The organism is Kitasatospora sp. NPDC051984 (genome assembly GCF_044593455.1).
Classification (GTDB): Bacteria; Actinomycetota; Actinomycetes; order Streptomycetales; family Streptomycetaceae; genus Kitasatospora.
Window position 1 is genome coordinate 169677 of sequence record NZ_JBIUCB010000005.1, and the last position, 53540, is coordinate 223216.

Genomic DNA, 53540 nt, shown 5'->3' on the forward strand with positions numbered 1-53540 from the left:
CTCGCGGCCCGCCTGGCGGACAACGCGGAGATCGACGCACACCTGGCTTCCATCGAAGCGGGCGAACTCGACCTGACGTTGGCGCCGTTGATCTCGGCCTGGGGGCGCCGTCCGGTCGAGGGCTGAGGACTCTGCGTCGGCCGGGAAGGCCAGTCAGGTCGGTTAGGTCGGCCAGGTCGGCGGGGGGAGGGGCACTTCCCGCAGGCCCGCCAGGACCCAGTGCACCATGCGGCCATGCTGGTGGGGCCCCGTCGCGCGTCATGAGTACGGCTACTTGCCGCGGATTCGATCCGGGCCGGGCGCGAACACGCGCCCGGCCGACGGGAGTTGTCAGTGCGGTGCGCGGATGGCGTCGATGATGCGGGTCCAGTTGTCGCTGCCGTGGCCGTTGTCGATCGCGTGCCGGTAGTGGGCCTGGACGGCCAGCGGGAGGGCGAGGTCGAGACCGAGGGAGGTGCTGGTCTCGACGATGTGGTCGGCGGTGGCGCCCATCATGGTGACGGTGCTGAGGTGGCCGGGGTGTTCGCCCGCGTCGAGGGCCGTGCCGGGGGTCGCTTCGACGGCCCGCAGGATGGCGCCGGTCTGGTCGGCGGAGGCGAGCAGTTCGGGCAGCGCCTCGGCGGCCTTCATGCCGGCCGTGCCGAGCATCGCGGTGGCGTGCATCAGAGCGGACAAGGTGCCGAGGAACACGGCGAGTTGGGCCTGGTACATCATCTGGGCGAGGCCCGGGTCGGTGCCGAGGTACCTGGGTGTTCCGAGCAGTTCCAGCACGGCCGTGTGGCGTTCCATGAGCTGCGGGTCGCCGCTGTAGTAGACGTGGGCCGCCGGTGTGCCGACCATCGGCGCCGGGACCATGACGCCGCCGGTGAGGAAGTTCGCGCCGTGCTCGGCCGCCCAGGTGGCCGCCTCGCGGGAGCGGTCGGGGGTGTCGGAGCTGAGGTTGACCAGGGTGCGGCCGGCGAGCGCGGGGGTGGCGTCGTCGAGGATGTCGTGCATCGCCCGGTAATCGGTGAGGCTGAGGACGGTGAGGCCGCTCGCCTGCACCGCTTCGGCGGGCGTCGCGGCGAGAGTGGCCCCGGCGGCGATCAGGTCGGCGGCGCGGGCGGGGGTGCGGTTCCAGACCGTGACGGGGTGGCCGGCGGCGAGGAGGGTGCGGGTCATGGCCTGGCCCATCGGGCCGAGTCCGATCACGGTGACTGCGCTGAGCTTCTGGTGTTCGTTCACCCCTCCATGCTCGGAGAGCGCCGCTACTCTCGGAAGTACCCACTATTTTCTGCGGTACTTACCTTTTAGTAAGGGGAGTTGGCGATGGCCAAGGCGCCACGACGGGGCCCGTACATCTGTGGCATCGACGCCGCGCTCGACGTGGTGAGCGGCAAGTGGAAGGGCCTCATCCTCTGGGAGCTGGACACCCACGGAGTGCGCCGCTTCGCCGAACTCCGGCGCGCGCTACCGGGGGTGAGCGAGAAGATGCTGACGCAGCACCTGCGCGAACTGGAGGAGGACGGGCTGGTCCATCGCGAGGTGTACGCCCAGGTGCCGCCCCGGGTGGAGTACTCGCTGACCGAGGACGGACGCACCCTCAACCGCGCGCTCGGGCCGCTCGGCGCGTGGGGGACGGAGCGGGTGCGCCGTGAAGGCCTCGGGACGGTCGAGGTTCCGGCGCCCGGTCAGCAGTGAGGCCCGCGGCCGGTCAGCGTTCGTCCGGGGGGAGGAGGAGGACGGCGAGGGCCCGGGCGCAGGTGTGGGCCTGGGCGAGGGTGTGGGGGAGGGTATCGAGGGTGAGGTGGGCGGGGGTGGAGCGGAGGGCGAGGGCGAAGCGGGCTGTGGCGGTGGCGTCGAGGACGGGGACGGCGAGGGTGCGGATGCCGGGGGCGGATTCGCCGTCGTTGAGGGCGTAGCCGCGTTCGCGGGTGAGGGCGAGTTCGGCGTCGAGGGCGGCGGGGTCGGTGAGGGTGCGGTCGGTGTAGGCGGGGAGCGGTCCTGGCAGCGGGCTCTCGGTGGGGGAGGGCCAGGCGAGCAGCACCTTGCCGAGGGCGGTGGAGTGCAGCGGGCGGCGCAGGCCGAGGCCGGTGGAGGGCAGGACGGAGCCGCCGACCAGGATGACGGCGTGCAGGCCGGAGCGGATGGCGAGGTCGGCGGTGGTGCCGGTGCGGCGGGCGAGCTGGTCGAGTTCGGGGCCGGCCAGGTGCAAGCCGCGCTGGTGGAAGGTGAGTTGGCCGAGTTCGGCGACGGCCGGGCCGAGCCGGTAGCGGGCGGTGCGCTCGTCCTGGTCGAGGAAGCCGGTGACGACCAGGGTGCGGGCCAGGCGGTGCGCGGTGGAGACGGACAGGCCCATCCGGCGGGCGAGTTCGGAGGCGCTGAGGTCGGGGCCGTTGTCGTGGAAGCAGTGCAGCAGCCCGAGTGCTCGGTGCACTGCCTGGGCGCCGGCCGGTGGTGACTGGAGGGTTCCGGGGCTGGCGGGCATCGCGCACCTCTTCGGGAGTGGCTCATATGGGGTCAACTGCGGTGGGATTTCCAGGATATGGGTGTGATCGCGAACAGAGCATGTCGGCGGTGTTGCGGCAGCGCACCCTCGCGTGAACGGATGATCCCATCATTTGGCAAGGCTTGATCCGGGACCTGACCCCGTGGAACGCTCGACGCATCGGTGAACATCGGTAGCCACCGGCCCGGTGGGCCGGTCCGACAGGAAGGAGCGCACCGTGGGTACAGACCGGCTGCGCTCCCGCTGTTGTCGCTGAGCGTCCTCCTCAACTCCCTTTTCCCGTCGTGCTGTTCCCACTGTGTGGGATGCCTGTGCGTTCTCTTAGATTTCCGGAGCCCCGCCATGAGCCCCGTACCCGCCGTTTCCGGCACGCCCCCGTACCCAGACACCCTGTGGTTCACCCGCTGCCCGGTGCCCACCGCCACCGGCATCGCCGCCGACCGCGGCTGGCTGGCCGAGGAGTTCGCGGCCGACGGCATCGAGGTGCGTTCCCTGCAGGACGCGCCGCCCGAGGTCGCCGCCGACCACCACTACACGCACGCGCTGACCGCGCTGTTCCGCGAGGGTGGCAACGTGCCTGCGCTGTGGGCCCGTTCGCGTGGTGAGCGGACCCGGCTGATCGGCCTCACCTGGATCGAGGAGCGTCAGGCGATCCTGGTTCGGGAGAGCGGTGGGATTCGCTCGGCCGAGCAGCTGCGGGGCGCCCGGCTCGCGGTGCCCCGGCACTCGATCGGCATCGACTTCTGGCGGGCGATGGCCCTGGCCGGCCACCACGGCGCCCTGACGTCGGCGCAACTCGGCTGGGAAGACGTCGAGTTGACGGAGGTGGCGGCGGAGCCCGGCGGTGAGCAGTGGGCGGCCGAGCTGGCGGCGCTGCGGGACGGCCGGGTGGACGCGGTGTACGTGAAGGGCGCGCTCGCCGTGGAAGCCGCCCGCCGGTACGGCGCGGTGCCCGCCGTGGAGCTGGACGCCTTCGCCGACCGCCGCAACCGGGTCAACAACGGCACCCCGCGGCCGATCACCGTGCACCAGCAACTCCTGGACGAGCACCCCGAGTTGGTGGCCCGGTTCGTCGCCGTCCTGCTGCGCGCCGCCGACTGGGCGGCCGGGCAGCCGGACGAGGTGGCGCGCATCCTCGGGGCGGAGACCGGCGCGGGCCCGGAGGGCGTCGCCGGGGCTTACGCCGGGGGCGGACACCGCACGCTGCACCTGGACCTGTCCGCCGAGCGCCTCGACCTGCTCGCCCAGCAGGAGCGGTTCCTGCACGCCCACGGCTTCCTCGCCGACCGGGTGGACGTCCACGCCTGGGCCGACCCCGCCCCGCTGGCCGCCGCCCGCGCCCTGCTCGCCACAGACGCCCGCTCCTGAAGCCCGAAGCCCGAAGCCCGTTCCTGAAGCCCTCGTTCGCCGAAGTCCGACCTTCCCCGACTCACCTGTGATCCAAGAGGAGAGACCCATGCGCAGCACCATTTCGCGCACCCCCGTCGCCGTCGCCGTCACCGCAGCTGCCGCCCTCGCCCTGACCGCCTGCGGCTCGTCCGGGTCGGAGGCGGGCAGGAGCGCCGGCGGCAAGGGCGGCGAGGTGGTGCTCCGGGTGCCCGACCCCGGGAACTCCGGGTTCCTGGCGAAGGGGAAGAAGGACGGGTCGCTGGACCGGGCGCTGGAGGCCGTGCACGCCAGGGTGGTGTGGACGGGCAGTGCCGGGCCGTTCGCGCCGGCCGCGCAGGCGCTGAACGCGGACCAACTGGACGTCGCCCAGGGCTCGATCACCTCCGCGATCACGGCGCTCGCCCAGAAGCCCGGCTTCAAGCTGTTCGCGCAGCTCGAGCCCGACCAGGCCGGCGAAGGCATCCTGGTGAAGAACGGCTCGCCGATCAAGGAGGTCAAGGACCTGATCGGCAAGAAGGTCGCGGTCTCCCAGGGCGGCACCTCCGAGTACCTGCTGCTGAAGGCGTTGGAGAAGAACAACATCCCGGCCGACCAGGTGCAGCGGGTCTACCTGCGCGCCGACCAGACCTCCGGCGTCTTCAACTCCGGCCAGGTGGACGCCTGGGCGACCTGGGGGACGTTCTCCATCCCGGCGATCGCCAACACGGGTGCGCACTTCCTGGTGGACGGCAAGGCCGTCGGCAGTGACAACTATGCGGTGTGGGCGGCCCGTTCGGGCTTCGCCGAGCAGCACCCCGAGGTGCTGAAGGCGTTCTACGGCTACCTGCACGAGAACGGCGCGAAGGAGAAGGCCGACCCCGCCGCCTACCTGAACGTGTTCACCGACGCGGGCCCGACCGCCGTCAGCCCGGCCGAGCAGCAGGTCGCCGTCGAGTTCGGCAAGCAGCGCGCCGTGGACTCGCCGATCACCGAGGCGGACATCGCCCGGTTCGGTGTGGTCGCCGCGTTCTACGCCGACCAGGGCGTCACCAAGTCGAAGGTGGACGTCAAGCCCTACCTGATCGACATCAACTCCCTTGGCGGAGCGGCTTCCGGCGCGGCTTCCGGCGTGGCTTCCGGAGAAGCTTCCGGAGCGGCGAAGTGACCGCCGCCGCCGTCACCGCCGAGCAGGCGCGGGCCGCCGGGCTGGAAGCCCCGCGCGCCCGGACCACCGCCGACCGCCCGCGCGGCGTCTCGCTCGCCCTGCGCACCCTCGGCCCGCTCGCGTTGCTGGGCGCCTGGCAGGTCTCCTCCGCGACCGGCGTGCTCACCCCTGACGTGCTCGCCTCGCCCGGTCAAGTCGTCCAGGCGGTGGGCGAGTTGTGGGGCAACGGGCAGCTGACCGCCGCGCTGTCCACCTCGCTGACCAGGGCCGCGCTCGGCCTGCTGTTCGGGGCGGGCACCGGGCTGGTGCTCGGCGTGGTCACCGGATTCTTCCGGCTCGGCGAGGAGTTGCTCGACTCCGCCGTCCAAGTGCTGCGCACCGTCCCGTTCCTGGCGCTGGTGCCCCTGTTCATGGTGTGGTTCGGCATCACCGAGACCGCGAAGGTCGCGCTGATCGGCGTCGCCACCTCCTTCCCGATGTACGTCTCCACCTCCGGCGGCGTGCGCAACACCGACCGCAAACTCGTCGAGGCGATGCGCAGCTTCGGACTGTCGCGCTGGGCGATTGTCCGCGAGGTCGTTCTGCCCGGTGCGCTGCCCGCGCTGCTGTCCGGACTGCGGCTGTCGATGACGCTCAGCGTGATCGCGCTGATCGCCGCCGAGGAGATCAACTCCACTGAGGGAATAGGCTACTTGATGGCGCAGGCGCAGAACTTCTCGCGCACCGACGTGCTCGCCGTGTGCATCCTGATCTACGGCCTGCTGGGCCTGGCCGCCGACGGCGCCGTGCGCGTCCTCGAGCGGGTGCTGATGCCGTGGCGTCCGGTCAACGGGCGGGCGGGTGCCGGGCGATGACCACTCCGGCTGTTCATGTCCGGGGCCTGCGACGGGTGTTCGGCACCCGGGCCGTCCTGGACGGCATCGACCTGGACATCGCCCGCGGCGAATTCCTCGCCCTGCTCGGCGCGTCCGGCACCGGAAAGACCACGCTGCTGCGGATCCTCGGCGCACTCGACCGGGCCGACGAGGGCACCGTCCTGGTGCCGCCCGCGCGGACGGTGGTCTTCCAGGAACCGCGGCTGATTCCTTCCAAGCGCGTCCTCGGCAACGTCACCATCGGCCTGCCGCGCGGCACCGACACCCGGGAGACCGGGCAGCGGGCACTCGCCGAAGTCGGCCTCACCGGCCACGCCGACGCCTGGCCCAGCACCCTGTCCGGCGGCGAGGCGCAGCGCGCCGCGCTCGCCCGGGCCCTCGTGCGCGAACCCCAACTGCTGCTGCTGGACGAGCCGTTCGCCGCCCTGGACGCACTCACCCGGCTGCGCATGCAGGACCTGGTCGGCGACCTGTGCCGCCGACACCGCCCCGCCGTGCTGCTGGTCACCCACGACGTGGACGAGGCGATCCGCCTCGCCGACCGGGTGGCCGTGCTGCGCGACGGCGCACTCGTGCGGGACGAGACGGTCGCCGTCGAACGCCCCCGCGACCCCGCCGACCCCGCCTTCGCGACGCTGCGCCGCGACCTGCTCGCCGACCTCGGCGTGCACCAGGAAGCCAAGGCAGAAGCCCACAAGTCCGACTGACGTCTCGTCAGCCACAGAGAAAGAGCTCTCATCCATGACCGTCACCGTCGGTGTGCACCGCTCCAACCCGTCCCTCTACCACCTGGCCCGACTCGACTACCTCCAGCAGGAGTTGGCACCGCTCGGTGAGACCGCCGAGTTCCACCACTACGCCGACGGCACGAAGACCGGCGGCTACCTGGCGGACGGCACCATCGACTTCGGCGGGACGGGATCCACCCCGCCGATCACCGCGCAGGCCGCCGGGCACGACATCGTGTACACGGCGGTGTCCGCGCCCCGGCCCGACCACGGGGCGCTGCTGGTCGCCGCCGACGGCCCGATCGCCTCGGTCGCCGACCTGAAGGGCACCACCGTGGTGCTCGCCGTCGGCTCCTGGCAGACCCACCTGCTCGCCAAGGCCCTGCACCAGCACGGGCTTTCGTACCGCGACGACCTCACCGCCGAACGCCCGGCGGGTGACGAGGCCGAGCGGCTGCGCAGCGGCGCCATCGCCGGCTGGATCGCGCAGGGCGCGGAACTCGCCGCCGCCCGCCGCACCGGCGGGTTCCGCGAACTGATCCGCACCACGGACGTGATCACCGACCGCTCGGTGTTCTTCGCCCGCCGTGAACTCGCCGTCCAGCGGCCCGAAGTGGTCGCCGCGATCGTCACCGCCCTTCAGCGCGCCGACCACTGGGCCGCCGCCCACCCCGAGGAGGCGGCCGCGATCGCCGCCGCCGACCAGGGCGGTGAGACCGCCGACTGGCACACCGCGCTGAGCGCGCTGCCCTGGCAACTGGAGCCCGCCACCGCCGAGTTCGTCGCCGAGCAGCAGGAAGCCGCCGACATCTTCCACCGGGTCGGCTTCATCGACCGGCCCGTCACCGTCGCCGACATCCACCTGCCCGCCCTGGAGCAGCCGGTCGCCGACGCCATCGCCCGCGCCGCGAACTCCCGCGCCGCGAACTCCCGCGCCACGAACTCCGGCGCCACGAAGGGGAACTGACCGCCATGGCCACCGAAGTCCTGTGGTACCTGATCCCCCGCGAGGGCCACTACCCGTGGGAGCCCGAGGGCCGCCGGCCGGTCGACCTCGGCTACCTCCAGCACCTCGCCGCCACCGTCGAACGACTCGGCTACACCGGCGCGTTGCTCGCCACCGACCAGTACGACGTGTGGGCGCTCGGCTCCGCGCTCGCCGCCGCCACCGGCCCCGGCTTCCAGCCCCTACTTGCTGTTCACCCCGGGCTGATCTCGCCCACCCTGCTCGCCAAGATGGCGCTGTCCTTCGAGCACCTGCACGGCGCCGGCCGGCTGCGCTTCAACGTGGTCAACGGCTCCACCAACCAGCTGCGCGAGTACGGGCTGCACGTCGAGCACGACGACCGCTACCGGCTGTCCGCCGAGTACTGGAGCCTGGTCAAGCGCCTCACCAGCGGCGAAGTTTTCGACCACGAAGGCGAGTTCTACCAGCTGAAGAACGCCGGTGCCTCGCTGCGCGACCTGCCGCCGCTGCGCGAGGGCCACATACCGCTCTGGTTCGGCGGATCCTCCCCGGCCGGCATCGAGGTCGCCGCCGAACACGTCGACGTGTACCTCACCTGGGGCGAACCGCCGCACGTGCTCAGGGAGAAGCTCGACCTGGTCCGCGAACGCGCCGCGGCGCACGGCCGCACCCTGCGGCTCGGCCTGCGGCTGCACCTGATCGTCCGCGACACCGAGGAACAGGCCTGGGCCGCCGCCGACCGCCTGCTCGACGTCACCAGCCAGGCCACCTACGCCCGCCAACTCGGCGGCACGCAGGGCGAGGACGGCGTCGGCTGGCAGCGGCAGTTCCGCCAGCACGGCGGCCGGGTGCCCGCCCGCGCCCGCGAGCTGGAGGCCCATCCCAACCTGTGGCCCGGGATGAGCCTGTTCCGGCCGGGGCCCGGCACCGCCGTGGTCGGCTCCACCGAGCAGGTCGTTGAACGGCTCCGGGAATACCAGGAGTTGGGCGTCGACACGTTCATCCTGTCCGGCAACCCGCTGCTGGAGGAGGCCTACCGGGTCGCCGAGACCGTGCTGCCGCAGCTGCACTGACACTGCACGGGTGGGCGGCCGACTCTCCCCGGCCGCCCACCGTCAGGCCTCAGCCGATCAGCCGGTCGATCTCCGCCAGCTCCGTGGCGGTCAGCGGGCCGGCCGCCAGCGCGTCCAGGTTCTGGTCCAGCTGCCGCACGCTCGACGCGCCGACGATCACCGACACCACCCGCTCGTCCCGCAGCACCCAGGACAGCGCCAGCTGCGCCAGGCTCTGACCGCGGCCCTCCGCGACCTTCGCCAGCGCCCGCAGCTGCGCCAACTTCCCCTCCGTCAGCGCCTCGTGCTTCAGGAAGTGCCCCACCGACATCCGCGAACCCGCCGGCACCTCGCCGCTCAGGTAGCGGTCGGTCAGCAGACCCTGCGCCAGCGGCGAGTACGCGATCAGCGCCGTCTGCGTCTCGCCGACCGCGTCCAGCAGCCCCTGCTCCGGCTCGCGGTTCAGCATCGAGTAGCTGGCCTGGTTCAGCAGGCACGGCGTACCCAGCTCGCGCAGGATCGCCACCGCCTCGCGGTGCTGCTCCGCCGGGTAGTTGGAGATCGCCGCGTACAGCGCCCGGCCCGAGCGGACCGCCGTGTCCAGCGCCCCCATCGTCTCCTCCAGCGGAGTCGTCGGGTCCCAGCGGTGCGAGTAGAAGACGTCGACGTAGTCCAGGCCCATCCGCTCCAGCGACTGGTCCAGGCTCGCCAGCAGGTACTTGCGCGAGCCGCCGTCGCCGTACGGGCCCGGCCACATGTCCCAGCCCGCCTTCGACGCGATGAACATCTCGTCCCGGTACGGGCGGAAGTCCTGCGCGAACAGGTAACCGAAATTGCGCTCCGCACTGCCGTACGGCGGGCCGTAGTTGTTCGCCAGGTCGAAGTGCGTCACGCCCCGGTCGAACGCCCGGCGCAGCACCGCACGCTGCACCTCCAGGGGCTGGGAGTCACCGAAGTTGTGCCACAGACCGAGCGAGACGGCGGGCAGCTGCACGCCGCTGCGCCCGGCGCGGCGGAAAGTCATCGAGGCGTAGCGGTCGTCCGCGGCGAGATAGGTCATACCGGCATCCTGCCAGGTGAGCGCGGTGATGGGGACCAACGGCCCTCGCGTCGGGACCGGCCCCGACGTACCCTGAGCGGGCCTGACCAGCATCAGGAGGGACGCGACCAGCATGAGGAGGAAGCCGTGACGCTGCCGGACATCGCCACCCGGGCCGACCTGGAGTCCGCCCTGCGCCGCTTCTACGGTGCCGCGTTCGCCGACCCGCTGCTCGGCCCGATATTCACCGAGATCGCCCGCCTGGACCTCGAAACGCATTTGCCGCGGATCACCGATTTCTGGGAGAGCGCACTGCTGCGCACCGCCTCCTACCGGGGCAATGCGCTCGCGCCGCATGCCGCGCTGCACGCGACAAGTCCGCTCGATGCCGAACATTTCGGCCGATGGGTCCAGCTCTGGCGCGCCACCCTGGACGGCCGCCACGCCGGCCCCGTCACGGAACGCGCCAAGGCCCAGGCCCAGCGGATCGCCGTCGCGATGATGCGCCGCCTCGGCGAGGGCGACACCGGAGGCGGCAGCGGCGGCTTCGTTCCGCTGTCCGCCGTCCGCCTCGCCTCCGGGGTGTGAGCGACTTTCGGGGTGTGGGCGACCGGCTGCCGGGGAGGTGTGGTGTGCCTCCGGTGAGCAGGTCGCCGCTGGTCGATGAGCTCCGACCGGGTTACTGCTGACGGGATTACTTCTGGCCCCAGGTCACGTCCCAGTCCGGGCCGCCGTGGTTCTCGTTCGGCGTGGAGACCGAGGCGCCGGTGGCGAGGGTGGCCGGGGCGGCGTGCGAGGACGGCGCGGAAGAGATTCCGATCAGCACGGCGATACCGGCGGAAAGCAGGCCGACGAAAGCGGTACGAGCGACACGGGTGGCGTTCACGGAAATCTCTTCTCTGTGCGAAGTGCAGTGTGTGGTGAGTGAATTCCCCGGTGAATTGTGCGGGGAATTCGCTGTGTCGGATCCGGGTTTGGTCTTTCCTGCTCCCCTGCCGACGAGCACTACTTTGGCCCCCCGCCGGGGACGCAGGGAAGGGCTTGAGGGTGGACGGATCATGCAGTGGCACAAGTCGTCCACACCTCCCCCCTCCCCGCGGCACAGCCCGGCCGCTGACGGCAGGGGTAAATCCGCTGGTGGGATGGGGTGTTGCGGGCGCCGCCGGGGCTTGGAGCCGACTTGGAGACCGCGGGCGGCCGCGCTTGGAGCGCAGGTGGTGGACGGTTCCGGACAGCCATCGCATAGGCTCGGCGCACGATGGTGCGGATCACTGTGCTCGGGGCACTCACGGCGCAAGTGGCGGGGGACGCAATCCGGTTGGGCGGCCCGCGCCAGCGCGCCGTGCTCGCCCGCCTGCTGGCCGCCCGCGGCGCGCCCGTCTCCGCCGACCGGCTGATCGACGACCTGTGGGACGGTGCCCCGCCCGCCAAGGCCGCCGTCTCGCTCCAGACGTACGTCTCCAACCTGCGCCGCCTGCTGGAACCCGCGCGCGGCCCCCGGCAGGAGCCGCGACTGCTGGTCAGTGCGGAACGCGGCTACGCGGTGCGCGAAGTGCACACCGACGCCGCCGAGTTCGAGACGCTGGTGGCGGCCGGAGAGCCGCGGCGGGCACTGGAACTGTGGCAGGGCACCGCGTACGGGGAGTTCGCGGACCGGCCGTGGGCCGCCACCGAGACCGCCCGGCTGGAAGAACTCCGCACCGGCGCCCGGGAGTCCGCGACCGCACGGGCACTGGGCGAGGGCCGCCTCGCGCTGGCCGTGCAGGACGCCACCGCACTGGTCGAGGAGCACCCGCTGCGCGAGGAGGGCTGGCGCCTGCTCGCCCTCGCCCTCTGGCACGCCGGCCGCCAGGCCGAGGCCCTCACCGCCGTCCGCCGCGCCCGCACCCACCTCGCCACCGAACTCGGACTCGACCCCGGCCCGGCCCTCACCGAGCTCGAAACCGCCATCCTGCGCCAGCAGTTGGACCACCTCGCGCTGCCCGCCGGACCGGCCGAGATCGCGCTGCCCGCCGCTCCGGAGCGCACTGCACCGGAGCGCACTGCCGCGAGTCGCCCCGGCGGGGTGTTCGTCGGACGCCTGGAGGAGCTGGCCGCGCTCCGGCGGGCCGCCGAGGCCGCGCGCGGCGGGGCCGGCTTCGCGCTGGTCAGCGGCGAGGCCGGAGCCGGAAAGTCCACCCTGCTGGGCCGGCTGACGGAGGAACTCACCGGACACGGCTGGCGGGTGGTCACCGGCCGCTGCCCGGAGAGCGCCGGCGCCCCGGCCGCCTGGGCCTGGACCGAAGTACTGCGCGAACTCACCGCACAGGAACCGGACCCAGCCGCCGACCCCGAACTCGCCCCGCTGCTCGCCGATCCGGAACCCACCGCCCGTCAGGACGCGCTGTCCGGCCGGTTCCGCCTGCACCGCGCCGTCGTCGCCCGCCTGCACGCCGCCGCCCGCCGCGCCCCGCTCGCCGTCCTGCTCGACGACCTGCACGCCGCCGACCCCGAAACCCGCGAACTGCTCGGCGAACTCGCCGCTCACCACGCCCCCGGCGCCCCCGACGGCGGCCTGCTGGTGGTCGCCGCGCTGCGCCCCGGCGAGGGCGAACTCGCCGACGTACTCGCCCGGTTGGCCCGGCGCTCACCCACCCGGGTGCCACTCGGCGGCCTCGCCGAGGTTGACGCCGGACGGCTGATCGAAGCGGTCTGCGCCGCCCCCGTCCGCCCCGAAACCGTCCACGCGCTGGCCGAACGCACCGGCGGCAACCCGTTCTACCTCACCGAGAGCGCCCAACTGCTCGCCCTCGAGGACGAATCGACCGCACTGAAGCAGGTGCCGCAGGGCGTCCGGGACGTCCTGCGGCGACGCTTCGAACGGCTGCCCGCACCCGCCGTCGACCTGCTGCGGCTGGCCGCCGTCGCCGGACGGGAGAGCGACGTCGACCTGCTGGTCCGGGCCGGCGAACAGGACGAGGACACCGCCACCGAGGCCGTCGAAGCGGCCGTCGCGGGCGGACTGCTGCTCGAACCCCGGCCCGGTACCGTCCGGTTCGCCCACCTGCTGGTCCGCGACACCCTGTACGCGGACCTCGGCGGCCTGCGCCGGGCCCGCCTGCACGGCCGGATCGGACACGCCCTGCGCGAGCTGCGCCCCGGCGAACTCGCCGCCCTCGCCCACCACTTCACCCAGGCCGCGACCACCGCCACCGCCGAACTCGCCGTCGAACACTGCGTCCGCGCCGCCGAGGCCGCCGAACGCCGCTACGCCCACCGCAGCGCCGTCACCCTGCTCCGGCAGGCCGTCGACAACCTGGAGCGCGCCGCCGAACAGCCCGGCGAGGACCGGGCCGCCCGCCGCATCGACCTGCTCGGCGCACTGCTGCGCGCCCAGGTCCGGGCCGGACAGGTCACCGACGCCGGAGCGACCAAAGCGCACGCCCTGCGGCTCGCCCGCGAATCCGGCCGCGAAGACCTGCTGATCGCCGCCTGGACCGCCTGGACCGAACCCACCCCCTGGGTCACCCACCCCTACGGCACCCTCGACCAGGACGCCATCGACACCCTCGGCCGGCTGCTGCGCCGCACCGACCTGCCGCCCGCCACCCAGTGCCGGCTGCTCGACGCGCTCACCCACGAACTCGACTGCACCGGCTCGACCGCGGCCGTCGACGCAGCCACCCGCGCCGTCGCGCTGGCCCGCGCCGAAAACGACCCGCGCCTGCTGTGCCTCGCACTCGCCGCCCAGGCCCGCGCCTGCGACCACGAACTCGCCGCGGTGGACCGGCTCCACCTCGCCGAGGAGATCACCGCACTCGCCGTCGAACACGACCTGCCCGCCTACCGCTGGCACGCCGAACACCTCGCCGCCACCGCCGCCGCCGTCCGCGGCGACCTCCCCGCGCTGCGCCGCCACCTGACAGCCGGCGAGGAACTCGCCCAGCGCTACCGGCTGGTGGAACTCTCCGACGTGGTGCTGTGCCAGCGCGGCATGCTGGAACTCGCCGCCGACCGGGTCGAGGAGGCCACCGCCCTGTACGACCGGGCCATGGCGAGCCTGCGGGCCCGCAGTTCGCTGCACGCCGACGCGCTCGACGCGCTGGTGCGGATCGTGATCGCCCACCGGCAGGGCCGCCTCGCCGAGATGCTCCCGCTGATCGACCACCACCGCGCGGAGTACGGCCCGCTGGTCGCCGACGTCGCCGCGCTCGCCCTGCTCGCCGCCGGACGCCCCCGCGAGGAGGCCCGCGCGGCCCGCGCCGAGCGCCGCACCGTGCAGGCCGACTACTTCCGCTCGCTGTTCCTGGTGCTGCGGGCGGACGCCGCGATGGCCCTGGACGAGCACCGGGAGATGGCCGAACTCCTCGACGAGCTGAGGCCGTTCGCCGACCTGGTGGCCGGCGCCAGCTCCACCTCGATCGCCTCCCGCCCGGTCGCCCTCTCGCTCGGCGAACTCGCCCGCGGGCTCGGCCGCACCGCCGAGGCCGCCGAGCACTTCCGGCGCGCCGCCGAAGTCGCCCGCCGCTGGGAGTCCCCGAGTTGGGAGGCCCAGGCGCGGGAAGGGCTCAGAGCGTTGGCTTGATGACGCTTTTCGGGCACATGGAAGATCGTCCGGACGATTTCCACGTCCCTACCAAGTGCACTCCAAGACCGCACTCCCACACTGGTGTTCGTCACTGACCCGAACGCCTTACGGGAGGCACCCGCACCATGTCCACACTCCTCGGCCGCCTCGGCGGGGCAGCTGCCGCCCGGCCCTGGCGCACCGTCGCCGCCTGGCTGCTGCTGATCGCCGCGATCTTCGGCCTGGCCCGGGCGTTCGGCGGCGAACCCCACGACAGCTATCGGGTACCGGGCACCCGCTCCACCGCCGGCCTGGACCTGCTGAACGAGCGCTTCCCGGAGACCGCCGGCGCCGGCGCCCGCGTGGTGGTCCACGACCGCAACGGGAAAGCGCTTGCCGAAGACACCCTGACCGCCCTGCGCACCCGGCTGACCGCCGTACCGCACGTGATCGCGGTCACCCCGCCGATACCCTCCCGGAACGGCGACACCGCGCTGCTGACGCTCAGTTACGACGTCGAGGTCACGGCGTTCAAGGGCTCCGAAGGACTCGACGCGCTGCACGACGCCGCCCGGCCCACCACCGACGCCGGCTACCAGGTCGAGTACGGCGGACAGGTCCCCGAACACTTCTCCGCCCCCGACGGCACCGCCGAGGCGATCGGCATGACCGCCGCCCTGATCATCCTGGTGATCGCGCTCGGCACCGTGGTCTCCGCCGGACTGCCGCTGCTCGTCGCCCTCGCCGGACTCGCCGCCGGCACCGGACTGATCACCCTGATGGCCGCCGTCACCGACATCAGCAACATCGCCCCCACCGTGGCCTCCATGGTCGGCCTCGGCGTCGGCATCGACTACGCCCTGCTACTGGTCTCCCGGCACGTCGAAGGACTGCGCAACGGCCTGGACCCGCGGGCCGCCGCCACCGCCGCCAACGCCACCGCCGGCTCGTCCGTGGTGGTGGCCGGCTGCACCGTCCTGGTCTCGCTGTTCGGCCTGAAGCTGGCCGGCCTGTCCATCTACGCGTCCTTCGGCTACGCGACCTTCGCCACCGTCGGCGCCGTCATGCTCGCCTCGCTCACCCTGGTCCCCGCCCTCGCCACCCTGGCCGGCCCCCGCCTGCTGCGCCGCGCCGAGCGCCGAGCCGCCGGTGCTTCCACCGTGAAGACCGCAGGTCCCACCCGGACCGAGCGCTGGGCGCGCCTGATCGGCCGCCGACCGATCGCCGCCGCCGTGCTCTCGCTGGCCGTCCTGCTCGGCCTGGCCGCACCGATGCTCGGCATGCGCACCTGGCCGCAGGACGCGGGCAGCCAGGCCGCCGGCAACACCACCCGCAAGGCGTACGACCTGATCGCCGACGCGTACGGCCCCGGCGCCAACGGCCCGCTGCTGCTCGCGGTCGACCTCGACCGGCTGCCGAAGAGTGAACTCCCTTCGTTGGAAGCCAAGTTGGCGCGGGAGCCGGAGCTGGAGCAGGTCCAGCCCGCCCAGTTCAACCGGGCCGGGAACGCCGCCGTGATCACCGTCCAGCCGAAGACCGGCCCGCAGGACGAGGCCACCGCGAAACTGGTGAAGCGGCTGCGCGACCACGAACTGCCCGCCGGCGTCGAGGTGACGGGCGTCGTCGCCAGCTTCTCCGACATCTCCGACCGGCTCTCCGCCCGCCTCTGGGTGGTCGTCCCGTTCGTGGTCGTGCTGTCGCTGGTACTGCTCACGGCGCTGTTCCGGGCGCCGGTGATCGCGGTGAAGGCGGCCGCGATGAACCTGCTGTCGGTGGCCGCCGCGTACGGCGTCATGACGGCGGTGTTCCAGAACGATGCGACCGCCGAGCTGCTCGGGCTGCCGCACGCCGTGCCGGTGTCCAGCTGGGTGCCGATCCTGATGTTCACCGTACTGTTCGGCCTCTCCATGGACTACGAGGTCTTCCTGCTCTCCCGGGTCCGCGAGGACTGGCTGGCCACCGGCGACGCCAAGGGCAGCGTGGTGCGCGGCCTGTCCGCCACCGGGCGGGTGATCAGCAGCGCGGCCGCCATCATGGTCGCGGTGTTCACCGGCTTCGCGATCGACCCCGACATCACCGTCAAGATGATCGGCGTCGGCATGGCGGTCGCCGTCCTGATCGACGCCACCGTGGTCCGGCTGGTGCTGGTGCCCGCCACCATGACCCTGCTCGGCCGCCACAACTGGTGGCTGCCGCGCTGGCTCGACCGGCTGCTCCCGCAACTGCGCATCGAGCACGGCGACGCGCCGGCCGCCCCCGCGCAACAGCCGGTCGCCGTCTGACGTGGCAGGGCCCGCCCCCTCCGGGCGGGCCCTGCCGCGTGCTCCGTGTCGCCCACTGTTCGGCAGGTGCTTACCGTGGGTGCATGAGCGTGCGAGTGGAACGGGTGTACGAGGCGCCGGACGGCGGGGTGCGGGTCCTGGTGGACCGGCTGTGGCCGCGCGGGCTGAAGAAGGAGGACGCCCACCTGGACCGCTGGGCCAAGGAAGTCGCACCGTCGACCGAACTGCGCCACTGGTTCCACGGCCCCGACGGCGAGTACCAGGAGTTCGCCCGCCGCTACCGGGCCGAGCTCGACGCGCCGCAGGCACAGGACGAGTTGGACGATCTGCGGGAGCTGGCGGCGAAGGGCGACCTGGTGCTGCTGACGGCGGTCAAGGAGCCGTCGCACAGCCATGTGTCGGTGCTGCTGGAACGGTTGGAGCAGCCGGGGTAGCTGTTGGGTCGGCTGTACGGGCTTCCGGGACGCCCGCCGCATGCTCAAGGTGCGCTGATTAGACGGGAGTTGACGCCCGTTACGATCGCCGAATGACTGTGGACGGACGGATCGAAGAAGCAGAACTCCGCTACGAGCGGGCCGTGTTCAAGGGCGACACCAGCGCTCTCGAACCTGCCGAACGCGGGCTGGACGGGGTCGAAGCAGACCTCGCACTGGCCCGAGGGAAGATCATCCACGCCCGCTACCTGGGCGAACGCCTCGAAGACCCCCGGGAGTTGGGGCTCTTCGAACGGGCCGCCGAGCTGTACAGCCGGCTCGGCGACGAACGCGGCGAGGGCGAAGCACTGTTCTGGGTGGGCACGTTCCACCAGGTGGTACGGGACGACAACGAGACGGCGCTGCCCTCCCTCCGGCGGGCCAGGGAACTGGCCGCCCGGGCCGGCGACCGGCTGACCCTCTCGTACGTGCTGCGGCACCTCGGCATCGCCGACCACACGACCGGCCAACTCGACTCCGCCCGCGCCCACTTGGAGGAGTCCACCCGGCTGCGCCGCGAACTCGGCTTCCTGCCCGGCGTCGCCGCCAACCTGATCGGCCTCGCCTTCCTCGCCTCCCAGCAGGAACGGCGCGAGGACGCGGCGGCGCTGCTCGCCGAGGCGGCCGAACTCGCCGAGAAGAGCGAGGCGTTCGGCGTGCAGGGGTGGGTGGCGGGGGCTCGGGAGGAGCTCGGCCTGGCGTGATCGCTCTTCCGTTCGTCCCGCCGGGATGATGGGTGTTCGGCAGGGTGAACGGGCAGGAGCGGCAGGGCAGTTCAGGCTCAGATCTCGGCGGGCTTGCGGTTCGGCTCGACAGTCCGGTGCCGTACCTCGGTCCAGTCCACTGCTCGCATGTTTGGCAAGGTAGCCGATCGGCGGAGCACGAACTGCGTCAGCCCCCGGACATCACGCCAGGTGGAACCCCTCGACACTGCGCCTCAGGGCGGGCGGTACGTCGGCCAACTCCGAGACGACCGTGCGGAGTTCCTGGCCGAGCTCGGGGAAGTCGGTCCAGACTCCCGCGTCCCTGGTGAGGACGGCGGCGAGCAGATCGCCCGGATAGTAGTCGCCTTCGGCCAGCGGTTCGGCCCGAAGGACTTCCAAGGCCAGTGGGAGGAGGTGGGCAAGCCCGAGGTTCTGCCCGATCAGCATCCGCAGGTTCTCGACCGTCAGGTCGCCGATGGGCTTGCGCCGAAGCTTGCGGGCGGTCGCCACCAGTGGGGTCTCGTGGTTCGGGATCGGCCAGCGATGGCGTTCGAGTTCCTCGAGGGAGCGGTCGCGGTTCACGGGTTGAGTCACCGGCCGATCGTCCCATGAGGGGTCAACTCGCCCGTCGGGCAAGCAGAGCGGGGTGTCAGCTGCGACTGCGAGGCTGTGATCCGTGTTGATCAAGGGATATGGCCCCGGGCCGCTTGTCGCGGGTGAGGGGCTGCTCGAGCGTGCCGGGTTCTGGTCCAATCACCTGCTGGACATGGGCTGGTGCGCCTCGGGCGAGGTTCGGGCGGTGCCGGAGTGGTTCGGTGATGACGGTGCGGACGCTGACGCCGTGTCCGAAGTGCTCATGGACGAGCGGGCATGGCCGGTGCTGAGGGTTCCGTTCGGGGGCGGTCACTGTGCCGTCGTGGTGTACCGGAACCTCGTCGGTGACCGCGGGGTCGACTACTTGCTGACCCAGCCGGATTGGCCGCGGGCGGAGGAGCTGGCCGGCTACGACGGCGACTGGTCCGGTCCGGGACTGTCCTGGCGCGACGTCGTGCACATCGCCGAGACTCCCGACCCGGCCGCACCCGGTGTGCAGGACGTCGAGGCCCGACTGCTGCTCCTGCTGCCGTTGCTCGCGGAGGACGGGCTGCCGCCGGAGGCGCCGGCACGGGTGAGTGCCGCGCTCACGGCGGTTGGAGCGCCCGACGACTCGGTGCGGGAGGCGGCCGGCCAGCTTCTCCGGAACCGGCGGCCCGCGGCGCGGCGTCGTGGTGGCGCCGAGTCCCCGCTGAGCGGTGGCAGGCACCACAGCGGGCAGGGCGCGGACGAGTCGGCGGCGGTGCTGTGGGCGCTCAAGCTCACCCGCGCCCAGGACGATGCGCTCGCCGATGCGCTGGGAAGCAGGCCGTTGCGGGAGTCCTGAGCGGTGGCGGGGCCAAGGCGGAAAACGATTTCCGTACATCCGAATGCAACGGCCGGGCCCCCAGTGGGAAAGCGTTTTCCGGGGCCCCCGCCGTCCCTGCTTGGCCGGTGGTGCGGGGCGGCGCATGCTGGAAGGAGCGAGCCTGGTCCGAGGAGTGTGTGATGGAGATCAGGGGACCCAGTGGGGTGATTGCCGGGGTTGACGGTTCGGCGCCTTCGAACGAGGCTGCCGAGTGGGCGGCCCGGGAGGCCGAGCGGCGGGGGGAGAGTCTTCACCTGGTGCATGCCGTCAATACGGGGACCGTCACGCTCTCGCCGCGTACCGGGACGACCGTCACGGATCTGATCCTGCGCGAGGCGGAGGAGCTGCTGGAGTCCGTCCGGATGGGGCTGGAGGCCGCGCACCCGGGGTTGAGGATCACCGGTGACGTTGTTCCGCGCGATGCGGCGGAGGCGGTGCTGACGGCCGCCGAGCACGCCGGTCTGGCGGTGTTGGGGACGCGTGGGCACGGCGGGTTCGCGTCGTTGCTGCTGGGGTCGGTCAGTCTGCGGGTGGCCGCGCACGCGGCGTGTCCGGTGGTGGTGGTGCGCGGGGCGGAGTATCCCGACGGGCCGGTGCTGGTGGCCGTGCACGACGAACGGGACGCGGCCGCGTTGCGGTTCGGGTGCGAGACGGCTGCCCGGCGGGGGTCGGTGGTGCGGGCCTTGCACACCTGGTCGCCGGTGGTCGCGGACGTCGGGCGGATGGCGCCGATGGTGGACGAGCTGGGGGAGGAGAACCAGCTGCACGAGCAACTGCTGGTGCGCACCTGCAATCCGGTGCGGGAGGAGTTCCCGGCCGTCGAGATGCAGTCGCAGCAACTGACCGGCAACACCGCCGCGACCGTGGTCGAGGAGTCGCGCGCCGCCTCGCTGGTGGTGCTCTCGCGGCATCAGCCGGCGCCGCGCTTCGGTCTGCGGCTGGCGACGCCCGTGCATGCCGTCCTGCATCACGCGCAGTGTCCGGTGGCGGTTGTGCCGGTATGAATCCGGCATGAATCCGGTATGAACAAGCCTTATTGGTAGGGGAGTTGAGGGGTGGGAGTCCGCCCGGCGGATGGCCGGGCGGACGGGTGCGGGCGGGGCCTCAGGCCGGGCGTCAGTTCGGGTCGGTGAGTGGCCCCGCCAGGCGGCGGAAGGCGGTTTCGGCGAGGTCGGCGGCGCCGGACGGGTCGGTGTCGCCCGCGGCCCAGGCCTCGACGGCGACCCGCATCGCGGCGTTGGCGGCGGCGGCCAGCAGGCGGGCGGCCAGGCTGTCGGGGGAGAGGTCGGTGCGGGCGGCCAGGCTGTCGGGGGAGAGGTCGGTGCGGGCGGCCAGGCTGTCGGGGGAGAGGTCGGTGCGGGGCGGCCAGGACGGGGCGCGGGGCGGTTCGGCGTCGTGCTGGGTGCGGTGCCAGACGTCGCGGAGGGCAGGGTCGTCGGGCATGGCGCGGAGCAGGCCCCTGGTCCAGGCGAGGGATTCGGCGGGGCGGCCGGGGGCGGGGTCGAGTGCGCCGCGGGCGGATTCCACCAGGGCAGGCAGCAGCGGGGTGCCGGGGTGCGGTGGTGGCGAGCAGCTCGATCCACTGGCGGGAGCCGTCGGCGAGCAGCGGGGCGGCGGCGTCCTCCTTGGTGCGGAAGCGGTTGACAGTGACACCCACGCCTGACGCCGGTCAACTGCCGGCTCCCCTCGTCACACCCGTCGCATTCGCCACGCCCGTCCCGTCCGTTCCGCCGTCCCGTCCGTTCCGCCGTCCCGTCCGTTCCGCCGTCCCGCTCGATCGTGCGCGGGCGGTGGGACGGAACCGTTCGGGTGGCCGCCGGCGTCCCCGGTGCAGCGTGCATACTTAGCCGGCACGTTCGGCACGGCCGCGCCGAGTCCGTCTGCCACTGGCTCGTGGGCGCGCGGCGAGGGGAAGACACGGGGATCACGGCCATGGGGCTGACCAGCACCACACTGCTGCTGTTCACGATCGAGATCGCGCTGATGGTGCTCGGCGCCACCGTCTGGTGGTGGCCCGCAGTCGCGAACCGCCACTGGCGTGCCGTCCTCGGCCGGATCGGCATGCTGTTCGGAAGCCAGCTCGCGCTGCTCGCCGTGATCGGCCTGCTGGTGAACAACTACTTCTCGTTCTACAGCAGTTGGAACGACCTGCTGGGCACCGGCAAGGACGGCCCGGTGTCCGTGAAGGCCGCCGCCGCGCCCGTCGCGCCCGTCGGGGCCACGGCCGCCCCCAGCTCCAGCCCGAGCGCGGAGCCCGAGCCCACCAACCTGCCCGTGCTGCCCGCCCAGGAAACCGGCAAGGAACCCGTCAACACCACGCTCGGACGCGACCCGCAGAAGGTCGGCGAGATCCGCTCCGTGCGCATCCCCGGCGCGCGCACCGGCCTGAGCACCGACGGATACGTCTACCTGCCCCCGCAGTACTTCCAGCCCGGCAACGAGCAGAAGAAGTTCCCGGCCGTCATCGCGATGACCGGCTTCCCCGGCGACGCCAAGGCACTGATCACCCGCTTCAACTACCCCGGCGTCGCGCTCGACGAGATGCGGGCCGGCCGGATGCAGCCCACCGTCCTGATCCTGATGCGGCCCTCGCCCGCGATGCCCGCCGACCCCGAATGCGAGAACGTCCCCGGCGGGCCGCAGGCCGAGACCTACTTCGCCAAGGACGTCCCGCGCGCGATCTCCGCCACCTACCGGACCTCCACCGGCCCCGCCGCCTGGGGCATCATGGGCAACTCCACCGGCGGTTACTGCGCCGCGAAGGTCGCCATGCGGCACCCCGAGGTGTTCGCCGGCGGCGTCTCCATCTCCGGCTACCTGAAGGCCGCCGAGGACGTCACCACCGGCGACCTGTTCAAGGGCAGCCAGCAGCGCCGCGACGAGGCCGACCTGCTGTGGCGCCTCCAGCACCTGCCGATGCCCGCCACCGCGATCATGCTCAGCGGCGCCGAGAAGGGCGACGGCGACTTCCGCAAGGACGCCGACGCCTTCACCGCGGCTGCCAAGCCGCCGATGACCACCGGCGTCGCGTCCGTCCCCGAGGGCGGCCACAACTTCGCCACCTGGATCAAGCTGCTCCCCTCCGGATTCCAGTTCCTGTCCGCGCACCTGAAGGCGTGAGGGAAGCCGGCGGGGGGACGCGGATCAGGCCGGGGTGAGGGTACCGGTGTGGAGTTCGCCGACCCGGCCGGTCTCGCCCTCCCAGGTCCAGAAGACCTTGACGGTGAGGGCGTTGAGGTCCATGACGTGGCTGACCGTGATGCCGCTGCGCTCGGTCCAGGAGACGAACCAGATGCCCGGGGCGATTGCGGCGGCGTGCAGCGCGACGTCCTCGTACTGGCCGGCGGACTCGCCGAGGCCCTCCCAGCGCAGCCGGGTGCCGTCCGCGGAGTAGGAGTTGCGGAAGGCCGCGCCGTTGTCGACCTCGAAAAGGTAGGTGCGGCCGGCGAAGCCCGGCAGAGCGGCGGTCATGTGTGGGCGGTCCTTCGGCGATCGGTGCGGTGGGCGGGTGCGGCCGGTGCAACTGGCGTGGCCGGTGTTGCCGGTGCAGCCAGTGCGACCGGTGTGGCCGTACCCGCCCCAACCTATCGGACCCGACTCGGAACCGGGGGCCCGATCAGCAGGCGAAGTCGACGCGGCGGAACGTCACGTAGTGGTCGGCCGTGTAGTAGTCCTCGTGGAAGACCTTGCCGGTGATGATGCGTCGGGTGCCACGGGTCGGGCTGCCCGGGGTGATGACCGTGTACTCGTGGTAGTAGCCGAGCGACTGGGCGGGCAGCACACCCTCGCGGTTCTGGAAGGTGACGCCGTCCTGGGAGTACGGGAACGGCCCGCCGGCGTCGATCAGGCGGATGGTGTCACGGCCCTGGCTGGGCAGCGCCGAGTAGCAGATGTTCCCGCTGACGGCCGCGTGCGCCTCGGTGGTGGCCACGGCGGTGGGGGCGAGGGTCAGCAGGCCGAGGGCGGCGACCGAGACGGCCCGGATCTTCAACGCGCGGAGAGTCATTCGCATGCCCGCAGTGTGACGCCACGTCAGCCGCCCCCGTAACCCTTGTCGCGAACACTTCACCAACGGGTCGTGGCCGGGAAACCCGGCCGTCGTGCGGAGTACCGACACCGATTCGCGGTGCGGGGGCATCCGGCTTGTGGTGCGCCGACACCACCCGGCTCCGCACCTTGTGGTCCTGACACATGGGTGGCCGCGACCGTCGCCCCTAATGTGACCTGACCCACAGTCGGGCCGCCGACCGTCCCACCCCCACGTGGTCGACGGTCGGCGGCCACCCATCAGTTGAAGGAGGACCAGGTGCGTCACCCGCTCAGGTCCGTGTTCACCGCCCTGTTGGCCGGCGCGCTGCTCGCGCTCGGCCTCACCCCCACCCAGGCCGCCGCGGCCACCGCCGTCCCCTCCTACCTCACCAAGGAAGCCGTGTTCGCCTCGCCGGGCAACGGCTGGGCGCAGGTCGAGCGCTACCTGGACGGCACCTCCGGGTTCACGCAGGAGCAGTACCCGTCCGACGGGCGTGGCGACCAGGACGGCACGCGGGTCACGTACTTCGGCGGCGTGAAGCGCCCGTTCTCCGGCCGGTTCCTGCTGTACAGCGCGCAGGGCTGGAACACCGCCGCCGGGACGCCCGTCCTCCTGGTGCACGGCGCCAACGACAACGCCGACCGGGCCTGGGCGAACCCCGGCGAGACCGGCAACTGCGGGGCGTCCAGCTGCCCCAGCACCGGCATGGCGCAGGCGCTGGCCGCATCCGGCCACCGGGTGTTCGCGATCGGATTCGCGCACAAGCAGGGCGACAACCTGATGCAGGCCCAGGCCGTCGGCGACGCCATCGCCGTCATCAAGGCCCGCACCGGCGCGGCCCAGGTCGACGTGGTGGCGTGGAGCAAGGGCGAGGTCGCGGCGCGCTCCTACGTCTCGTCCGTGAAGCCGAGTTGGGGACGCGCCTACGCCGGCGACGTCCGCAAGCTCGTCACCCTCGGCGGCCCCAACGGCGGCCTCGACTACACCTACGCGCACGGCTGGGCCTTCTCCCTGGCCACCTGGCCCGCCTGCGGCGGCACCGCCAACGCCCCGTCCCCCCACCTGTACATGACCTGCTACGGCACCTACACCTCGCAGCCCTGCCTCGGCGTACTCCCCACCGGCGGCTACGACTGCTTCCCCGGCCAGCGCCAACTGCTCGCCCGCTGGGACGGCCCCTACGGTGTCGACAGCACCATGCAGGACTGGTGGACCACCTACTACGGCGGCCAGGGCTTCTACACCTCCGGCCAGGGCATCCAGGCCGCGATCGACGCCGGCTCCCTGATCAAGCCCCTCCAGCAGGCGGGCGTTCCGCTCGGTATTCCCACCTACCTGCTGGCCGGCGGCTCGGCCGACATCCCCGGCATCCTGAACGAGGGCCGCGGCCCGAGCGACGGCCTGGTCTTCACCGCCAGCGCGCTGGACACCACCGGCATCGCGAAGGTCGGCGGCACCGCGCTGCTCAGCGGGCTGAACCACATGGAACTGGCCTGGGGGAACGCGGCGGTGAGCCAGGTGACGGCCTGGCTGGCGTAGCGGTGCCGTGCTGGGAGGTGACTGCGGCCAGGTAGGTTCTGGCACATGGTTGACGACTGGCGGACGGATCGGATCGGGAGTGCGCTGCGGGGCGAAAACCCCGCAGTCGTACGGCACTTGAGCGCGGGATTCGCGGTGATCGGCGATGTGCAGTTCCTGCCGGGCTACTCGGTGCTCCTGGTGGACGACCCCCTGGTGGAACGACTGTCGGACCTGCCCAAGGGCAAGCGGCTGACCTTCCTGTCCGAGATGGATCAGCTCGGGGAAGCAGTCGAGCGGGCATGCGCCCGGATGGATCCGGCCTTCCGGCGGGTCAATCTGGAGATCCTGGGCAACACCGACGGGTTTCTGCACGCGCACGTGTGGCCGCGGTTCGACTGGGAACCGAGCGAGTTGGTGCGGATGCCGGTGTGGCTCTATCCGCGCGACAGGTGGACCGATGCGCAGTACGCACTCGGTCCGCAGCACGATGCGTTGCGCGAGGCGATCGGGAACGAGCTGGATCGGCTGCGCTCGGCGTAGGCGTCCCTGTGTCGGCCGTCCGCACTACAGTGCCCGGCATGCCAACGTCTTTGCTCGCCATGCTCCGTGACCATGACGCCGTCGCCGACTACTTCAACTGGCCGGGCGAACTCGACCTCCCCCGCACCGAACACGTGGAACCGGTCCACCTGGCGAACGGCCTTTCGTTGGAGCCGTTCGCCGGGGACGGCGGTGGCGGGACGTACTTCTTCTGCGGCGAGGGCGGCGAGGGGCGTCCGATCCTGTTCGCCGACTCCGAGGGCGGCGCCGCCCTCCTCGCCGTCGGACTGCCCGAATTGCTGCGCCTGCTGCTCGCCGCACCCTGGTGGCGCGACTGCCCGAACTGCACGGCGGAGGAGAGCGAGGCGGCCGAAGCCGAGTACTTGGAGGACGAGCCCGCGCTGCTGGCCGACCGGGACGCCGTCGCCGCCACCCTCGGACTCAGCTACCCGACGGCCGCCGAGGCGCTTGCCCGCCTGCACCTGACCGCGACTGGCATCGGACGCGAATTCGACCTGATCTACACGCCCGAGGGCTCGTCGTACCGGGCGCTGATCAGCTGAAGTCCTCGGCGATCCGGTCGAGCACCCAGGTGACGACGGCGCGGGCCACGCCGGTGGCTGCTCCGCGAGCGAGCTGGGCCTTGAGCTGCGGGCCGGCCGGCCGAGAGCGGTACGGGTACGCGCCGTCGTTGCGGGACGATCTCGCCGACTGCCTGTGGGAGAGTGCGGACACCCGCCTGCCGCCGGCCGCGCGGGCGGCGCGCGCGTATCTGGACGTCGCGTTCTTCCATCCGTTCGCGGACGGCAACGGGCGTTCGGCGATGCTGGCGGCCTGTTACGTACTGGAGTTGGCCGGCATCCGGCTCGATCTGGTCGCCCCGCTGACCGTCACCCGCTATGCCGACGATCCGGCTGGTGCGGCCGATCTCGCTGAGCTGATCACTGTCCTGATCCGGGCCGCCCGCCGCCGGGCAGCAGTGAGAAGAAGTCAACAGGTCGAGTTGTAAAGCCAGTTGAAATGAGCGGAGAGGGCCTTCAGGCCGAGGACTGCACGAAGACCTGTTCGCCCTCTCCTCGCGGTTCCTCGAAGTTGGCCAGGTAGCGTGCGAACAGTGACTCGTCCACGGTGACGCAGTTGGCGCCATGTTCGGCGTTGCGAACTGCCAGGCGGCGCTTCAGCGTTGCGGGGTCGGCCTTGAGGTGGATCAGTTCCCAGCGGCAGCCGTGGTGCTCGACGAGTGTCTTGTAGTCGTCGCGGGCGGTGCGGCTCCAGAAGCTGTAGTCGATCACCACGTCGCGGCCGGCCAGCATCAGTTCGATCAGCTGCTGCCGCTGCTCCCGGCGGACTTCCTCCTTGAGCCGGTCGTACGCCTCGGCCTCCAGCGCCAGGCCGGCGTCGCGTTGGCCGATGCGCTGCCAGACCACCTCGTCGATGGAGAGGCGGGTGAAGCCGCGTTGCACGAGTCCCATCGCGTAGGTGGTCTTGCCCGCTCCCGGGAGGCCGCACATCAGCACCACGGTGCTCAATTGCTGTGTCACGAAGAAAGGTTAGATCAACCGGAGGTCGGACCTGGGTCTGATGGCGAAGCGTGGACCTGGCTCCGACGACGGGGGTGGCCCGGGGGCGGAAGGGTTGGGGGCATGGATGAGATGCGGAGCGGGTGGGTCGGGTTTCCGGGGCGTTGGGTGGGGGCGGCGGCGCTGGTGGTGGGGCCGGTGTTGGTGGTGGCGGGGGTGGTGGTGCGGTGGCGGTACGACTTCTTCTTTCCGGCTCAGTTGGCGGCGTTTCGGGAGCGCCCTCAACTGATGGCTGTCTCCTACGGGTTGGTGTCGGCGGGGTGGACGCTGCTGCTGCCGGGGGTGGCGCTGCTGGCTGGGCGGGTGGCCCAGCGGAGGCCTGAACTGGCTTGGTGGGGCGGGACGTTGGCGGTTCTGGGGTTGTGTGCGCGGGCGTTCCACGCGGGGGTGGACCATTTGGCGTTCCAGCTGGTGGCGCAGCGTGGTGCGGGGGAGGCGACGGCGCTGGTGGCGGGGTCGTACGGGGCGTTCCATGTGTTCAGTGCGTTGAATGCGGCGATCATGGGCGGATGGGTGTTGCTGGCGTGGGGGGCTTGGCGGGCAGGGGTGTTGGGGCCGGTGCGGGCGGTGGCGTTGGCGGCGGGGGCGGCGATGCCTCTGGGTGTGTTGAAGGGGACGACGGTGGGATCGGTGGTGGCGGCGGTGGGGTTGTGCGTGGCACTGGTGCCGTTGGGGGTGGCGGTGTGGCGGGACGGGCCGCGGCCGGCGGGCCGGACGGTGGCGGGGCGGGTGTTGCTGGTGGTGGCGGTGGGCGTGGCGATGGTGTTGGTCGGACAGGCGGGATGAGGGTGCGAACGGGCTTGCATCTATGGGTAGTTGACGCGGCAGTCGCGGCCGTGGCGGTGGCGGCGTATCTGGCGATGGCGGCGGACGGCGGCGAGCCGGGGTTCACCGGCCCGCCGTGGCTGGCGGTGTTGGTGGCGCTCGGGGTTGGTGGCCCGTTGGCGGTGCGGCGGCGGTGGCCGTTGGCGGTGCTGGCTGTGGTGGTGGGCAGTTCGGTGGCGGCCACGTTGCTCGATGTGACGAGGGAGCCGTTCGTGGCGGCCGCGTTGGCGGGTTATGCGGTGGCTCTGCTGGAGCCGGTCCGGCGGGCGGAGGTGGCGTTGGCGGCGGCGGTTGTGGTGTCGGCGGGTGCGGTGGTGCTCGGCGAGGGAGTGGTGACGCCGTCGGGGACGGTCGGGGAGGCGGTAGGGACGGCGGCGGTGACGGCGCTGGTGCTCGGTGCGGCCTGGGCGGGCGGCCATGCGGTGCGGGCCGGGCGGGTGCGGTCGGCGGAGCGCGCGCAGCGGTCGGCGGAGGCGACGCTGGTGGCGGAACGGCTGCGGATCGCACGGGAGTTGCACGACATCGTGTCGCACAGTCTGAGCGTGATCGTGGTGAAGGCGGCGGTCGCCGACCATGTCGCGGAGGTGCGGCCGGCGGAGGTCCGGGCGGCCGTCCGGGAGATCGAGCGGACCGGGCGGGAGGCGCTGACCGAGATGCGCCGGGCGCTCGGGGTGCTGCGTGACGCGGACGCGGCGGAGGGGCCGGCGCCGGGCCTGGGCGAGCTGCCGGTGCTGGTCCGGCGGGCGGTGGACGCGGGGGTGCGGGTGTCGTGCGAGGTGCAGCCTGGGCCGACGCTGCCCGCCGGGGTCGCGCTGACCGTGCACCGGATCGTCCAGGAGGCGCTCACCAATGTCCTGCGGCACGCCGGGCCGGGGACGGGGTGCGAGGTGGCGGTCCGTCAACTGACGGGCGAGGTAAGTGTGGAGGTGTCCGACGACGGTGCCGGGCAGGTGCCGGACCGCCGTGTGTCGGGTGGTGGGTACGGGCTGGCCGGGATGCGGGAGCGGGTGATGATGTACGGCGGGACGTTCAGCGCCGGGCCCCGGCCGGGCGGCGGGTTCAGGGTGTCGGCCGTGCTGCCGGTGGACGGGACGGGGGAGGGCGCGTGACGGTGCGGGTGCTGGTGGCCGACGACCAGCCGCTGCTGCGGGGGAGTTTCGGGCTGCTGATCGACACCGCGCCCGGCCTCGAGGTGGTCGGCGAGGCCGAGGACGGTGAGCAGGCGGTGGCCGCCACCGCGCGCCTGCGGCCGGACGTGGTGCTGATGGACATTCGGATGCCCATGCTGGACGGCATCGAGGCGACCCGGCGGATCACCGGCGCACCGGAGACGGCGGCCACCCGGGTACTGGTGCTGACCACCTTCGACCTGGACGAGTACGTGTACGGGGCGCTGCGGGCGGGTGCGGCGGGCTTCCTGCTCAAGGACACCTCGCCTGCGGTGCTGCTGGACGGAATCCGCACGGTCGCGGCGGGCGACGCGCTGCTGGCGCCGTCGGTGACGCGCCGGCTGATCGCCGAGTTCGCCCGCCTGCCAGTCCCGAGGCCGACGGCGGGCCGCGGACCGGCCGCGGCCGTCGGCCCCGAGCAACTGACGCCCCGGGAGCGGGAGGTGCTGGTGCTGGTGGCCCGCGGGCTGTCGAACGGCGAGATCGGGGCGTACCTGCACCTGAGCGCGGGCACGGTGAAGACCCACATCGGTCGGCTGCTGTCCAAGCTCGCCGCCCGCGACCGGGCCCAACTGGTGATCGCTGCCTACGAGTCGGGCCTGGTGTAACCGGGGAGCCGTCAGAGCGCGGCGCCGAGGCGGGCCGCGACGGACTGCATGAGGGGGACGAGGCCGGCGGGGCCGGACTGGGCTTCGAGGGAGTGGATGCGGGCTTCGGGGCCGGAGACGGAGAGCGCGGTGGGGGTGGGGGCGCCGGGGACGGCGACGGCGAGGCAACGGACGCCGATCTCCTGCTCCTGGTCGTCGACGACGTAGCCGGACTCGCGGGCGGCGGCGAGGTGGGCGAGCAGGGCGGCGGGGTCGGTGATGGTGTGCGGGGTGTGGGCCTGGAGCGGTCCGGGGCCGAGCAGCGCGCGCGCCTCGTCCTCGGGGAGCTGGGCGAGCAGCGCCTTGCCGACGCCGGTGCAGTGCGGCTGGGCGCGGCGGCCGACCTCGGTGAACATCCGCATGGAGCGCCGGGACTGGACCTGGCCGACGTAGACGACCTCGCAGCCCTCCAGGACGGCCAGGTTGGCGGTTTCGCCGGTGGCTTCCATGAGTTCGGCGAGGAACGGGCGGGCCCAGGAGCCGAGCAGCCGGTTCGCGGTCTCGCCGAGGCGGATCAGGCGCGGGCCGAGGGTGTAGCGGCGGGCTGAGTCCTGGCGGACGTACCCCTGGGTGAGCAGGGTGCGGACCAGGCGGTGGATGGTCGGCATCGGCAGGCCGGAGGCGGCGGAGAGTTCGCTGAGGGTGGCGATGCCGCCGGCGTCGGCGAGGGATTCGAGGAGCAGGAAGGCGCGTTCGACGGACTGCACCGAGCCGGTGGTGCGTTCGGTGGGGCTGCTGGCCACGGTGTGGTTCCTTCATTGAAATTCTGCATCGCGGAAACTAATCTCCACTCTACAGAACGGAATAGCGGATCAGCCCGAGGAGTGTGCAGCCCATGGCAGCAGATCAGGGTTCGACGGTTCCGGGAGTGACGGTCTCGGGCCCGCCCGTGGAGCGGGCCGAGGAGGTGCTCACCCCGCAGGCGCTGGCGTTCGTCGCGGGCCTGCACCGCGCGTTCGACGGCCGGCGCCGGGAGTTGCTGGCAGCGCGTACGGCGCGCCGGGCCGAGATCGCCCGCACCGGCACCCTCGGCTTCCGGCCGGAGACGGCCGCGATCCGCGCCGCGGACTGGCAGGTCGCGCCCGCGCCGCGCGCCCTGGTGAACCGCCGGGTCGAGATCACCGGCCCGACCGACCGCAAGATGACCGTCAACGCGCTGAACTCCGGCGCGCAGGTGTGGCTCGCCGACTTCGAGGACGCCTCCGCCCCGACCTGGGCGAACGTGGTCTCCGGCCAGCTCAACCTGATCGACGCGTTCGAGGGCCGGATCGACTTCACCGACGCCCGGGGCAAGGCGTACACGCTGAAGCCCGCCGCCGAACTGGCCACCGTCGTGGTCCGCCCGCGCGGCTGGCACCTGGACGAGCGGCACCTGAGCGTGGACGGCGAGCCGGTGGCCGGCGCGTTCGTCGACTTCGGCCTGTACTTCTTCCACAACGCGGCCCGGCTGCTCGCCCGCGGCGCGCAGGACCCCAACTCCGGCCCGTACTTCTACCTCCCGAAGACCGAGAGCCACCTGGAGGCCCGGCTCTGGAACGAGGTCTTCACGCACGCCCAGGCCGAGTTGGGCATCCCGCACGGCACGATCCGCGCCACCGTGCTGATCGAGACCATCACCGCCGCCTTCGAGATGGACGAGATCCTGCACGAACTGCGCGAGCACGCCGCCGGGTTGAACGCCGGACGGTGGGACTACCTGTTCTCGATCGTGAAGAACTTCCGGGACGCCGGCGCCGGGTTCATCCTCCCCGACCGCAACAGCGTCACCATGGCGTCCCCGTTCATGGCCGCCTACACCCGCCTGCTGGTGCGGACCTGCCACCGGCGCGGTGCGCACGCGATCGGCGGGATGGCGGCGTTCATCCCGTCCCGCACCGACCCGGAGGTCAACGCGGCGGCGCTGGCGAAGGTCCGGGCGGACAAGGAACGGGAGGCGGCCGGCGGCTTCGACGGCTCCTGGGTCGCCCACCCCGACCTGGTGCCGGTGGCGCGCGCGTGCTTCGACGCGGTGCTCGGCGAGCGCCCGCACCAGAAGGAGAACCCGGGGGCGGCCGGCGACGTCACGGCGGCAGAACTGCTCAACATTGCGGGTGCACAAGGCAGTTGTACGTCCACCGGGCTGCGCAACGCCGTTCAGGTCGGCGTCCGGTACCTCGAGGCGTGGCTTCGCGGGATCGGCGCGGTCGCCATCTTCCACCTGATGGAGGACGCCGCCACCGCCGAGATCTCCCGCTCGCAGATCTGGCAGTGGATCCACAACGGCGTGGTGCTCGCCGACACGGGCGAGAAGGTGACGGCAGAACAGGTGCGGCTGCTGCTGGCGGGGGAACTCGCCGCGCTGCGGACGGAGACGGAGGCCGAAGCCGGGCGGCGGTGGGACGAGGCCGCCGCGCTGTTCGAACAGGTGGCGCTGGGCGAGGAGTTCCCGGAGTTCCTGACGCTGCCGGCGCTCGCCTTGCTCGACTGAGACGGAAAACTCAGGTGCGGGCGGGGGCGGCGGACGGATAAGGTCGTTCTCGTCCAGGTGCGCAGGCAGGGGTTACTTCCACTTGTAATGGGCAGGTCGCGGGTTCGAGTCCCGCCGCCGGCTTTCGAGCCGGCGTAGCTCAGTTGGGAGAGCAGCTAATGTCGCCTCCGCCGCTTCTGTTCTCTGGACACCAAACTTCAGAACGACTGCCACCTCCCGGTGCGCAGACGCCGGTTACTTCCTCCAAAGAATCCCACCGGCGCCACCTTTGATCTCGGGAGGGCAACCGCGCCGGGGCGTCCGGTGCGCAGGCGGGGGTTACTTCCGGATCTGGCGGTTCCGGGTTCGAGTCCCGGTCGGCCGTGCGCGAGCGCGGCCGGTAGCTCAGTTGGTAGAGCACCAGACTGCTACCTCCGCCGAGGCCGGTCCACGCGACCGGTAATTCTCGGACGCCCCGGTTCGGCATGCCCGCCCGCAGGAGGAGTCCACATGTCCCGCTTCAACCTTCGCCGTTCGAAGAAGCCCGCCCTCGTCGGCCCCAGCTCGCCCGTCGTCACGACGGGGCAGCTCACGGCCAACCACCAGGGCGGGCCGGGACACCTGCGCGACGAGAAGTCCGAACTCTTCCTGCTGGCGGTCGCCAACCTGGTCGGCCAGGACACCTTCTACGAGCGCGGCGGCGACCGCGACGACCGTTACACCACCCTGGTGCGCTCGCTCGCCGTCAGCGACCCCGAGTGGACGCTCGGCCTGCTGCGCTGGCTGCGCCACGGCGCCGCGATGCGCACCGCCTCGCTGGTCGGCGCGGCCGAGTTCACCCGCGCCCGGCTGGACGCGAAGCTCCCCGGCCACTCCCGGCAGGTGATCGACGCCGTCCTGCAGCGCCCCGACGAGCCCGGCGAACTGCTCGCCTACTGGACGTCCCGGTACGGGCGCGCGCTGCCCAAGCCCGTCAAGCGCGGCGTCGCGGACGCCGTCGGCCGGCTGTACAACGGGCGGGCGCTGCTCAAGTACGACACCGCGGGCAAGGGCTTCCGGTTCGGCGACGTGCTGGAGCTCACCCACCCGTCGCCGCACCCCGAAAAGCCGTGGCAGAGCGAGCTGTTCCGCTACGCGCTGGACCGGCGGCACCGCCCCGACACCGCCGTCCCGCCGCCGGGCGACGCCCTGTTGACCGCCCACCACGCGCTGATGGCCGTCCCGGTGGCCGAGCGCCGCGCGCTGGTCACCGGCCCCGGCGGCGCGGAGCGCCTGGCCGAGGCGGGCATGACGTGGGAGGCGCTGGCCGGCTGGCTCCAGGGGCCGCTGAGCGCGGCCGTCTGGGAGGCCGTCATCCCGTCCATGGGCGCGATGGCGCTGGTGCGCAACCTGCGCAACTTCGACCAGGCCGGCGTGTCGGCCGAGGTGGCCGAGCAGGTCGCCCGGCGGATCGCCGACCCGGGCGAGGTCAAGCGCTCGCGCCAGTTCCCGTTCCGCTACCTGGCCGCCCACCGGCACGCGCCGTCGCTGCGCTGGGGCCACGCGCTGGAGACGGCGCTGAAGCACTCGCTGGCCAACGTCCCTGCGCTGCCCGGCCGTTCGCTGATCCTGGTGGACCGGTCCGGCTCGATGTTCGACCGGCCGAGCGCGCAGTCCCAGCTCAACCGGGCCGACACCGCGGCCATCTTCGGCACCGCACTCGCCCTGCGGGCCGAGGAGGCGAACCTGGTCGAGTTCGGCACCAGCAGCCGGGCGATCCGGGTGCAGCGCGGCGACGCGGTGCTCAAGGTGCTGGACCGGTTCGGTAACCTCGGCGGCACCAACACCGCCGAAGCCGTCCGGACGCACTACCGCGGACACGACCGCGTGGTGATCGTCACCGACGAGCAGGCGTACGGGAGTTACTCGCACAACGCGCTGGAGTCCGTCCCCTCCCACATCCCCACCTACACCTGGAACCTGGCGGGCTACCGTGCCGGTCACGCCCCGTCCGGCAGCGCGCGGCGGCACACCTTCGGCGGCCTGACCGACGTCGCGTTCCGGCTCATCCCGCTGCTGGAGGCCGGGCGGGACGCCGCGTGGCCGTGGGAGAGCGACCGAAAGTAAAGCTGACGCAACGTCGGCGGCGACCGCCGACTTCACCGCGGTCGGCACCGGCTCGACCGTGCTCCTCGCCGGCCAGTCGGCGCACAACCGTGCCCTCACGCAGGCCCGCGCCGCCGGGTTCACCGACAGCCAGTGCGGTGGAGGGATCACGTCCGCGTGGTACGACGGGGACCTGTGGCATGCGGAGTTGACGGTTCACTGCGTCAGCTAGCGCTGTCGTGACCCGACGTCATTCTTCGCGACGGCGTCGGTAGTACGCGAAGGTCAGCGCCAGGACAAGCGGTCCCCACAGGACCAGTGGCATGGTGGCCGCTGCCGCGAGCGCCTTCCACCAGCCGTTGGAGTACTCGACCATCGGGACTCCGAGGTCGAGGAAGGCGAGCGGCAGCGGATCCCACAGCACGACCAGCCCCAGCCCGCCCAGGGTGGCCGGGACGATCGCCGCGAACGGCGGGACGCGCCGGCCGCCGATCAACGGGATCCAGGCCGGCACCACCTCGCCCCATCCGGCCACCAGGCCGAAGGACAGGTACGCGAGCCCCTCGGAGAGCACGCTGAGCCCGAAGACGTAGAGAATCACCCACCAGTGCCAGGTCTTGTGGACCTCGTAGACCTGGCCCATCTCGAAGTCGAACGCGAACGGCAGGCGCCAGATGCACGACGGCAGCACGGCCAGGGGTATGAGCTGGGCCGAACGGACGGCCCAACGGGGGACCGGCCGCGCGGTGTTGCCGACCGTCGGGGACGGGTGGAGCACGCTGAATCGCATGGTTCGATCCTGCTGGCCCGACGGGCTGCGGAAATCGACCTGAGGACCTGTCAGGTGCTCGCCCTCACGGAGGAGATCGGGTCCTCCGTCAGGTGGACGCCCGTGCCGGTGGCTGCCGCCCGCCGCTGACGTCCCGTCAATCGCCGGAGTACCCGAACACCCCGAAGTGGGTCGCCTCGGCGTCGGTGTACAGCACCACGAACCGCCCGGTCCACCGCAGGCGCGTCTCCTCCAACAGCTCGCGGCCCTCCATCGCCCGCCGGTACTGCTCCACACTCGGCCGGTCGGTCCCGAAGTGGTGCAGCAGCCGCTCGGACGACAGCGGCCGGACAGTCCCCAGGTCGTCGTACCCCGCCGGATCGTTGCTGAACAGCACCGCCTTGGGAATGTCCAGGATCGAGTGGGTGCCCTCCTCACCCATGAACTCCTCGTCCGCCCACAGCTCCTCGATCGACTCGTACTCACCCGCCCCGATCCAGCCCGTCCCCGCGAACACCTCCGCGTGCAGGGCGTTCACTGTCTTCTGCGGAGTCCCCCGGTAGACGGTGAGGTACTCCCAGCTGCTGGCGCCCATCCTCATGCTCCTCAAGTCGCGGTCGGTGTCCGGACGCTACCGCAACGGGCCGACACCGCCTCAGTCACCCGATCTGCCGAAGATTCCCAGGTGGGTGGGCTCGCCATGGGTGCGGAGGAGGACGTACTTGCCGGTCCAGCGCCAGTCGATCTCGTCGCGCAGTGTGTCGTACTCCTGGCCGGCCCAGTGCGCGGCGAACTCAGCCTGGTGCAGGGCGTCCAGGCTGCGCTGCGGCGAACCCGGGTAGGGGGTGACGTAGTGCCAGTCGCTGGCGCCCATCCGCATACTCCTCACATCGCCGAAGGGCCGGACGCTATCGCACCCGGCCGACAGCCGGTCAGGTGCGGGAGGCGAGGTCGCGGGCGGCGCGGGCGCAGGTGCGGGCGATGTGGGATTCGTCGGCGGTGGTGAGGTGGTCGTGCTCGATGACGGGGGTGCCGTTGACGAGGAGGGTGGTGAGTGGGGGGAGGGCGCCGAGGACGAGGGCGGCGACGGGGTCGGCGATGGTGGAGTGGAGGAGGCCGTCGATCTTCCAGAGGGCGAGGTCGGCGAGTTTGCCCGGTTCGATGGAGCCGATCTCGTGCTGGCGGCCGAGGACCCTCGCGCCGCCTATGGTGGCGAGGCGCAGGGACTGGCGGACGGTCAGGGCGTCGGGGCGGCGGGCCAGGCGGTTGATCAGGAGGGCGTTGCGCAGTTCGGTGCCGAGCTGGCCGGACTCGTTGGAGGCGGTGCCGTCGACGCCGAGGCCGACGGGGACGCCGGCGGCGAGCATGTCGGGGACGCGGGCGATGCCGGCGGCCAGGCGGGCGTTGGAGGACGGGCAGTGGGCGACGCCGGTGCCGGTCTCGGCGAACTTGGCGAGGTCGGAGTCGGTGAGGTGGACGCAGTGCGCCATCCAGACGTCCTCGCCGAGCCAGCCCGTGGACTCGAAGTAGTCGGTGGGGCCCATGCCGAAGAGCTTGCGGCAGAACTCCGCCTCCTCGGCGGTCTCCGAGCCGTGGGTGTGCAGGCGCACGCCCTTGCGACGGGCCAACTCCGAAGAAAGAGTCAGGAGTTCGGTGGAGACGGAGAAGGGGGAGCAGGGCGCCAGCGCGAGGTGCAGCATCGAGCCGAAGGACGCGTCGTGCCACCGGTCGACCGCGGCCTCCGAGGCGGCGAGGATCTCGTCGGTGTCCTCCACCGCGTGGTCCGGCGGCAGCCCGCCGTCCTTCCGGCTGCGGTCCATCGAGCCGCGCAGAGCGGTGAACCGGAGGCCGAGCTGCTGGACGGCCTCGATGGACGCGCCGAGCAGGTCGCCGGCGCCGCGCGGGAAGACGTAGTGGTGATCGGCGGCCGTGGTGCAGCCCGACTTGAGCAGCGCCGCCGCCGAACCCAGCGTCGCGGCGTGCATCAGCTCGGCGTCGATCCGCGCCCAGGTCGGGTACAGCGCCACCAGCCAGTCGAACAGGGTGTCGTTCTGGGCCAGTCCGCGGGTGAGCCACTGGTAGAAGTGGTGGTGGGTGTTGACCAGCCCGGGCGTGAGCAGGTGCCCCTCGCCGTCGATCCGCCGCGCCACGCCGGCGAGCCCGGCCGGCGCGGGCCCGTCGCCGACCGACTCGACGGTGTTGTCGAGCACGACCACGTGCCCGCGCGCGTACTCGGTGCCGGCGGCGTCGACGGTGGCGATCGCGGCGTTCTCGATCACGATCCGCCGGTCGTCCACGTCCAGGGGCCGAACTGCCATGGGAACTCCAGAAGTCAGGAGACAGAGTCAGGAGACAGAGTCAGGAGACGGAGTCAGGAGACGGGGATGACCGGGGTGACGCCCTCCCTGTGCACGGTGGCCTCGATCAGGCCGTACATCCGGTCGGCGGCGTAGTAGACCTCGTTCTCGTTCTTGAGCCCGAACGGCGCCAGATCGACCAGGAAATGGTGCTTGTTGGGCAGCTCCAGCCGGACTTCGTCCACCTCGGCGCGGTGGTCCAGCACCCGACTGCCCATCGCGTGCAGCGTCTGCTGCAGGGAGAACGAGTAGGTGTCGGCGAACGCCTCCAACAGGTGCCGCCTGACCTCCGGGTACGACCGGTTCCAGTCCGGCTGCCGCTGCCCGTCGCGGCCGTCGAAACCGAACGCCCACCGTGCCGTCACCTGGGTGGCCAGGAGCCGGTCCTCGGCCTCCTGGAGGGTGGTGTAGCGGTCCTTGAGGAACCCCCGGAACTCCGAGCCGGTGGTGTTCAGCACCACCAGATCCTTGAGCCCGGAGACCACCCGGAACCGCTCGCCGTCGTACTCCACCTCGGTGGTGCGCACCTCCTGCCCGTTGCGGACGAAGGAATGACCGGACGGGGACGGTGAGTCGGGGGTGGCGATCCGGTCCCAGCCGTACTCCTCGACCCGGATCCGGGCGCTGCGCACCACGCCGCGCTCGGCGTCCGCCACGAAGTGCCGGGCCAGCAGGGCGGCGAATCCCTCGGCGGAGTCGATGCCGTGCTGTTTGGCGAACGCGTACACGGTGTTCTTCATGCTGTCGGTGGGCAGGCAGTTGGCGTTCGAGCCGGTCAGATGGACGTCGTCGAACTCGCCGCGCAGCGAGACCGAGACGTTCAGATCCTTGATCTCGTGGCCGGTGGAGTCGCGGCGGACCCGGACGATGCGGTTCTCCGCCTTGCCGTACTGGTTCTGCCCGAGCACGTGGGCCATGACGTGCCTCCTTGTGTCTCCCAGGTGGTGGAAGCGGCTGCCCCGGCGCTCAGCTGCCGCGGTAGACCGAGTAGCCGAACGGGTTCAGCAACAGCGGTACGTGGTAGTGGAGTTGATCGGGTGCGACGGTGAAGACGATCGAGACCTCGGGGAAGAACGGCTGCTGCCCCGAGCTCCGCTGCCCCGAGCTCCGCTGCCCCGTCCCCGCGTGGTACTCGGCGGTGTCGAACCGCAGCCGGGCGACCGAGCCGCCCGCCACGGCCGGCAGCCCCGTGACCCGGCCGTCGGCGTCCGTGGCGGAGGCGCCGAGCAACCGCCAGCCGTCCTCGGTGCGCACGGCCAGTTCGACCGGAACGCCCGCGGCGGGGCGGCCGAGGCTGGTGTCGAGCACGTGGGTGGAGATGCCGGCCATGGGCGGTTCCTCAGGTGGATCAGCTGGACAGCAGTCGGTCGAGCCGGAGTTCGTTGATCTCGCGCAGTTCCTTGCGGACGGTCTCCGCCTCGGTGGCGGCGTCGTGCGGCAGCCGCTCGCGCAGGGCGGCGAGCATGTCGGCCGCGGTCCGGCCGGTGGCGCGGATCAGGAAGACGTGGCCGAACTTCGCCTCGTACGCGGCGTTGGCCGCCGCCAACTCGCCCAGCAGGGACGGCTCGACGCCCCGGACGCCGGACTGCTCGCGCTCGGACGCGGCGTCGCCGGCCGCGGGCGCGCCGATCCGGGCGTGGCCGGCCAGCGCCGCGTTCAGCGCGGCCACCGACAGCTGCGCCGTCGCCCGCGCGTTGGCGGCGAGCAGTTCGGCGCGGTCGGACCAGGGGCGGGACGCGGCGACGGCGGCGGCCCAGGCCGGGCTGGAACAGATCTCCAGCAGAGTTCTTCGCAGTTCGGCGGAGTCGGTGGCGGCCAGTGCGGCGAGGACGGGGGAGTCGGCGGGTGGCTCGGTCACGGAAGGACCTCCTGGATTCGGTGCCACCCGGACAAGCTAGAACGAGCCCCGACGGGCCGTCAACGCTTTGTTGAACTGTTTGTGGCGGCGCGGTGCGTGGCGACGGAGGGCGAAGCGTGGCGACGGTGGGCGGCGCCCGACACGTCAGGACTTCTCCTGCCGGTTCAGGTAGTTGTACACGGTGAACCGGCTGACACCGAGCGCCGACGCGACGGTCTCCACCCCATGGCGGACGGTGAACGCGCCGCGTTCCTCCAGCAGGGCGACCACCCGCTGCTTCTCCGTGCGGCCCAGCTCGGCCAGCGGACGGCCGTCGAACTGGCGGGCCATCTCGGCCAACAGCCGGTCCAGCGCGCTGCCCAGGTGCGGCAGCCGCACCGCGACGGCCGGGGCGCCGTCCCACTCCAGGACGACGTCCTCCGCCCGCGCCTCGGAGAGGTCGACCGCGGTGGCGCCGACCGCCTCCAGCAGCGGCTTCAGGGCCGCGGTGAGCGGGTGGTCGGGGGCGTCGTTCACGGCGTCCTTCCTTCGTCGGACGTCAGCGGCGGGGCCATTGGCGGGCTCGTCGGCGGGGCGTCCGGCGTCATCGGTGGGCCGTCGGGCGTCGCCGGTGGGCCGTCGGGCGCGGTCGGCGGGCCGTCGGGTGCGGTCGGCGGGCCGGGTTCGGCCGGGGCCGGGTCGTCGGCCAACACGCTGACCTGGAGCGAGATTCGGCTCGCGCCGACCGCCAGGGTCTCCCGCAGCAGCCGGGTCACGGCGGCCAGCGCCTGCTCGGCGTCCCCCTCGGCGCTGGTGCCGAACGGCCCCACCGAGACGGCCAGGCCGGCCTCTTCGGCCGCCCGGCGGGCGGTTGCGGCGTGCTCGGGGAAACCGTTCAGCTTGAACGGTTCGGTCGTGAACTCCACCATCAGTCGCACTCGTTCACCCTATCGACCGACCGGCCGGTAGATGGTCGGATGAGACGATCGGATGGAGATTCAGTAGCGCCCGGCTTTCGGATCGTGGAACGCCTGGGGCGGGCGCGCCCGAGGAGACGTCAGCGCGCGCGGAGCATGACCGCGAGCCGGGGCGAGTCGGGCGTGGATGCCTGGCTGTTGACGGCCCGGTAACCCCAAGTCTCGTACAGCGCCCTGACCTTGCCGTCCCCGGCGGCCGGGTTGACCATGAGCAGGGTGCGGCCTTCGGCGCGGCGGGCGAGGAGTTCGTCGTGGATGCGACGCGCGGTGCCGGTGCCGCGCCAGGGGGAGCGGACGCCGATCTCCTTGAGGGCGAACGCGGGGGCGTCGGTGAAGCCGTCGGGCAGGGGCTCGGCCATCCGCTTCCAGTACGTGTCGTCGATGGTGTTGCCGTAGGCGTACCCGGCCGGGACTTCACCGTCGTACGCCAGGACGAGTCCGAAGCCGGGGTCGGTGGCGTGCCGGTCGAGGCGCTCGGTGAACGCCGCGACGGAGTAGTTGGGCAGGTGCAGCAGGGGTGCCCGGACGTCGGCATAGGCGGCGAGCAGGTCCTGGCGGGCCTGTGCGGTCAGCTCGGTGTGGTGGCGCAGTTCGATGTTCATATGGTGATTCTCCCGGTGTGCGGGCTCATTTCGGCCCGCCAAGGTGAGAATGCCAGTGCCGGTGGGCCGCATTGACGGTCGATCGGGCCGGTTCTAGGCTCCCAGGACTCTTCCGGCGTTCGGAGGTTCCTGATGCCCATGGTTTTCCGCTCCCGGCGGGTGGTGCTGCCGGAGGGGGAGCGCGCCGCCGATGTGCTGGTGCGGGGCGGGCGGATCGAACGGATCGCCCGGCATGGTGAACTGTCCCTGGACGGCCGGGAGTTGACCGACCTCGGCGACCTCGCGCTGCTGCCCGGGCTGGTCGACACCCACGTGCACGTCAACGAGCCGGGGCGCACCGAGTGGGAGGGCTTCGCGTCCGCCACCAGGGCGGCGGCGGCCGGTGGGGTCACCACGCTGATCGACATGCCGCTGAACTCCGTCCCGCCGACCACCACGGTCGAGGGCCTGGCCGCCAAGCGGAAGGCCGCCGAGGGCCAGACCTGGGTGGATGTCGGGTTCTGGGGCGGGGCGGTGCCCGGCAACACCGACCGGCTCGAACTGCTGCACCGGGACGGGGTGTTCGGGTTCAAGTCCTTCCTCGCCCCGTCCGGCGTGGACGAGTTCCCCCACCTGGCCACCCCCGCCGACCTGGCGGCCGCGCTCACCGAACAGGCGCGGCTCGGCGCGCTGGCCGTCGTCCACGCCGAGGACCCGGCCGAGCTGGACGCCGCCCCGCACGTCCCCGGCGTGCGCTACCGCGACTTCCTGGCCTCCCGGCCGGACCGCGCCGAGACCGTCGCGGTCGCCGCGCTGCTGGAGTGCGCCCGCCGCACCGGCGCCCGGGTGCACCTGCTGCACGTCTCGTCCGCCGCCGTGCTGCCACTGCTGCGCCGGGCCCGCGCGGACGGGGTGCGGGTCACCGCCGAGACCTGTCCGCACTACCTGACGCTGACCGCCGAGGACGTCCCCGACGGGGGCACCGCGTTCAAGTGCTGCCCGCCGATCCGGGACGCCGCCAACCGGGACCTGCTCTGGCAGGCGCTCGCGGACGGCGAGTTCGCCGCCGTGGTGTCCGACCACTCGCCGTCCACGCCGGACCTCAAACTGTTTCAACGAGACGGCGGGAGTGGGGACTTCGCGGCCGCATGGGGAGGCATCGCCTCCCTCCAGCTGGGCCTGCCGGCCGTATGGACCGAGGCCCGGCGGCGCGGCCACCAACTGGCGGACGTGGTGCGCTGGATGGCCGCCGGACCCGCCGCGCTGGTCGGCCTCGCCGGGGCCAAGGGTGCGATCGCGGCCGGCTGCGACGCCGACCTGGTGGCCTTCGACCCGGACGGCCCGTTCACCGTCCACCCCGAACGGCTGCACCACAAGAACCCCGTCACCCCGTACGCGGGCCGTACCCTCGTCGGGCAGGTCCGCCGCACCTGGCTGCGCGGACGGCCCGTCGACCCGGCCGGGGCTCCGCACGGCCGGCAGCTCGTCCGTCCTTGAACTCGCTTGTGAGGAGAGTCGGTTGAGTGACAGTCAGCAGGCGTTCACCGAACTGGTCGACCTGGCCTCCCGGGCACTCGGCGCGGGCGTGATCGCCACCAACGAGGACACCTTCGCCGACGCCGAGAACCTGCTGGTCGCCGCGCCCGCCGAGTTCCGCCCGCACACCTTCGGGCACAAGGGCCAGATCATGGACGGCTGGGAGTCCCGCCGCCGGCGCGGCATCAGCGCCGAACAGCCGCACCCCACCGACGAGGACCACGACTGGGTGATCGTCCGGCTCGGCGCGGCCGGTCTGGTGCGCGGCGTCGTCGTGGACACCGCGCACTTCACCGGCAACCACCCCGAGACGGCGTCCGTGCAGGCCGCGTCCGTCCCCGGCCACCCCTCGCCCGCGGAGGTCGCCGCCGCGCGGTGGACCGAGATCGTCCCGCGAACGCCGCTGCGCGGCGACACCGCGCACACGTTCCCCGTCACCGACCCCGTCCGCTACACCCACGTCCGGTTGAACATCTGGCCCGATGGCGGTGTCGCCCGGCTGCGGGTGCACGGCGAAGTCCTGCCCGACCCACGGGACTTGGCCGGGCTGACGTTCGATCTGGCCGCACAGGAGTACGGCGGCGTCGCCGAGGACGCGTCCGACCGCTACTACTCCTCCCCGCACCACCTGAACGCCCCCGGCCGGGCCACCGTCATGGGCGACGGCTGGGAGACCCGCCGCCGACGGGACAAGGGACACGACTGGGTACGCCTCGCCCTGGCCGGGGAGGGCGAGGTGCTGGCGGTGGAGGTGGACACCTCGTGCTTCGTCGCGAATGCGCCCGGGTGGGCGGAACTCGTGGGGCCGGAGGCGGTGTTGTTGCCCCGGACGCGATTGCAGCCGGATACGCGGCACCGGTACCGGCTTTCGGGCCCGGCCGTCACGCACGTGCGCGTCAATGTGTATCCGGACGGGGGGTTGGCGCGGCTTCGGGTCGTCGGGCGGCTCACGCCCTCCGGGCTGGATGCGGTGGCGCTGCGGTGGTTCAACGCGTTGCCGGTGGAGGAGGCGCGGGGGCTGGTCGGACAAGAGGTGGCGGGGGCGCGGCCGTTGAGGGACGCGGGGGCGATCAGGGGGCTGTACGGCGGGTGACCCCTGAAGGGCCCTCGCGGCATATGCCTGTCAAGGGGGAGTGGCTCTGGCGGGGGAATATCCGGTGAGCGGATGATGGGGTGTTCGCTTGCTGGCTACGCTGGGCGGACGGTGGGGTGAGAAGGAAGGGGGTCGGGGGAATGACGACGGTGAGCCGGGGGCGGAGTGATCTGCTGGGGCCGGGTGGTGGCGGGGCGGGGCCGTTCGGGGTGCTGCGGCGGGCGTTGCGGTTGTTGGAGGCCGTGGACCGCTATCCGGACGGGTGTACGACGGGGGATCTGGCGCGGGCGCTGAGCATGCCGGAGACGGCGGTGCGGCTGTTCGCGGAGGAGTTGGAGACCGAGGGGTACCTGCTGCACCTGGACGGGTTGTGGACGCTCGGCGGGGCGTTCACGCTGCTCGGCGCGCAGCACCGGGAGCCGCTGGTGAGAGCCAAGCTGTATCACCAGTTGGAGGAACTGCGGGACGAACTCGGCGCCGCTGTCTACTTCAGCCGCTACCAGGACGGCGAACTGCTGGTGGAGGCGGTGTGCGACGGCGAGCACGCGCCGGCGGTGCACGAGTGGGTGGACTTCCGGGCCACCGCGCACGCGTCCGCGATCGGCAAGTGCCTGCTCGCCCAACTCGACCATGCGGGACGGCTCGACCACTTCGCCCGGCATCCGGTGGCCCGGCTCACGGCCCGGACCATCACCGAGCAGGACCGCCTGCTGCACCGGCTGGACCGGCAGCCCGCCACCGTCCCGGTGCTGGACCTTCAGGAGTACTCGATGGACACGGTCTGTGCCGCTGTCCCGATAGTGGCGGGGAACACGGTGGGCTGCCTGGCCACCTCGCTGCCCGTCGAGCAGGCGTTCCGGCTGCGCGAGGCCGCCGAGTTGCTCACCGTCCGGGCCACCCCGCTGATGCTCGCGATGGCGGTGTGACCGGCTGACGAGAGGGCGTCGTCGTACCCGGCCGCGACGTTCGGCGACGCCGAGGAGCAGGCCCGGGGCGACAGCACGCTCGCCGGTGCACTGGCGGACTGGCGGGAGCATTTCGGCGCGGAGCACCACGGCACGGTCGCGGCCCGGCAGGCTCTCGCGGGATAAGCGGAACGGGGGCCGTCGCGCGGATCCGGCGATCCGTTGCGACAGCCCCCGTCGGTTTCGACGTGTCCCCTTGTCCCCGGGCCGTCGGACATGCTGACGGCCCGGGCAACGTCGAAGGTCGAGCCCGTCCCCCGGAAGCGGGCTTCCCCCGGTGAGTCCACCGTAGGCCGGGCCGGACCAGTGCGTTTGGCATCGCGTGCCCGGCCGGTTGGCGAGGCGTCACCTCTCAGGAACGGCTCACGGGCAGGCGTGCCGGCGGTGGTCGCGCGGGGCGAGGCCGTACGCGGTGCGGAAGGCGCGGCTGAAGTCGTCGGGGCGGGGGATGCCGCAGCGGGCGGCGATGGTGCCGATCGGGACGGTGCGCAGGGCGGGGTCGGCGAGGTCGCGGTGGGCCTTCTCCAGGCGCAGGCGGCGGATCCACGCGGCTACGGTGTCGCCGTCGGTGTGCAGGGCGAACAGGCGGTGCAGGTGGCCGACGGAGATGTGGTGGGCGGCGGCGATCACGGCCGGGGACAGCTCGGGGTCGTGCAGGTGGCGGCGGACGAAGGCGCGGACCTGTTCGACGGTGGCGCGCTGCCGGGCGGTCTCGGGCAGGTCGGCGTCGTCCGCCAGCTCATCGGCCAGCCAGGCGGCGACCAGGTCCACCGCGATCGGGCCGAGCCGGTCGGCGACCGCCGGGCCGAGGACGGGGGCCTGCCGGTCCACGCTGAGCAGGAAGTCCGCGAGCACCGCGGCCGTACCCTCGGACGCCCGGATGCCCCGGCCGATCAGCCGGCGCAGCCGGTGCGGCGGGATCGGCAGCAGCGCCATCGGGAAGTCGATGCCGACGCCCTGGACCCGCGGTTCGCCGTCCGCCCCGGCACGTTCGCCGAGCGCGCGCAGCTCGTACGGGCGGGAACTGTCCAGCATGGTCAGCTCGCCGGGCCGGAACACCTGCGTCGGCTCGCCGTCGCGGTGCAGGGCCAGCGCCCCGTGCTGGACGAGCGTCAGGTGGAACACGCCGGGGTCGGAGCGCCGCACCCGGGCGTCGGTGCGCCGGAACCGGGCGGACGGGAAGGAGGTGCCGAGGAAGGTCACCGGACCGAGTTCGGAGCGGCGCAGTTCGGCGTCGAAGCGGTCGGTGTCTGGGGTGGTGGTGTCGCAGTCCCTGGTCAGTGCGATCAGATCGCGCCAGAGCTCGAACCGCTCCTGCGGCCGGAGTTCCGCGAACGGGCCGACGCTCTCCGTCGCCGCGGCCATGGCGTGTCCCACCTTCCGTTGCCCTCCGGCCACTCGCCGTGTCGGCCCCAATCATCGCAGGTCAGGCGCGGTATCGGTGCAGGCCCCCGGGCAACAGAAGAGGCAGGGAGCCGATGCTCTCCTGCCGCTATTCAAACTTATACCGGACGGGGGGCCTTGCGGCAAGGCCCCCCAGGTAGCGCACAATCACTGACTGAATCCGGGAAACCCGCGCAATAGGAACAAGCGGGGCGAAACGCGCGAAACACCCGGCAGGGGATCGGAGAAGCACCACATGAGCCAGCAGACGACCAGCGCCTTCGAGTTGCCCGAGCGGCTCGCCGCCAAGGCGGACCCGGCCCTGATCGCCGACGACGAACGGCACTTCGCGGCCATCGCCGCGACCCTGGAACAGGACATCGCCGAACTGACCGCCCGGCTCGACGAGGTCCGCCGCCGCCCGGGCGGAGCAGGCCGCGAGGCGATGGACCGCGACAACGAGATCCACCAGATCTCGTCCCGGCTGCGCACGCTGCGCCGCTTCGGCACCGACCTGTGCCTCGGCCGGATCGTCCACGCCGACAGCACCGAACCCGTGTACATCGGCCGCCTCGGCCTCGCCGACGCCGACGGGCAGCGCCTGCTGATCGACTGGCGCTCGCCCGCCGCCGAACCGTTCTTCGCCGCCACCCACGCCAACCCGATGGGCCTCACCAGCCGCCGCCGCTACCGCTGGCAGCGCGGCAAGGTCGGCGACTACTGGGACGAGGTGTTCACCGCCGACGCGCTCGACGGCCACGCCGCCCTCGACGACCAGTCCGCGTTCATCGCCAGCCTCGGCTCCGCCCGGTCCGAGCGGATGCGGGACGTCCTCGCCACCATCCAGGCCGACCAGGACGCCATCATCCGGGCCGGCTCGCGCGGCGCCCTGGTCGTCGACGGCGGCCCCGGCACCGGCAAGACCGTCGTCGCCCTGCACCGCACCGCCCACCTGCTGTACTCCGACCCGCGGCTCGGCCACCGCAAGGGCGGCGTCCTGTTCGTCGGTCCCCACCAGCCCTATCTGGCCTACGTCGCCGACGTGCTGCCCAGCCTCGGCGAGGAAGGCGTCCAGACCTGCACCCTGCGCGACCTGCTCCCCGAGGGCGCGGCGGTCGCGGAGGAGCCCGACCCCGAGGTGGCGAGGCTGAAGGCCACGGCCGGCATGGTCCATGCGATCGAGCAGGCCGTCCGGATCTACGAGGAACCGCCCACCGAGGCCAGCAAACTCGCCATCGAGTGGTACGAGTTGTCGGTCCAGCCCGAGGACTGGGCCGAGGCCTTCTCCGCCGTCGGCCCCGGCACCCCGCACAACGAGGCCCGCGAGACGATCCTCGACGAACTCATCACCATCCTGATCGACAAGAACGCCGACGCCCTCGAGGACGAGGAGCACGGCATCTCGCCCGAGATGCTCGCCCGCGAACTGCGCCGCGACCGCGAACTGCTCGGCGCGCTGCGCCGGGCCTGGCCGATCCTCGAACCCACCGACCTGGTCGGCGACCTGTGGACCGTCCCCGCCTACCTGCGGCTGTGCGCGCCCTGGCTGAGCCGCGAGGAGATCCGCACCCTGCAGCGCACCGACCCCGCCGCCTGGACGCTCTCCGACCTGCCGCTGCTGGACGCCGCCCGCCGCCGCCTCGGCGACACCGACGCCGACCGCCGCCAGCGCGCCCACCGGGCCCGCCTGGCCGCCGAACGCGAACTGATGGACGGCGTCGTCGACCACCTGCTCAACTCCGACGACGACGGCGAGGGCGCGACCATGATGCTGGGCGGCGCCGACCTGCGCGACGCCCTGATCGACCACTCCGACCCCGAGCCGGTCAACCCCGACCTGCTGGCCGGCCCGTTCGCGCACATCGTGGTCGACGAGGCGCAGGAACTCACCGACGCCGAATGGCAGATGCTGATCGCCCGCTGCCCGTCCCGCTCCTTCACCATCGTCGGCGACCGCGCCCAGGCCCGGCACGGCTTCACCGAATCCTGGACCGAACGCCTTCAGCGGGCCGGCCTGGACCGCACCACCCTCACCTCGCTGAGCGTCAACTACCGCACCCCCGAAGAGGTCATGGCCGAGGCCGAGCCCGTCATCCGGGCCGCCCTGCCCGACGCCAACGTCCCCACCTCGGTCCGCCGCAGCGGCCTGCCCGTCCTGCACGGCACCCGCGCGCTGCGCGACGAGCTGCTGGAGCGCTGGCTGGCCGAACACCCTGAGGGCACCGCCTGCGTCATCGGCGACCCCACCTTCCTCGGCCTGCCCCGGGCCCGCTCGCTCAGCCCCCAGCTGGTCAAGGGTCTGGAGTTCGACCTGGTGGTGCTGGTCGACCCCGAGGCGTTCGGCGACGGCATCGAAGGCGCGGTGGACCGCTACGTGGCGATGACCCGCGCCACCGGGCAGCTCGCGATCCTGCGCTGACGTCAACTGCTCGTGGACGGGCGGCGGTTCACCCATACTCGATCGCACGACCGAGGAACCGCCGCCCGAATACGTCGTCCCCGCCGCCAAGGCCGCCCGCACCCGGGTGCTGACCGCGATCGCCGACGCGTAGTCAGTCTGCGGTGTTCGGGCCGAGCACCCGGTAGCGCAGGTGGGTGACGGTCTCGGAGGGAATGACCTCGACGGGCTCCAGGGCGATCCGGAGGCCTTCGAGGAGGCGTTCGCCGGCGCCGAGGGTGACGGGGACGAGGTGCAGGACGAGTTCGTCGAGCAGGCCGGCCCGGAGGTACTGGCGGACGGTGGCGGCGCCGCCGGCGATCTCGACGTCCTGCTCGCCGGCGGCGGCGCGGGCCCGGTCGAGGGCGGCCTCGATGCCGTCGGTGACGAACTCGAAGGTGGTGCCGCCGGCCATCGGGAGCGGCTTGCGGGGGTGGTGGGTGAGTACGAACACCGGCGCGTGGTACGGCGGTTCGGCGCCCCACCAGCCCGTCCAGCTCTCGTCCCAGGCGCCCCGGCCCGGGCCGAACATGTTCCGCCCCATGATGTGCGCGCCGGTGTTCGCGTGCAGCACGCCCAGCAGGTGCGCGTCCTGCTCACGCCCCGGCCGGTCGGTCTCGAACATCCAGGAGGTCAGGGCCTCCCGGGCGCCCGTGCCGAACGGGTACTCCAGGCTCTGGTCGGGCCCGGCGGTGAACCCGTCCAGCGAGATGGCCATGTTGGCGGTGACGATTCCCACGAGGGCTCCCAGTGGCTTCGACGGCTGTGTGTTCCCCCGGCGATGCTAGGCAGCCGGGCGGCCGTTCAGCGGGAGCCGGGTGGCGGAGTGTCCTGCGGGGTGTCGTCCGGGAGCTCGGGCGGGTCGAGGCGGACGCGGCGGTCGGTCGGGTTTTCAGCCAGGTAGCGGACGGTGGCCTTCGCACCGAGCTGCGGTGGCAGGTGCACCCGGAACTCGTACCTGGCGCGGACGGTGGGTTCCCCGTCCTGCCCGTCGGTATAGCGGAGTGTCAGGGTGGTGGCCGTCCGGCCCCAGTTGTCGATCTCTTCGAGCGACTTGCCGATCGCGACCACCACGGCCCGGCGGGTCACCGCCTCGGCGGCGAACCGCCGTTCCGCGAGGGCGCGTTCGCGAGGCTGGTTCAGGCAGGACAGCCGCCGCCTGCGATCCTTCCGGGCGGTGAACACCACCCCGACCGCGGCGGCCACCGCCACCGGCAACGGCCAGGGGCTGGGCATCCCGACCGTCGCCCCGACCGCCATGGTGAACACGGCGGCCAGGGTGGCCGTCCATGGTCCGAACACCGGATGGATGTGCTCAATGGTGTCCAGGCCGGCTGCCGCGAAGGCCATGAAGGCCCCGTACGTGAACGCCGCCATCACCAGTGCGGCCGGCTGCTCCCGGTACCCCGCCCCGGTCAGCCAGCCGCCGACCAGCCCGACCAGCACGGCGACCGCCAGGCCCACCCAGCGCAGCCAGAACAGGCGCGGCCACTTCCCTGCCGGGGGTATCGAACGTTGGTAGTCCATGGGCAGGGATGTTAACTGCTCTACCGCAGTGGTTCGTTCGCGTCCTGCGGGGTGTCGAGCGGGCGTTCGCGCAGGGCCTGTTCGCGCGGCTCGTCGGTGGCTCGCGGCAGCCGCTCACGGTACTTCCTGGCGATCTGCACCAGCCAGACCGCGGCGGCCGCCGCCAGCGCCAGCGGCCGGAGGTCGGCCGCCCCGGCGGCCGCCCCGAGCGCGAAGGTGAGGGTGGCGACCACGGCGGCCGTCCACCCTCCGAACATCGGGGCGCGGGTGCGGGGGGCCTTCCGCCCGGCCAGCGCGAGGGCCATGAATGCCGCGAACGTCACCGGCCCCAGGACCGGCGCCGCCGACATGTGGCGGCCGGTCAGCCAGCCGCCGACCAGCCCGACCAGCAGCGTGATCGCCAGGAGCACCCGGCGCGACCAGGGAAGTCGCGGCCACTGTCCCGCCGGTGGCACCGATCCTTCGTTGTTCATGGGCCGGGATGGTAGCGGTTCTGCTGCCGGAGCGGAGTCGCGTCCCGAGGGGCGTCCTCCGTCGCGGGCTGTTCGCCGGGCGGTGGGTCCGTCAGGCGTCGCGCAGCAGGCAGGTCAGGCGGCAGCTGCTGATGCGCTTTCCGGCGGCGTCGGTGATGGCGACCTCGTAGGTGGCGGCGGTGCGGCCGCGGAAGACGGCGGTCGCGATGCCGGTGACGTGGCCGTCGGTGGCGGGGCGGTGATGGGTGGCGTTGAGGTCGACGCCGACCGCGTAGCGGTTGGGCCCGGCGTGCAGGGCCGCGCCGATCGACCCGAGCGACTCCGCGAGGGCGGCGGAGGCGCCGCCGTGCAGCAGGCCGTACGGCTGCTGGTTGCCGTCGACCGGCATGGTGCCCACGACCCGGTCCGGAGTGGCTTCGAGGATGCGGATGCCCATCCGTTCGGCGAGGCGGCCGAGCGGGATGCGGTCGGGGTGGGCGCCGAACTCGGCGACATGGTCCGTGAGTTCGGCGGGAAGGTCCTGGAGCGGGTCGAGCGGGGTTGCCTGGTTGGTCATGGTGTTCCTGTCCTGCGGGGTGGCCGCGTTCAGCCTGGTGGCGGCGGCTCGAGCAATTGCTTCAGGACTGTAGCTACAGATGTGAAGCTTTCACAAGATAGGCTGGCGCCATGGTTCGACCGCCCACGCCCGCGAAGCGCCCCTACGCCCCGCGGATGGCCCCCGCCGAGCGGCGGGAGCAACTCCTGGACACGGCACTGGAGATCATCAACCGCGACGGCGTGGCAGCCGTCTCGGTCGATGCCGTCGCCAAGGCCGCCGGGGTCACCCGGCCGGTGGTCTACGGGCAGTTCACCGACGCGGACCACCTGCTGCGCGCCCTGCTCGAACGCGAAGGGGAGCGGGCCCAGGCCCAGATCGCGGCCACGCTGCCGCGCGACCTGAACGGAGCGGACCCCGTCGAGGTCTTCACCGGCGTCGCCCGCGGCTACTACGACGCGGTGGTCACCGCCCCGAGCCGCTGGCGCGCGATCCTGCTCCCGGTGGACGGCTCACCGCCCGCCGTGCGCAGGTACAAGGAACGCAGCGACGCGCTGGTCCGGGAGCAGTTCGCCCACGCCGTCCGCTGGTTCCTCCGCGACGCCGACGACGCCGACACCGCCGACGTCGCCGATCTCGACATCGAACTGCTGATCCGGGTGCTGCTGGCGGCACTTGAGGAAGGCGGCCGGCTCGTGCTCAACGCCCCCGACGAGTACCCGCCCGAGCGCCTCACCGCGATGGCCCGGTTCCTGGTCGAGACCTTCCTGCACCGCTACCCGTACACGGCGCGCTGAGCCGGCGTCGATCCGGCGTCGTCCTGGTGGGGGAGTCGAGCCGCATCGACCTGATGGCGTAGCACCGGCCACTCGTTGGTGCACTCCGCAGGGCCGTCCCGGCTGCCCGTACCGCCGAGCGGCGCGGGCCTGGCCGATGATCACAGGCACCGCCCTCGCCCCCTGGAGGCCCCGATGCCAGCCAGCAGCCCGCCCAGGCGCATCCTCGTCGTCTGCCTCGGCAACTACTGCCGGAGCCCGTTCGCCGCCCGGGTGCTCACGGACCTCGGTGGCGGGGCGCTGGAGGTGCGCTCCGCCGGACTGATCGGCAGGTGGCAGGAGGCGCACCCCGAGATGGTCGCCGTGGCGGGCGTCCTCGGCTACGACCTGACCGTCCACCACCCCACCCGCGTCACGGCGGAAATGATCGAATGGGCCGACCTGGTCCTCGCCATGGACCACGCCGTGTTGGACCGGCTCTACGCCCTGGTCGACCCCGACAGCACCACCGAGATGCGCCTCTACCTCGACCACGACCGCGACGTCCCCGACCCGATGGGCCGCTCCGCCGTCGAGTTCGTCTACTGCGCCCTGCTGATCGAGGCGGGCGCGGCCATCCATCTGCCCTGACGGGCCGTCAATGCCGGGGGTGCGCTAGGTGTACTGACCACGGAGGTTGGTGACAGGGGTCACGGCGTGGTGGTCTTGAAATGAGTGAGGGCCTTCTGGCTCGGTGTGGATTGCGACATCTACCCCGGCGCCAGAAAGGCCCTCATGCCACACCGTAACGCACCCCTGACCGAGACCGGACGCCTGCGCCTGGCCCGCTGCGTGGTCGAGGACGGCTGGCCGCTGCGGCGGGCCGCCGAACGCTTCCAGGTCTCACCGACCACCGCCAAGCGCTGGGCCGACCGCTACCGCGCCCTCGGCGAGGCCGGCATGGAAGACCGCTCCAGCCGGCCGCACCACAGCCCGCGCCGGACCCCGACCCGCACCGAACGACGGATCATCAAGGTCCGCGTCCTGCGCCGCTGGGGACCCGCCCGCATCGCCTACCTCCTCGGACTCAACCCCGCCACCGTCCACCGCGTGCTGACCCGCTACCGGCTCGCCCGCCTCGCCCACCTCGACCGCGCAACCGGCCGGGTGATACGCCGCTACGAGCACTGCGCGCCAGGCGAGTTGGTCCACGTCGACATCAAGAAACTCGGCAACATCCCCGACGGCGGCGGACACAAGACCCTGGGCCGCGAAGCCGGCCGCAAGACCCGCTCCGGCGCCGGCTACAGCTACCTGCACAACGCCGTCGACGACCACTCCCGCCTCGCCTACAGCGAGATCCTGCCCGACGAACGCAAGGAGACCGCCACCGCGTTCTGGACCCGCGCGAACGAGTACTTCACCCGGGCCGGGATCACCGTCCGGCGCGTACTGACCGACAACGGCGCCTGCTACCGCTCCCGGACCTGGCGCGACGCCCTGGCCCAGGCCGGGATCACCCACAAGCGAACCCGGCCCTACCGGCCGCAGACCAACGGCAAGGTCGAACGCTTCAACCGCACCCTGCTCGACGAATGGGCCTACGCCAGGCCCTACCGCACCGAACAGGAACGACGCGACGCCTACCCCACCTGGCTCCACACCTACAATCACCACCGCGGACACACCGCACTCGCAGGCAAACCACCCGCCAGCCGCGTCCCCAACCTCACAGGACAGAACAGCTAGGTTTCCCCTGCACTTTCGTCGAACGATCACCGGGGGGTGGGTCGGCACGTGATCTACAACATTTTCGTGACGGGGTCGCTGGGCGCGGAACGGCTGAAGCCGGCGCTGGCCGAACAGTTCTCCGTGTCGCCCGAGAACGTCGACGTGGCGCACTCCGACGAGTGGGAGGTGCGCGACTGGGAAGCGCAGGTGATCTGCGAGTTCCGCCCGACGAGCGGCGACACCTGCCTGATGCTCGACATCTCGGTGGTCGACAGCGTTCAGGGCCGGCCCACCGAGCCCGAGTTCGCGATCCTCCTCGCCGCGCGCCTTCAGCTGCCCGTCCTGTTCCCCGACCCGTGCATCGATCCGAGTGCGTACTGGGTCGCGGACCCGCTGGGAAAGACGGCGCGTGCGCGCCTGTACGCACCCGACGAGGAGGACGGGGACTACGTCATCGATGCCGTCGATGCGCCGGTTTCGGGCCTGCCGGGCATTCCCGTGAAGAATTTCGAGGAAGCGGTCTGAAGGTTCCGGCCGGAGAGGCACCGCCGTCCGGTCGAAATCCCCTGGGACGTGGAACAAGCCGGGTGAGCCTGGTCAGCCGAACTTCGGC

Annotated in this window: 59 protein-coding genes and 1 tRNA gene (2 of these 60 cut by a window edge); 33 read left to right on the top strand and 27 right to left on the bottom strand. The window is 72.3% G+C overall.

Annotation, left to right across the window (positions count from 1 at the left end; translation table 11 throughout):
- Positions 1-126 carry the 3' portion of a methyltransferase domain-containing protein gene (locus ACIHEI_RS12225; RefSeq protein WP_396606546.1) on the top strand. 717 nt of this gene lie to the left of the window's left edge, so only the last 126 of its 843 coding nucleotides appear in the window; its start codon lies beyond the left edge, outside the window; it ends in the stop codon at positions 124-126.
- A 204-nt stretch (positions 127-330) separates the two neighbouring features.
- Here ACIHEI_RS12225 and ACIHEI_RS12230 read toward each other — a convergent pair whose 3' ends face one another.
- Positions 331-1173, bottom strand: coding sequence for an NAD(P)-dependent oxidoreductase (locus tag ACIHEI_RS12230; protein ID WP_396606752.1), 843 nt, complete (start codon positions 1171-1173; stop codon positions 331-333).
- 135 nt (positions 1174-1308) lie between these two features.
- Here ACIHEI_RS12230 and ACIHEI_RS12235 point away from each other — a divergent pair, with 135 nt between their 5' ends.
- On the top strand, positions 1309-1680 hold the full coding sequence (locus tag ACIHEI_RS12235) for a winged helix-turn-helix transcriptional regulator (protein WP_396606547.1): 372 nt from the start codon (positions 1309-1311) through the stop codon (positions 1678-1680).
- 13 nt (positions 1681-1693) lie between these two features.
- On the opposite strand, the gene ACIHEI_RS12240 is transcribed toward ACIHEI_RS12235, so the two are convergent.
- Positions 1694-2467: an IclR family transcriptional regulator gene (locus tag ACIHEI_RS12240; RefSeq protein WP_396606548.1), complete on the bottom strand. Its 774-nt coding sequence runs from the start codon at positions 2465-2467 to the stop codon at positions 1694-1696.
- A gap of 363 nt (positions 2468-2830) precedes the next feature.
- Here ACIHEI_RS12240 and ACIHEI_RS12245 point away from each other — a divergent pair, with 363 nt between their 5' ends.
- The 6 genes from ACIHEI_RS12245 to ACIHEI_RS12270 all read left to right on the top strand — a co-directional run bounded on the left by ACIHEI_RS12245 (position 2831) and on the right by ACIHEI_RS12270 (position 8664).
- On the top strand, positions 2831-3856 hold the full coding sequence (locus ACIHEI_RS12245; RefSeq protein ID WP_396606549.1) for an ABC transporter substrate-binding protein: 1026 nt from the start codon (positions 2831-2833) through the stop codon (positions 3854-3856).
- Between the two features lie 88 nt (positions 3857-3944).
- The gene (locus ACIHEI_RS12250; protein ID WP_396606550.1) at positions 3945-5021 is read left to right on the top strand and encodes an ABC transporter substrate-binding protein; all 1077 of its coding nucleotides are present in this window, start codon (positions 3945-3947) and stop codon (positions 5019-5021) included.
- A complete protein-coding gene (locus ACIHEI_RS12255; RefSeq protein WP_396606551.1) occupies positions 5018-5875 on the top strand; it encodes an ABC transporter permease in 858 nt (285 codons plus the stop codon). The genes ACIHEI_RS12250 and ACIHEI_RS12255 overlap by 4 nt, the downstream gene beginning before the upstream one ends.
- Positions 5872-6603: an ABC transporter ATP-binding protein gene (locus tag ACIHEI_RS12260; protein ID WP_396606552.1), complete on the top strand. Its 732-nt coding sequence runs from the start codon at positions 5872-5874 to the stop codon at positions 6601-6603. Before ACIHEI_RS12255 ends, ACIHEI_RS12260 begins: the two co-directional genes overlap by 4 nt.
- A 34-nt stretch (positions 6604-6637) precedes the next feature.
- On the top strand, positions 6638-7591 hold the full coding sequence (locus tag ACIHEI_RS12265; RefSeq protein WP_396606553.1) for an ABC transporter substrate-binding protein: 954 nt from the start codon (positions 6638-6640) through the stop codon (positions 7589-7591).
- Positions 7592-7596: 5 nt separating this feature from the next.
- Positions 7597-8664, top strand: coding sequence for an LLM class flavin-dependent oxidoreductase (locus ACIHEI_RS12270; RefSeq protein ID WP_396606554.1), 1068 nt, complete (start codon positions 7597-7599; stop codon positions 8662-8664).
- Between the two features lie 49 nt (positions 8665-8713).
- On the opposite strand, the gene ACIHEI_RS12275 is transcribed toward ACIHEI_RS12270, so the two are convergent.
- Positions 8714-9703, bottom strand: coding sequence for an aldo/keto reductase (locus ACIHEI_RS12275; protein WP_396606555.1), 990 nt, complete (start codon positions 9701-9703; stop codon positions 8714-8716).
- Positions 9704-9829: 126 nt separating this feature from the next.
- Here ACIHEI_RS12275 and ACIHEI_RS12280 point away from each other — a divergent pair, with 126 nt between their 5' ends.
- Complete coding sequence (locus ACIHEI_RS12280) at positions 9830-10270, top strand: group III truncated hemoglobin (protein WP_396606556.1); 441 nt, start codon at positions 9830-9832, stop codon at positions 10268-10270.
- 106 nt (positions 10271-10376) lie between these two features.
- On the opposite strand, the gene ACIHEI_RS12285 is transcribed toward ACIHEI_RS12280, so the two are convergent.
- Positions 10377-10568, bottom strand: coding sequence for a hypothetical protein (locus ACIHEI_RS12285; protein ID WP_387859649.1), 192 nt, complete (start codon positions 10566-10568; stop codon positions 10377-10379).
- Positions 10569-10940: 372 nt separating this feature from the next.
- Between ACIHEI_RS12285 and ACIHEI_RS12290 the strand changes: the two genes are divergently transcribed.
- The 4 genes from ACIHEI_RS12290 to ACIHEI_RS12305 all read left to right on the top strand — a co-directional run bounded on the left by ACIHEI_RS12290 (position 10941) and on the right by ACIHEI_RS12305 (position 17687).
- On the top strand, positions 10941-14246 hold the full coding sequence (locus ACIHEI_RS12290) for a BTAD domain-containing putative transcriptional regulator (RefSeq protein WP_396606557.1): 3306 nt from the start codon (positions 10941-10943) through the stop codon (positions 14244-14246).
- Positions 14247-14374: 128 nt separating this feature from the next.
- Positions 14375-16510 (top strand): MMPL family transporter, encoded by a 2136-nt coding sequence (locus ACIHEI_RS12295; protein WP_396606558.1) that lies wholly within the window; start codon positions 14375-14377, stop codon positions 16508-16510.
- An 83-nt stretch (positions 16511-16593) separates the two neighbouring features.
- Complete coding sequence (locus ACIHEI_RS12300) at positions 16594-16944, top strand: DUF488 domain-containing protein (RefSeq protein ID WP_396606559.1); 351 nt, start codon at positions 16594-16596, stop codon at positions 16942-16944.
- A gap of 92 nt (positions 16945-17036) precedes the next feature.
- Positions 17037-17687: a tetratricopeptide repeat protein gene (locus ACIHEI_RS12305; protein WP_396606560.1), complete on the top strand. Its 651-nt coding sequence runs from the start codon at positions 17037-17039 to the stop codon at positions 17685-17687.
- A gap of 201 nt (positions 17688-17888) precedes the next feature.
- On the opposite strand, the gene ACIHEI_RS12310 is transcribed toward ACIHEI_RS12305, so the two are convergent.
- Positions 17889-18281 carry a contact-dependent growth inhibition system immunity protein gene (locus tag ACIHEI_RS12310; protein ID WP_396606561.1) on the bottom strand — a complete coding sequence of 131 codons (393 nt, stop codon included), beginning with the start codon at positions 18279-18281 and terminating at the stop codon, positions 17889-17891.
- A gap of 247 nt (positions 18282-18528) precedes the next feature.
- Here ACIHEI_RS12310 and ACIHEI_RS12315 point away from each other — a divergent pair, with 247 nt between their 5' ends.
- Together ACIHEI_RS12315 and ACIHEI_RS12320 are read left to right on the top strand one after the other, a co-directional pair.
- Entirely contained in the window at positions 18529-19107 is a 579-nt protein-coding gene (locus ACIHEI_RS12315) for a hypothetical protein (RefSeq protein WP_396606562.1), read from the top strand.
- A gap of 161 nt (positions 19108-19268) precedes the next feature.
- A complete protein-coding gene (locus ACIHEI_RS12320; protein ID WP_396606563.1) occupies positions 19269-20132 on the top strand; it encodes a universal stress protein in 864 nt (287 codons plus the stop codon).
- 112 nt (positions 20133-20244) lie between these two features.
- On the opposite strand, the gene ACIHEI_RS12325 is transcribed toward ACIHEI_RS12320, so the two are convergent.
- Positions 20245-20655: a hypothetical protein gene (locus tag ACIHEI_RS12325; protein ID WP_396606564.1), complete on the bottom strand. Its 411-nt coding sequence runs from the start codon at positions 20653-20655 to the stop codon at positions 20245-20247.
- Between the two features lie 405 nt (positions 20656-21060).
- Here ACIHEI_RS12325 and ACIHEI_RS12330 point away from each other — a divergent pair, with 405 nt between their 5' ends.
- Positions 21061-22248, top strand: coding sequence for an alpha/beta hydrolase (locus tag ACIHEI_RS12330; protein ID WP_387859664.1), 1188 nt, complete (start codon positions 21061-21063; stop codon positions 22246-22248).
- Positions 22249-22272: 24 nt separating this feature from the next.
- Here ACIHEI_RS12330 and ACIHEI_RS12335 read toward each other — a convergent pair whose 3' ends face one another.
- Positions 22273-22599, bottom strand: coding sequence for a MoaF-related domain-containing protein (locus tag ACIHEI_RS12335; RefSeq protein ID WP_387634685.1), 327 nt, complete (start codon positions 22597-22599; stop codon positions 22273-22275).
- Between the two features lie 145 nt (positions 22600-22744).
- Positions 22745-23140 (bottom strand): ribonuclease domain-containing protein, encoded by a 396-nt coding sequence (locus ACIHEI_RS12340; RefSeq protein ID WP_387634683.1) that lies wholly within the window; start codon positions 23138-23140, stop codon positions 22745-22747.
- Positions 23141-23434: 294 nt separating this feature from the next.
- Here ACIHEI_RS12340 and ACIHEI_RS12345 point away from each other — a divergent pair, with 294 nt between their 5' ends.
- The 4 genes from ACIHEI_RS12345 to ACIHEI_RS12360 all read left to right on the top strand — a co-directional run bounded on the left by ACIHEI_RS12345 (position 23435) and on the right by ACIHEI_RS12360 (position 26228).
- Positions 23435-24697: an esterase/lipase family protein gene (locus tag ACIHEI_RS12345; RefSeq protein WP_396606565.1), complete on the top strand. Its 1263-nt coding sequence runs from the start codon at positions 23435-23437 to the stop codon at positions 24695-24697.
- A gap of 45 nt (positions 24698-24742) precedes the next feature.
- A complete protein-coding gene (locus ACIHEI_RS12350; protein ID WP_396606566.1) occupies positions 24743-25219 on the top strand; it encodes a diadenosine tetraphosphate hydrolase in 477 nt (158 codons plus the stop codon).
- Between the two features lie 38 nt (positions 25220-25257).
- Positions 25258-25782, top strand: coding sequence for a hypothetical protein (locus tag ACIHEI_RS12355; RefSeq protein ID WP_392944443.1), 525 nt, complete (start codon positions 25258-25260; stop codon positions 25780-25782).
- 128 nt (positions 25783-25910) lie between these two features.
- Positions 25911-26228 carry a Fic family protein gene (locus ACIHEI_RS12360; protein ID WP_396606567.1) on the top strand — a complete coding sequence of 106 codons (318 nt, stop codon included), beginning with the start codon at positions 25911-25913 and terminating at the stop codon, positions 26226-26228.
- 28 nt (positions 26229-26256) lie between these two features.
- Here ACIHEI_RS12360 and ACIHEI_RS12365 read toward each other — a convergent pair whose 3' ends face one another.
- On the bottom strand, positions 26257-26760 hold the full coding sequence (locus ACIHEI_RS12365; RefSeq protein WP_396606568.1) for an AAA family ATPase: 504 nt from the start codon (positions 26758-26760) through the stop codon (positions 26257-26259).
- Between the two features lie 278 nt (positions 26761-27038).
- Positions 27039-27605 carry a hypothetical protein gene (locus tag ACIHEI_RS12370; protein WP_396606569.1) on the bottom strand — a complete coding sequence of 189 codons (567 nt, stop codon included), beginning with the start codon at positions 27603-27605 and terminating at the stop codon, positions 27039-27041.
- Here ACIHEI_RS12370 and ACIHEI_RS12375 point away from each other — a divergent pair.
- Both ACIHEI_RS12375 and ACIHEI_RS12380 read left to right on the top strand, forming a co-directional pair.
- Positions 27600-28733: a sensor histidine kinase gene (locus ACIHEI_RS12375; RefSeq protein ID WP_396606570.1), complete on the top strand. Its 1134-nt coding sequence runs from the start codon at positions 27600-27602 to the stop codon at positions 28731-28733. The two genes, ACIHEI_RS12370 and ACIHEI_RS12375, sit on opposite strands and share 6 nt — an antisense overlap.
- The gene (locus tag ACIHEI_RS12380) at positions 28730-29401 is read left to right on the top strand and encodes a response regulator (RefSeq protein ID WP_392944433.1); all 672 of its coding nucleotides are present in this window, start codon (positions 28730-28732) and stop codon (positions 29399-29401) included. Before ACIHEI_RS12375 ends, ACIHEI_RS12380 begins: the two co-directional genes overlap by 4 nt.
- Before the next feature lie 11 nt (positions 29402-29412).
- On the opposite strand, the gene ACIHEI_RS12385 is transcribed toward ACIHEI_RS12380, so the two are convergent.
- Positions 29413-30183, bottom strand: coding sequence for an IclR family transcriptional regulator (locus tag ACIHEI_RS12385; RefSeq protein ID WP_387634656.1), 771 nt, complete (start codon positions 30181-30183; stop codon positions 29413-29415).
- A 92-nt stretch (positions 30184-30275) separates the two neighbouring features.
- Here ACIHEI_RS12385 and aceB point away from each other — a divergent pair, with 92 nt between their 5' ends.
- From aceB to ACIHEI_RS12400, 3 genes are all read left to right on the top strand, one after another.
- Positions 30276-31907 carry a malate synthase A gene (aceB, locus tag ACIHEI_RS12390; RefSeq protein ID WP_396606571.1) on the top strand — a complete coding sequence of 544 codons (1632 nt, stop codon included), beginning with the start codon at positions 30276-30278 and terminating at the stop codon, positions 31905-31907.
- A gap of 61 nt (positions 31908-31968) precedes the next feature.
- Positions 31969-32030 (top strand) — tRNA-Ser (locus tag ACIHEI_RS12395).
- Positions 32031-32396: 366 nt separating this feature from the next.
- Complete coding sequence (locus ACIHEI_RS12400) at positions 32397-33992, top strand: TROVE domain-containing protein (RefSeq protein ID WP_396606572.1); 1596 nt, start codon at positions 32397-32399, stop codon at positions 33990-33992.
- A 229-nt stretch (positions 33993-34221) separates the two neighbouring features.
- On the opposite strand, the gene ACIHEI_RS12405 is transcribed toward ACIHEI_RS12400, so the two are convergent.
- The 10 genes from ACIHEI_RS12405 to ACIHEI_RS12450 all read right to left on the bottom strand — a co-directional run bounded on the left by ACIHEI_RS12405 (position 34222) and on the right by ACIHEI_RS12450 (position 40513).
- Positions 34222-34761 carry a hypothetical protein gene (locus tag ACIHEI_RS12405; protein WP_392944427.1) on the bottom strand — a complete coding sequence of 180 codons (540 nt, stop codon included), beginning with the start codon at positions 34759-34761 and terminating at the stop codon, positions 34222-34224.
- Positions 34762-34897: 136 nt separating this feature from the next.
- Positions 34898-35335 carry a hypothetical protein gene (locus ACIHEI_RS12410; protein ID WP_396606573.1) on the bottom strand — a complete coding sequence of 146 codons (438 nt, stop codon included), beginning with the start codon at positions 35333-35335 and terminating at the stop codon, positions 34898-34900.
- Positions 35336-35395: 60 nt separating this feature from the next.
- The gene (locus ACIHEI_RS12415; RefSeq protein ID WP_396606574.1) at positions 35396-35614 is read right to left on the bottom strand and encodes a hypothetical protein; all 219 of its coding nucleotides are present in this window, start codon (positions 35612-35614) and stop codon (positions 35396-35398) included.
- Between the two features lie 58 nt (positions 35615-35672).
- The gene (locus tag ACIHEI_RS12420; protein WP_396606575.1) at positions 35673-37058 is read right to left on the bottom strand and encodes an 8-oxoguanine deaminase; all 1386 of its coding nucleotides are present in this window, start codon (positions 37056-37058) and stop codon (positions 35673-35675) included.
- 53 nt (positions 37059-37111) lie between these two features.
- Positions 37112-38014, bottom strand: coding sequence for a factor-independent urate hydroxylase (gene pucL / locus ACIHEI_RS12425; protein ID WP_396606576.1), 903 nt, complete (start codon positions 38012-38014; stop codon positions 37112-37114).
- A 49-nt stretch (positions 38015-38063) separates the two neighbouring features.
- On the bottom strand, positions 38064-38426 hold the full coding sequence (gene uraH / locus ACIHEI_RS12430; RefSeq protein ID WP_396606577.1) for a hydroxyisourate hydrolase: 363 nt from the start codon (positions 38424-38426) through the stop codon (positions 38064-38066).
- A gap of 19 nt (positions 38427-38445) precedes the next feature.
- On the bottom strand, positions 38446-38955 hold the full coding sequence (gene uraD / locus ACIHEI_RS12435; RefSeq protein WP_396606578.1) for a 2-oxo-4-hydroxy-4-carboxy-5-ureidoimidazoline decarboxylase: 510 nt from the start codon (positions 38953-38955) through the stop codon (positions 38446-38448).
- Between the two features lie 144 nt (positions 38956-39099).
- Positions 39100-39471: a helix-turn-helix domain-containing protein gene (locus tag ACIHEI_RS12440; protein WP_396606579.1), complete on the bottom strand. Its 372-nt coding sequence runs from the start codon at positions 39469-39471 to the stop codon at positions 39100-39102.
- The gene (locus tag ACIHEI_RS12445; protein WP_396606580.1) at positions 39468-39863 is read right to left on the bottom strand and encodes a thiamine-binding protein; all 396 of its coding nucleotides are present in this window, start codon (positions 39861-39863) and stop codon (positions 39468-39470) included. The genes ACIHEI_RS12440 and ACIHEI_RS12445 overlap by 4 nt, the downstream gene beginning before the upstream one ends.
- 128 nt (positions 39864-39991) lie before the next feature.
- Entirely contained in the window at positions 39992-40513 is a 522-nt protein-coding gene (locus ACIHEI_RS12450) for a GNAT family N-acetyltransferase (RefSeq protein ID WP_396606581.1), read from the bottom strand.
- A 132-nt stretch (positions 40514-40645) separates the two neighbouring features.
- Here ACIHEI_RS12450 and allB point away from each other — a divergent pair, with 132 nt between their 5' ends.
- The 3 genes from allB (at position 40646) to ACIHEI_RS12465 (ending at position 44047) form a co-directional block, all read left to right on the top strand.
- Positions 40646-41989 (top strand): allantoinase AllB, encoded by a 1344-nt coding sequence (gene allB / locus ACIHEI_RS12455; protein ID WP_396606582.1) that lies wholly within the window; start codon positions 40646-40648, stop codon positions 41987-41989.
- 22 nt (positions 41990-42011) lie between these two features.
- Positions 42012-43121: an allantoicase gene (gene alc / locus ACIHEI_RS12460; RefSeq protein ID WP_396606583.1), complete on the top strand. Its 1110-nt coding sequence runs from the start codon at positions 42012-42014 to the stop codon at positions 43119-43121.
- Between the two features lie 140 nt (positions 43122-43261).
- The gene (locus tag ACIHEI_RS12465; protein ID WP_392944404.1) at positions 43262-44047 is read left to right on the top strand and encodes an IclR family transcriptional regulator; all 786 of its coding nucleotides are present in this window, start codon (positions 43262-43264) and stop codon (positions 44045-44047) included.
- A 402-nt stretch (positions 44048-44449) separates the two neighbouring features.
- Here the strand turns inward: ACIHEI_RS12465 and ACIHEI_RS12470 are convergent, their stop codons facing one another.
- Positions 44450-45451 (bottom strand): helix-turn-helix domain-containing protein, encoded by a 1002-nt coding sequence (locus tag ACIHEI_RS12470; RefSeq protein WP_396606584.1) that lies wholly within the window; start codon positions 45449-45451, stop codon positions 44450-44452.
- 274 nt (positions 45452-45725) lie between these two features.
- Between ACIHEI_RS12470 and helR the strand changes: the two genes are divergently transcribed.
- Positions 45726-47888: an RNA polymerase recycling motor ATPase HelR gene (helR, locus tag ACIHEI_RS12475; RefSeq protein WP_396606585.1), complete on the top strand. Its 2163-nt coding sequence runs from the start codon at positions 45726-45728 to the stop codon at positions 47886-47888.
- Between the two features lie 133 nt (positions 47889-48021).
- On the opposite strand, the gene ACIHEI_RS12480 is transcribed toward helR, so the two are convergent.
- The 4 genes from ACIHEI_RS12480 to ACIHEI_RS12495 all read right to left on the bottom strand — a co-directional run bounded on the left by ACIHEI_RS12480 (position 48022) and on the right by ACIHEI_RS12495 (position 50462).
- A complete protein-coding gene (locus tag ACIHEI_RS12480; RefSeq protein ID WP_396606753.1) occupies positions 48022-48624 on the bottom strand; it encodes a dihydrofolate reductase family protein in 603 nt (200 codons plus the stop codon).
- Between the two features lie 86 nt (positions 48625-48710).
- Positions 48711-49433, bottom strand: a complete 723-nt coding sequence (locus ACIHEI_RS12485; protein WP_396606586.1) for a hypothetical protein — start codon at positions 49431-49433, stop codon at positions 48711-48713.
- Positions 49434-49453: 20 nt separating this feature from the next.
- Positions 49454-49906 carry a hypothetical protein gene (locus ACIHEI_RS12490; RefSeq protein ID WP_396606587.1) on the bottom strand — a complete coding sequence of 151 codons (453 nt, stop codon included), beginning with the start codon at positions 49904-49906 and terminating at the stop codon, positions 49454-49456.
- 91 nt (positions 49907-49997) lie between these two features.
- Positions 49998-50462 (bottom strand): PaaI family thioesterase, encoded by a 465-nt coding sequence (locus ACIHEI_RS12495; protein WP_392944392.1) that lies wholly within the window; start codon positions 50460-50462, stop codon positions 49998-50000.
- A 110-nt stretch (positions 50463-50572) separates the two neighbouring features.
- Here ACIHEI_RS12495 and ACIHEI_RS12500 point away from each other — a divergent pair, with 110 nt between their 5' ends.
- The 4 genes from ACIHEI_RS12500 (at position 50573) to ACIHEI_RS12515 (ending at position 53452) form a co-directional block, all read left to right on the top strand.
- Complete coding sequence (locus ACIHEI_RS12500; protein WP_396606588.1) at positions 50573-51238, top strand: TetR/AcrR family transcriptional regulator; 666 nt, start codon at positions 50573-50575, stop codon at positions 51236-51238.
- A gap of 174 nt (positions 51239-51412) precedes the next feature.
- A complete protein-coding gene (locus tag ACIHEI_RS12505; protein WP_396606589.1) occupies positions 51413-51847 on the top strand; it encodes a low molecular weight phosphotyrosine protein phosphatase in 435 nt (144 codons plus the stop codon).
- A 144-nt stretch (positions 51848-51991) separates the two neighbouring features.
- A complete protein-coding gene (locus tag ACIHEI_RS12510) occupies positions 51992-52945 on the top strand; it encodes an IS481 family transposase (protein WP_396606590.1) in 954 nt (317 codons plus the stop codon).
- Between the two features lie 48 nt (positions 52946-52993).
- Positions 52994-53452, top strand: a complete 459-nt coding sequence (locus ACIHEI_RS12515; protein WP_396606591.1) for a hypothetical protein — start codon at positions 52994-52996, stop codon at positions 53450-53452.
- Between the two features lie 72 nt (positions 53453-53524).
- On the opposite strand, the gene ACIHEI_RS12520 is transcribed toward ACIHEI_RS12515, so the two are convergent.
- Positions 53525-53540 carry the 3' end of a saccharopine dehydrogenase family protein gene (locus ACIHEI_RS12520; protein ID WP_396606592.1) on the bottom strand. The gene runs 1010 nt beyond the window's last position, so only the last 16 of its 1026 coding nucleotides appear in the window; the start codon falls outside the window, past its right edge; its stop codon occupies positions 53525-53527.

What these genes read in the sequence shown, in the direction of transcription:
- ACIHEI_RS12290 (WP_396606557.1), top strand. Translation starts at nt 10,941, where the DNA reads ATGGTGCGGATCACTGTGCTCGGGGCACTCACGGCGCAAGTGGCGGGG.
- ACIHEI_RS12335 (WP_387634685.1), bottom strand. Translation starts at nt 22,599, where the DNA reads ATGACCGCCGCTCTGCCGGGCTTCGCCGGCCGCACCTACCTTTTCGAG.
- ACIHEI_RS12450 (WP_396606581.1), bottom strand. Translation starts at nt 40,513, where the DNA reads ATGAACATCGAACTGCGCCACCACACCGAGCTGACCGCACAGGCCCGC.
- helR (WP_396606585.1), top strand. Translation starts at nt 45,726, where the DNA reads ATGAGCCAGCAGACGACCAGCGCCTTCGAGTTGCCCGAGCGGCTCGCC.
- ACIHEI_RS12305 (WP_396606560.1), top strand. Translation starts at nt 17,037, where the DNA reads ATGACTGTGGACGGACGGATCGAAGAAGCAGAACTCCGCTACGAGCGG.
- ACIHEI_RS12330 (WP_387859664.1), top strand. Translation starts at nt 21,061, where the DNA reads ATGGGGCTGACCAGCACCACACTGCTGCTGTTCACGATCGAGATCGCG.
- ACIHEI_RS12370 (WP_396606569.1), bottom strand. Translation starts at nt 27,605, where the DNA reads ATGCAAGCCCGTTCGCACCCTCATCCCGCCTGTCCGACCAACACCATC.
- ACIHEI_RS12500 (WP_396606588.1), top strand. Translation starts at nt 50,573, where the DNA reads ATGGTTCGACCGCCCACGCCCGCGAAGCGCCCCTACGCCCCGCGGATG.
- uraH (WP_396606577.1), bottom strand. Translation starts at nt 38,426, where the DNA reads ATGGCCGGCATCTCCACCCACGTGCTCGACACCAGCCTCGGCCGCCCC.
- aceB (WP_396606571.1), top strand. Translation starts at nt 30,276, where the DNA reads ATGGCAGCAGATCAGGGTTCGACGGTTCCGGGAGTGACGGTCTCGGGC.
- ACIHEI_RS12510 (WP_396606590.1), top strand. Translation starts at nt 51,992, where the DNA reads ATGCCACACCGTAACGCACCCCTGACCGAGACCGGACGCCTGCGCCTG.
- ACIHEI_RS12235 (WP_396606547.1), top strand. Translation starts at nt 1,309, where the DNA reads ATGGCCAAGGCGCCACGACGGGGCCCGTACATCTGTGGCATCGACGCC.
- ACIHEI_RS12415 (WP_396606574.1), bottom strand. Translation starts at nt 35,614, where the DNA reads ATGGGCGCCAGCGACTGGCACTACGTCACCCCCTACCCGGGTTCGCCG.
- ACIHEI_RS12445 (WP_396606580.1), bottom strand. Translation starts at nt 39,863, where the DNA reads ATGGTGGAGTTCACGACCGAACCGTTCAAGCTGAACGGTTTCCCCGAG.
- ACIHEI_RS12470 (WP_396606584.1), bottom strand. Translation starts at nt 45,451, where the DNA reads ATGGCCGCGGCGACGGAGAGCGTCGGCCCGTTCGCGGAACTCCGGCCG.
- ACIHEI_RS12265 (WP_396606553.1), top strand. Translation starts at nt 6,638, where the DNA reads ATGACCGTCACCGTCGGTGTGCACCGCTCCAACCCGTCCCTCTACCAC.
- ACIHEI_RS12230 (WP_396606752.1), bottom strand. Translation starts at nt 1,173, where the DNA reads ATGGGCCAGGCCATGACCCGCACCCTCCTCGCCGCCGGCCACCCCGTC.
- ACIHEI_RS12410 (WP_396606573.1), bottom strand. Translation starts at nt 35,335, where the DNA reads ATGGGCGCCAGCAGCTGGGAGTACCTCACCGTCTACCGGGGGACTCCG.
- ACIHEI_RS12505 (WP_396606589.1), top strand. Translation starts at nt 51,413, where the DNA reads ATGCCAGCCAGCAGCCCGCCCAGGCGCATCCTCGTCGTCTGCCTCGGC.
- pucL (WP_396606576.1), bottom strand. Translation starts at nt 38,014, where the DNA reads ATGGCCCACGTGCTCGGGCAGAACCAGTACGGCAAGGCGGAGAACCGC.
- ACIHEI_RS12350 (WP_396606566.1), top strand. Translation starts at nt 24,743, where the DNA reads ATGGTTGACGACTGGCGGACGGATCGGATCGGGAGTGCGCTGCGGGGC.
- ACIHEI_RS12260 (WP_396606552.1), top strand. Translation starts at nt 5,872, where the DNA reads ATGACCACTCCGGCTGTTCATGTCCGGGGCCTGCGACGGGTGTTCGGC.
- ACIHEI_RS12485 (WP_396606586.1), bottom strand. Translation starts at nt 49,433, where the DNA reads ATGGACTACCAACGTTCGATACCCCCGGCAGGGAAGTGGCCGCGCCTG.
- ACIHEI_RS12465 (WP_392944404.1), top strand. Translation starts at nt 43,262, where the DNA reads ATGACGACGGTGAGCCGGGGGCGGAGTGATCTGCTGGGGCCGGGTGGT.
- ACIHEI_RS12340 (WP_387634683.1), bottom strand. Translation starts at nt 23,140, where the DNA reads ATGCGAATGACTCTCCGCGCGTTGAAGATCCGGGCCGTCTCGGTCGCC.
- ACIHEI_RS12300 (WP_396606559.1), top strand. Translation starts at nt 16,594, where the DNA reads ATGAGCGTGCGAGTGGAACGGGTGTACGAGGCGCCGGACGGCGGGGTG.
- ACIHEI_RS12480 (WP_396606753.1), bottom strand. Translation starts at nt 48,624, where the DNA reads ATGGCCATCTCGCTGGACGGGTTCACCGCCGGGCCCGACCAGAGCCTG.
- ACIHEI_RS12355 (WP_392944443.1), top strand. Translation starts at nt 25,258, where the DNA reads ATGCCAACGTCTTTGCTCGCCATGCTCCGTGACCATGACGCCGTCGCC.
- ACIHEI_RS12320 (WP_396606563.1), top strand. Translation starts at nt 19,269, where the DNA reads ATGGAGATCAGGGGACCCAGTGGGGTGATTGCCGGGGTTGACGGTTCG.
- ACIHEI_RS12405 (WP_392944427.1), bottom strand. Translation starts at nt 34,761, where the DNA reads ATGCGATTCAGCGTGCTCCACCCGTCCCCGACGGTCGGCAACACCGCG.
- ACIHEI_RS12245 (WP_396606549.1), top strand. Translation starts at nt 2,831, where the DNA reads ATGAGCCCCGTACCCGCCGTTTCCGGCACGCCCCCGTACCCAGACACC.
- ACIHEI_RS12420 (WP_396606575.1), bottom strand. Translation starts at nt 37,058, where the DNA reads ATGGCAGTTCGGCCCCTGGACGTGGACGACCGGCGGATCGTGATCGAG.
- ACIHEI_RS12295 (WP_396606558.1), top strand. Translation starts at nt 14,375, where the DNA reads ATGTCCACACTCCTCGGCCGCCTCGGCGGGGCAGCTGCCGCCCGGCCC.
- ACIHEI_RS12275 (WP_396606555.1), bottom strand. Translation starts at nt 9,703, where the DNA reads ATGACCTATCTCGCCGCGGACGACCGCTACGCCTCGATGACTTTCCGC.
- ACIHEI_RS12250 (WP_396606550.1), top strand. Translation starts at nt 3,945, where the DNA reads ATGCGCAGCACCATTTCGCGCACCCCCGTCGCCGTCGCCGTCACCGCA.
- ACIHEI_RS12270 (WP_396606554.1), top strand. Translation starts at nt 7,597, where the DNA reads ATGGCCACCGAAGTCCTGTGGTACCTGATCCCCCGCGAGGGCCACTAC.
- ACIHEI_RS12400 (WP_396606572.1), top strand. Translation starts at nt 32,397, where the DNA reads ATGTCCCGCTTCAACCTTCGCCGTTCGAAGAAGCCCGCCCTCGTCGGC.
- ACIHEI_RS12490 (WP_396606587.1), bottom strand. Translation starts at nt 49,906, where the DNA reads ATGAACAACGAAGGATCGGTGCCACCGGCGGGACAGTGGCCGCGACTT.
- ACIHEI_RS12495 (WP_392944392.1), bottom strand. Translation starts at nt 50,462, where the DNA reads ATGACCAACCAGGCAACCCCGCTCGACCCGCTCCAGGACCTTCCCGCC.
- allB (WP_396606582.1), top strand. Translation starts at nt 40,646, where the DNA reads ATGCCCATGGTTTTCCGCTCCCGGCGGGTGGTGCTGCCGGAGGGGGAG.
- ACIHEI_RS12240 (WP_396606548.1), bottom strand. Translation starts at nt 2,467, where the DNA reads ATGCCCGCCAGCCCCGGAACCCTCCAGTCACCACCGGCCGGCGCCCAG.